Source organism: Streptomyces sp. NPDC051563 (assembly GCF_044454225.1).
Classification (GTDB): domain Bacteria; phylum Actinomycetota; class Actinomycetes; order Streptomycetales; family Streptomycetaceae; genus Streptomyces.
The window spans coordinates 55,464-113,134 of record NZ_JBITDL010000022.1; the positions used below are offsets into that span (position 1 = coordinate 55,464).

General features: G+C 71.3%; 53 protein-coding genes (2 of these 53 cut by a window edge). 47 read left to right on the plus strand and 6 right to left on the minus strand.

Annotated elements, in window-relative coordinates; all coding sequences use genetic code 11:
• From pdxT to ACIA8F_RS25610, 10 genes are all read left to right on the plus strand, one after another.
• Positions 1–241, plus strand: partial view of a pyridoxal 5'-phosphate synthase glutaminase subunit PdxT gene (pdxT, locus tag ACIA8F_RS25565; RefSeq protein WP_250744713.1) — the 3' portion only. 350 nt of this gene lie to the left of the window's left edge; 241 of the gene's 591 nt are visible here — the last part of the coding sequence; the start codon falls outside the window, past its left edge; the stop codon is at positions 239–241.
• Positions 242–298: 57 nt separating this feature from the next.
• Positions 299–1,051, plus strand: a complete 753-nt coding sequence (locus tag ACIA8F_RS25570) for a YebC/PmpR family DNA-binding transcriptional regulator (RefSeq protein WP_274547954.1) — start codon at positions 299–301, stop codon at positions 1,049–1,051.
• 133 nt (positions 1,052–1,184) lie between these two features.
• A complete protein-coding gene (gene ruvC / locus ACIA8F_RS25575; protein WP_327307677.1) occupies positions 1,185–1,721 on the plus strand; it encodes a crossover junction endodeoxyribonuclease RuvC in 537 nt (178 codons plus the stop codon).
• The gene (gene ruvA / locus ACIA8F_RS25580) at positions 1,718–2,350 is read left to right on the plus strand and encodes a Holliday junction branch migration protein RuvA (protein WP_399382128.1); all 633 of its coding nucleotides are present in this window, start codon (positions 1,718–1,720) and stop codon (positions 2,348–2,350) included. The genes ruvC and ruvA overlap by 4 nt, the downstream gene beginning before the upstream one ends.
• Positions 2,351–2,593: 243 nt before the next feature.
• The gene (gene ruvB, locus ACIA8F_RS25585; RefSeq protein WP_274547951.1) at positions 2,594–3,655 is read left to right on the plus strand and encodes a Holliday junction branch migration DNA helicase RuvB; all 1,062 of its coding nucleotides are present in this window, start codon (positions 2,594–2,596) and stop codon (positions 3,653–3,655) included.
• 165 nt (positions 3,656–3,820) lie between these two features.
• A complete protein-coding gene (gene yajC, locus ACIA8F_RS25590) occupies positions 3,821–4,288 on the plus strand; it encodes a preprotein translocase subunit YajC (protein ID WP_399382130.1) in 468 nt (155 codons plus the stop codon).
• Between the two features lie 152 nt (positions 4,289–4,440).
• A complete protein-coding gene (gene secD, locus ACIA8F_RS25595; RefSeq protein WP_399382131.1) occupies positions 4,441–6,228 on the plus strand; it encodes a protein translocase subunit SecD in 1,788 nt (595 codons plus the stop codon).
• 3 nt (positions 6,229–6,231) lie between these two features.
• Positions 6,232–7,284, plus strand: a complete 1,053-nt coding sequence (secF, locus tag ACIA8F_RS25600) for a protein translocase subunit SecF (RefSeq protein ID WP_399382133.1) — start codon at positions 6,232–6,234, stop codon at positions 7,282–7,284.
• Positions 7,281–7,835 carry an adenine phosphoribosyltransferase gene (locus ACIA8F_RS25605; RefSeq protein ID WP_399382135.1) on the plus strand — a complete coding sequence of 185 codons (555 nt, stop codon included), beginning with the start codon at positions 7,281–7,283 and terminating at the stop codon, positions 7,833–7,835. Before secF ends, ACIA8F_RS25605 begins: the two co-directional genes overlap by 4 nt.
• A gap of 209 nt (positions 7,836–8,044) precedes the next feature.
• Positions 8,045–10,495, plus strand: coding sequence for a RelA/SpoT family protein (locus ACIA8F_RS25610; protein WP_399382137.1), 2,451 nt, complete (start codon positions 8,045–8,047; stop codon positions 10,493–10,495).
• Positions 10,496–10,583: 88 nt separating this feature from the next.
• Here ACIA8F_RS25610 and ACIA8F_RS25615 read toward each other — a convergent pair whose 3' ends face one another.
• Positions 10,584–11,813: a DUF349 domain-containing protein gene (locus ACIA8F_RS25615; RefSeq protein ID WP_399382138.1), complete on the minus strand. Its 1,230-nt coding sequence runs from the start codon at positions 11,811–11,813 to the stop codon at positions 10,584–10,586.
• A 199-nt stretch (positions 11,814–12,012) separates the two neighbouring features.
• Positions 12,013–12,798, minus strand: a complete 786-nt coding sequence (locus ACIA8F_RS25620) for a peptidylprolyl isomerase (protein ID WP_399382139.1) — start codon at positions 12,796–12,798, stop codon at positions 12,013–12,015.
• Between the two features lie 154 nt (positions 12,799–12,952).
• On the opposite strand from ACIA8F_RS25620, the gene ACIA8F_RS25625 reads away from it, so the two are divergent.
• From ACIA8F_RS25625 to ACIA8F_RS25645, 5 genes are all read left to right on the plus strand, one after another.
• Positions 12,953–13,663 (plus strand): MBL fold metallo-hydrolase, encoded by a 711-nt coding sequence (locus tag ACIA8F_RS25625; protein ID WP_399382141.1) that lies wholly within the window; start codon positions 12,953–12,955, stop codon positions 13,661–13,663.
• 10 nt (positions 13,664–13,673) lie between these two features.
• Positions 13,674–14,933 (plus strand): histidine--tRNA ligase, encoded by a 1,260-nt coding sequence (gene hisS / locus ACIA8F_RS25630; protein ID WP_399382143.1) that lies wholly within the window; start codon positions 13,674–13,676, stop codon positions 14,931–14,933.
• Between the two features lie 126 nt (positions 14,934–15,059).
• Positions 15,060–15,695 carry a vitamin K epoxide reductase family protein gene (locus tag ACIA8F_RS25635; RefSeq protein ID WP_399382145.1) on the plus strand — a complete coding sequence of 212 codons (636 nt, stop codon included), beginning with the start codon at positions 15,060–15,062 and terminating at the stop codon, positions 15,693–15,695.
• A gap of 70 nt (positions 15,696–15,765) precedes the next feature.
• Entirely contained in the window at positions 15,766–17,130 is a 1,365-nt protein-coding gene (locus tag ACIA8F_RS25640; RefSeq protein ID WP_399382147.1) for a replication-associated recombination protein A, read from the plus strand.
• A gap of 138 nt (positions 17,131–17,268) precedes the next feature.
• Positions 17,269–17,982 (plus strand): HNH endonuclease family protein, encoded by a 714-nt coding sequence (locus tag ACIA8F_RS25645; RefSeq protein WP_399382149.1) that lies wholly within the window; start codon positions 17,269–17,271, stop codon positions 17,980–17,982.
• A gap of 6 nt (positions 17,983–17,988) precedes the next feature.
• Here the strand turns inward: ACIA8F_RS25645 and ACIA8F_RS25650 are convergent, their stop codons facing one another.
• A complete protein-coding gene (locus ACIA8F_RS25650; protein WP_399382151.1) occupies positions 17,989–18,879 on the minus strand; it encodes a DUF2470 domain-containing protein in 891 nt (296 codons plus the stop codon).
• Positions 18,880–18,934: 55 nt separating this feature from the next.
• Between ACIA8F_RS25650 and rpsD the strand changes: the two genes are divergently transcribed.
• Positions 18,935–19,546: a 30S ribosomal protein S4 gene (gene rpsD, locus ACIA8F_RS25655; RefSeq protein WP_008740451.1), complete on the plus strand. Its 612-nt coding sequence runs from the start codon at positions 18,935–18,937 to the stop codon at positions 19,544–19,546.
• A gap of 38 nt (positions 19,547–19,584) precedes the next feature.
• Here the strand turns inward: rpsD and ACIA8F_RS25660 are convergent, their stop codons facing one another.
• Positions 19,585–21,843, minus strand: coding sequence for an ATP-binding protein (locus ACIA8F_RS25660; protein WP_399382153.1), 2,259 nt, complete (start codon positions 21,841–21,843; stop codon positions 19,585–19,587).
• A 169-nt stretch (positions 21,844–22,012) separates the two neighbouring features.
• Here ACIA8F_RS25660 and ACIA8F_RS25665 point away from each other — a divergent pair, with 169 nt between their 5' ends.
• The 13 genes from ACIA8F_RS25665 (at position 22,013) to nusB (ending at position 34,775) form a co-directional block, all read left to right on the plus strand.
• Positions 22,013–22,453: a DUF948 domain-containing protein gene (locus tag ACIA8F_RS25665; RefSeq protein WP_399382155.1), complete on the plus strand. Its 441-nt coding sequence runs from the start codon at positions 22,013–22,015 to the stop codon at positions 22,451–22,453.
• Positions 22,454–22,461: 8 nt separating this feature from the next.
• Positions 22,462–22,809: a DUF6167 family protein gene (locus ACIA8F_RS25670; RefSeq protein ID WP_399382157.1), complete on the plus strand. Its 348-nt coding sequence runs from the start codon at positions 22,462–22,464 to the stop codon at positions 22,807–22,809.
• Positions 22,809–25,478: an alanine--tRNA ligase gene (gene alaS / locus ACIA8F_RS25675; RefSeq protein ID WP_399382158.1), complete on the plus strand. Its 2,670-nt coding sequence runs from the start codon at positions 22,809–22,811 to the stop codon at positions 25,476–25,478. The genes ACIA8F_RS25670 and alaS overlap by 1 nt, the downstream gene beginning before the upstream one ends.
• 2 nt (positions 25,479–25,480) lie before the next feature.
• A complete protein-coding gene (ruvX, locus tag ACIA8F_RS25680; protein ID WP_243334308.1) occupies positions 25,481–25,951 on the plus strand; it encodes a Holliday junction resolvase RuvX in 471 nt (156 codons plus the stop codon).
• Positions 25,952–26,078: 127 nt separating this feature from the next.
• Positions 26,079–27,800: an endolytic transglycosylase MltG gene (gene mltG / locus ACIA8F_RS25685; protein ID WP_399382160.1), complete on the plus strand. Its 1,722-nt coding sequence runs from the start codon at positions 26,079–26,081 to the stop codon at positions 27,798–27,800.
• 6 nt (positions 27,801–27,806) lie between these two features.
• Entirely contained in the window at positions 27,807–28,634 is an 828-nt protein-coding gene (locus ACIA8F_RS25690) for a shikimate dehydrogenase (protein ID WP_399382162.1), read from the plus strand.
• Between the two features lie 179 nt (positions 28,635–28,813).
• Complete coding sequence (aroC, locus tag ACIA8F_RS25695) at positions 28,814–29,998, plus strand: chorismate synthase (protein ID WP_399382164.1); 1,185 nt, start codon at positions 28,814–28,816, stop codon at positions 29,996–29,998.
• A gap of 44 nt (positions 29,999–30,042) precedes the next feature.
• Positions 30,043–30,525, plus strand: a complete 483-nt coding sequence (locus tag ACIA8F_RS25700) for a shikimate kinase (protein ID WP_399382249.1) — start codon at positions 30,043–30,045, stop codon at positions 30,523–30,525.
• Complete coding sequence (aroB, locus tag ACIA8F_RS25705) at positions 30,522–31,613, plus strand: 3-dehydroquinate synthase (RefSeq protein WP_399382166.1); 1,092 nt, start codon at positions 30,522–30,524, stop codon at positions 31,611–31,613. Before ACIA8F_RS25700 ends, aroB begins: the two co-directional genes overlap by 4 nt.
• A 135-nt stretch (positions 31,614–31,748) precedes the next feature.
• On the plus strand, positions 31,749–32,507 hold the full coding sequence (locus ACIA8F_RS25710) for an AAA family ATPase (RefSeq protein ID WP_399382168.1): 759 nt from the start codon (positions 31,749–31,751) through the stop codon (positions 32,505–32,507).
• Positions 32,508–32,599: 92 nt separating this feature from the next.
• The gene (locus ACIA8F_RS25715) at positions 32,600–33,709 is read left to right on the plus strand and encodes a M24 family metallopeptidase (protein WP_399382170.1); all 1,110 of its coding nucleotides are present in this window, start codon (positions 32,600–32,602) and stop codon (positions 33,707–33,709) included.
• Positions 33,710–33,768: 59 nt separating this feature from the next.
• The gene (gene efp / locus ACIA8F_RS25720) at positions 33,769–34,335 is read left to right on the plus strand and encodes an elongation factor P (RefSeq protein WP_389697108.1); all 567 of its coding nucleotides are present in this window, start codon (positions 33,769–33,771) and stop codon (positions 34,333–34,335) included.
• A gap of 2 nt (positions 34,336–34,337) precedes the next feature.
• Positions 34,338–34,775 carry a transcription antitermination factor NusB gene (nusB, locus tag ACIA8F_RS25725; protein ID WP_214948214.1) on the plus strand — a complete coding sequence of 146 codons (438 nt, stop codon included), beginning with the start codon at positions 34,338–34,340 and terminating at the stop codon, positions 34,773–34,775.
• Positions 34,776–34,965: 190 nt separating this feature from the next.
• Here the strand turns inward: nusB and bldD are convergent, their stop codons facing one another.
• Positions 34,966–35,466: a transcriptional regulator BldD gene (gene bldD / locus ACIA8F_RS25730; protein ID WP_069929708.1), complete on the minus strand. Its 501-nt coding sequence runs from the start codon at positions 35,464–35,466 to the stop codon at positions 34,966–34,968.
• Between the two features lie 240 nt (positions 35,467–35,706).
• Between bldD and pyrR the strand changes: the two genes are divergently transcribed.
• The 16 genes from pyrR (at position 35,707) to ACIA8F_RS25810 (ending at position 54,653) form a co-directional block, all read left to right on the plus strand.
• Complete coding sequence (gene pyrR, locus ACIA8F_RS25735; protein ID WP_399382173.1) at positions 35,707–36,315, plus strand: bifunctional pyr operon transcriptional regulator/uracil phosphoribosyltransferase PyrR; 609 nt, start codon at positions 35,707–35,709, stop codon at positions 36,313–36,315.
• 129 nt (positions 36,316–36,444) lie between these two features.
• Entirely contained in the window at positions 36,445–37,434 is a 990-nt protein-coding gene (locus ACIA8F_RS25740; protein WP_399382175.1) for an aspartate carbamoyltransferase catalytic subunit, read from the plus strand.
• A gap of 2 nt (positions 37,435–37,436) precedes the next feature.
• Positions 37,437–38,723 carry a dihydroorotase gene (locus tag ACIA8F_RS25745; protein ID WP_399382177.1) on the plus strand — a complete coding sequence of 429 codons (1,287 nt, stop codon included), beginning with the start codon at positions 37,437–37,439 and terminating at the stop codon, positions 38,721–38,723.
• Positions 38,720–39,301 (plus strand): hypothetical protein, encoded by a 582-nt coding sequence (locus ACIA8F_RS25750; RefSeq protein WP_399382179.1) that lies wholly within the window; start codon positions 38,720–38,722, stop codon positions 39,299–39,301. The genes ACIA8F_RS25745 and ACIA8F_RS25750 overlap by 4 nt, the downstream gene beginning before the upstream one ends.
• A complete protein-coding gene (gene carA / locus ACIA8F_RS25755; protein ID WP_399382181.1) occupies positions 39,298–40,446 on the plus strand; it encodes a glutamine-hydrolyzing carbamoyl-phosphate synthase small subunit in 1,149 nt (382 codons plus the stop codon). Before ACIA8F_RS25750 ends, carA begins: the two co-directional genes overlap by 4 nt.
• Positions 40,439–43,747, plus strand: a complete 3,309-nt coding sequence (carB, locus tag ACIA8F_RS25760; RefSeq protein ID WP_399382183.1) for a carbamoyl-phosphate synthase large subunit — start codon at positions 40,439–40,441, stop codon at positions 43,745–43,747. Before carA ends, carB begins: the two co-directional genes overlap by 8 nt.
• Positions 43,748–43,826: 79 nt before the next feature.
• Entirely contained in the window at positions 43,827–44,936 is a 1,110-nt protein-coding gene (locus ACIA8F_RS25765) for a quinone-dependent dihydroorotate dehydrogenase (protein WP_399382185.1), read from the plus strand.
• Positions 44,933–45,775 (plus strand): orotidine-5'-phosphate decarboxylase, encoded by an 843-nt coding sequence (gene pyrF, locus ACIA8F_RS25770; protein WP_399382187.1) that lies wholly within the window; start codon positions 44,933–44,935, stop codon positions 45,773–45,775. The genes ACIA8F_RS25765 and pyrF overlap by 4 nt, the downstream gene beginning before the upstream one ends.
• 361 nt (positions 45,776–46,136) lie before the next feature.
• Positions 46,137–46,994 (plus strand): dihydroorotate dehydrogenase electron transfer subunit, encoded by an 858-nt coding sequence (locus ACIA8F_RS25775; protein WP_399382189.1) that lies wholly within the window; start codon positions 46,137–46,139, stop codon positions 46,992–46,994.
• The gene (locus tag ACIA8F_RS25780) at positions 46,991–47,965 is read left to right on the plus strand and encodes a dihydroorotate dehydrogenase (RefSeq protein ID WP_399382191.1); all 975 of its coding nucleotides are present in this window, start codon (positions 46,991–46,993) and stop codon (positions 47,963–47,965) included. The genes ACIA8F_RS25775 and ACIA8F_RS25780 overlap by 4 nt, the downstream gene beginning before the upstream one ends.
• A 245-nt stretch (positions 47,966–48,210) precedes the next feature.
• The gene (mihF, locus tag ACIA8F_RS25785; RefSeq protein ID WP_243334344.1) at positions 48,211–48,534 is read left to right on the plus strand and encodes an integration host factor, actinobacterial type; all 324 of its coding nucleotides are present in this window, start codon (positions 48,211–48,213) and stop codon (positions 48,532–48,534) included.
• A 61-nt stretch (positions 48,535–48,595) separates the two neighbouring features.
• Positions 48,596–49,159: a guanylate kinase gene (gene gmk / locus ACIA8F_RS25790; RefSeq protein WP_243334346.1), complete on the plus strand. Its 564-nt coding sequence runs from the start codon at positions 48,596–48,598 to the stop codon at positions 49,157–49,159.
• Between the two features lie 92 nt (positions 49,160–49,251).
• Positions 49,252–49,524: a DNA-directed RNA polymerase subunit omega gene (rpoZ, locus tag ACIA8F_RS25795; RefSeq protein ID WP_004948662.1), complete on the plus strand. Its 273-nt coding sequence runs from the start codon at positions 49,252–49,254 to the stop codon at positions 49,522–49,524.
• A gap of 99 nt (positions 49,525–49,623) precedes the next feature.
• Entirely contained in the window at positions 49,624–50,838 is a 1,215-nt protein-coding gene (gene coaBC / locus ACIA8F_RS25800) for a bifunctional phosphopantothenoylcysteine decarboxylase/phosphopantothenate--cysteine ligase CoaBC (RefSeq protein WP_399382194.1), read from the plus strand.
• A 195-nt stretch (positions 50,839–51,033) separates the two neighbouring features.
• Entirely contained in the window at positions 51,034–52,242 is a 1,209-nt protein-coding gene (gene metK, locus ACIA8F_RS25805; RefSeq protein WP_399382196.1) for a methionine adenosyltransferase, read from the plus strand.
• Between the two features lie 308 nt (positions 52,243–52,550).
• Entirely contained in the window at positions 52,551–54,653 is a 2,103-nt protein-coding gene (locus tag ACIA8F_RS25810) for a primosomal protein N' (protein WP_399382198.1), read from the plus strand.
• Between the two features lie 228 nt (positions 54,654–54,881).
• Here the strand turns inward: ACIA8F_RS25810 and ACIA8F_RS25815 are convergent, their stop codons facing one another.
• Positions 54,882–55,412: a hypothetical protein gene (locus ACIA8F_RS25815; RefSeq protein WP_399382200.1), complete on the minus strand. Its 531-nt coding sequence runs from the start codon at positions 55,410–55,412 to the stop codon at positions 54,882–54,884.
• 261 nt (positions 55,413–55,673) lie between these two features.
• On the opposite strand from ACIA8F_RS25815, the gene fmt reads away from it, so the two are divergent.
• The gene (gene fmt, locus ACIA8F_RS25820) at positions 55,674–56,621 is read left to right on the plus strand and encodes a methionyl-tRNA formyltransferase (RefSeq protein WP_399382202.1); all 948 of its coding nucleotides are present in this window, start codon (positions 55,674–55,676) and stop codon (positions 56,619–56,621) included.
• 56 nt (positions 56,622–56,677) lie between these two features.
• Positions 56,678–57,671, plus strand: partial view of an RsmB/NOP family class I SAM-dependent RNA methyltransferase gene (locus tag ACIA8F_RS25825; protein ID WP_399382203.1) — the 5' portion only. The gene runs 461 nt beyond the window's last position; the window shows 994 of its 1,455 coding nt (coding positions 1–994); the start codon lies at positions 56,678–56,680; the stop codon falls past the right edge of the window.

Consider the following 57,671-nt stretch of genomic DNA (forward strand, 5'->3'; position numbering starts at 1 on the left):
CGAGTCCTTCGAGGCCCAGGTCGACTTCGCCGGCATCGAGGGCGGCCCCGTCGAGGGCGTCTTCATCCGCGCGCCCTGGGTCGAGTCCGTCGGCGGCGCCGCCGAGGTGCTCGCCACGTACGACGGCCACACCGTCGCCGTACGGCAGGGCAACGTCCTCGCGACCTCGTTCCACCCGGAGCTCACGGGCGACGACCGGGTCCACGCGTACTTCGTCGACATGGTGCGCGCGGGGCTGTAACGCCGTCCCGGTAGGATCTGAGGCGAACATTGTTGGTGACGCGAAGGAGACAGGCAGATGTCCGGCCACTCTAAATGGGCTACGACGAAGCACAAGAAGGCCGTGGTTGACGCCAAGCGCGGCAAGCTCTTCGCGAAGCTGATCAAGAACATCGAGGTCGCGGCCCGTATGGGCGGCGCCGACATCGATGGAAACCCGACCCTCTTCGACGCCATCCAGAAGGCGAAGAAGAGCTCGGTCCCGAACAAGAACATCGACTCCGCGGTCAAGCGCGGCGGCGGCCTCGAGGCCGGCGGCGCCGACTACGAGACGATCATGTACGAGGGTTACGGCCCGAACGGCGTCGCGGTGCTCATCGAGTGCCTCACCGACAACCGCAACCGTGCCGCGTCCGACGTACGGGTCGCCATGACCCGCAACGGCGGTTCGATGGCCGACCCGGGCTCGGTCTCGTACCTGTTCAACCGCAAGGGCGTCGTCCTGCTGCCCAAGGGCGAGCTGTCCGAGGACGACGTCCTGGAGACGGTGCTGGAGGCGGGGGCCGAAGAGGTCAACGACCTCGGCGAGCAGTTCGAGATCATCAGCGAGGCCACCGACATGGTCGCGGTCCGTACCGCGCTCCAGAGCGCCGGCATCGACTACGACTCGGCCGACTCCAACTTCCTGCCGACCATGCAGGTCGAGCTGGACGAAGAGGGCGCGCGCAAGATCTTCAAGCTGATCGACGCGCTGGAGGACAGCGACGACGTGCAGAACGTCTTCGCCAACTTCGACGTCTCGGACGAGGTCATGGAGAAGGTCGACGCCTGATCCGGGCGCCGGCCGACTCATAGCGTTCGTACAGCGGGCCGACGGGGACACACCCCGTCGGCCCGCTGCTTTGTCAGTGCCGCCCGATACTCTGCGAAGCTGCACGTACAGGAGATCGAAGAAGGGTGCGGGGGTGCGCGTACTTGGTGTCGACCCGGGCCTGACCCGGTGCGGTGTCGGAGTCGTCGAGGGGGTTGCGGGCCGACCCCTGACGATGCTCGGCGTGGGGGTCGTACGGACGCCCGCGGACGCCGAGTTGGGCAACCGGCTCGTCGGCATCGAGCAGGGCATCGAGGAGTGGCTCGACGAGTACCGGCCCGAAGTCCTCGCCGTGGAGCGGGTGTTCAGCCAGCACAACGTCAGCACGGTGATGGGTACCGCCCAGGCCAGTGCCGTCGCCATGCTGTGCGCCGCGCGCCGCGGCATACCGGTCGCGCTGCACACCCCCAGCGAGGTCAAGGCCGCCGTCACGGGCAGCGGTCGCGCCGACAAGGCGCAGGTCGGAGCGATGGTCACCCGGCTGCTGCGGCTGTCCGCCCCGCCCAAGCCGGCCGACGCCGCGGACGCCCTCGCCCTCGCCATCTGCCACATCTGGCGCGCCCCCGCGCAGAACCGCCTCCAGCAGGCCGTCAACCGGCATGCCAGCGCCCTGAAAGGCCGCACTACATGATCGCCTTCGTCAGCGGCCCGGTCGCCGCGCTCACCCCCACCCTGGCCGTCATCGAGGTCGGGGGAGTGGGCATGGCCGTGCACTGCACGCCGAACACCGTCGCGGGCCTGCGGACCGGTGAGCAGGCCCGGCTGGCGACCTCCCTGGTCGTACGGGAGGACTCGCTGACCCTGTACGGCTTCGCCGACGACGACGAGCGCCAGGTCTTCGAGCTCCTGCAGACCGCCAGCGGGGTCGGGCCGAAGCTCGCGCAGGCGATGCTGGCCGTGCACAGCCCGGACGCGCTGCGCGTCGCCGTCTCGATGGGGGACGAGAAGGCGCTGATGGCCGTCTCCGGCATCGGCAAGAAGGGCGCCCAGAAGCTCCTGCTCGACCTCAAGGACAAGCTCGGCGCCCCGCTGGGGTCGAGCGGGATGGTCGGTGCGCAGCGCGCCGCCGCCTCCGGGCCGCCCCCGTGGTCGGAGCAGTTGTCCGCCGCCCTGATCGGCCTCGGCTACGCGCCCCGGGACGCGGAGGAGGCCGTCTCGGCCGTGACCCCCCAGGCGGACGCGGCGATCGCAGCCGGCGGTTCGGCTCCGGTCCCGCAGCTCCTGAGGGCGGCCCTCCAGTCCCTGAACCGGGCCCGGTGAGGCCGGGTGCGGCGCCGTCGCCGGGGCCGGATGGTGGCAGGCGTCGGCTTGCACGTGCGCGCAGCGCGCCTCGCCGCCCGGCGGGCTGATGGCCCGCAGGGCGCTCCCGGCCCCGCCGGCGTCTGAGGCGCGGGGTCCGGGCGGAGTCCGGGAAACGGAGAGAGGGCGGGGCGGGGAGAATGCCCCGCGGGGCCGCCCGCACGCGACAGACCACCGCACCACCCGAGAAGGCAGACTGACACCGTGAACTGGGATGACGAGAGCGACGACCGGATCGTCGCAGCCGCGGCGGACGGCGAGGACACCGCCGTCGAGGCGGCCCTGCGGCCCAAGGACCTCGGTGAGTTCGTCGGGCAGGAGAAGGTCCGCCAGCAGCTGGACCTCGTCCTGAAGGCGGCCCGCCAGCGCGGAGCCACCGCCGATCACGTGCTGCTGTCGGGCGCTCCCGGGCTCGGGAAGACCACCCTGTCCATGATCATCGCGGCGGAGATGGGCGCGCCCATCCGGATCACCTCCGGCCCCGCCATCCAGCATGCGGGCGATCTCGCCGCCATCCTCTCCTCCCTCCAGGAGGGCGAGGTCCTCTTCCTCGACGAGATCCACCGGATGTCCCGGCCCGCCGAGGAAATGCTCTACATGGCGATGGAGGACTTCCGCGTCGACGTGATCGTGGGCAAGGGTCCGGGCGCCACCGCCATCCCGCTGGAGCTGCCCCCGTTCACCCTCGTCGGGGCCACGACCCGGGCCGGTCTGCTGCCGCCCCCGCTGCGCGACCGCTTCGGTTTCACCGGACACATGGAGTTCTACGCTCCCGAGGAGCTGGAGCGCGTGATCCACCGCTCCGCGCGGCTCCTCGACGTGGAGATCGACACCGCCGGCGCCGCCGAGATCGCCGGCCGCTCGCGCGGCACCCCCCGCATCGCCAACCGGCTGCTGCGCCGGGTCCGCGACTACGCCCAGGTCAGGGCCGACGGGGTGATCAACCGCGCGGTCGCCGGTACCGCCCTGAAGGTCTACGAGGTCGACGAGCGCGGGCTCGACCGGCTGGACCGGGCCGTCCTGGAAGCGCTCCTGAAGCTCTTCGGCGGGGGGCCCGTGGGTCTGTCGACGCTCGCGGTCGCCGTCGGCGAGGAGCGGGAGACGGTGGAGGAAGTGGCCGAGCCGTTCCTCGTCAGGGAGGGGCTTTTGGCCAGGACCCCGCGGGGGCGGGTCGCGACCCCCGCCGCATGGGCTCACCTGGGACTTGTCCCGCCCCAGCACGGCGGGAACGGATCAAGCGGACAACAGGGCCTCTTCGGGACCTGACGGCGCGGAGGTTCGCCCCCTCAGGAACTGCGGTGACATGCTGGGCGTTGTTCCATCGGTGCGGACTCGCCTAGACTCCGCCGATGCCGACCCTTACGGTCGGCGTACCCACCCCCCGTACAAAGGCCGTGCGCTTGTGCGGTCGATGCGAAGGACCTGCGTCCCGTGAATATCATGTCCCTCCTTCCGTTCGTGCTGATCATCGGGGCGATGTTCCTGCTGACCCGCAGCCAGAAGAAGAAGCAGCAGGCGGCCGTGCAGATGCGCGACCAGCTGTCCGCCGGCACCGGCGTCCGCACCATCGGCGGCATGTACGCCACGGTGAAGGAGATCGGCGAGGACACCGTCACGCTCGAGGTGGCCCCCGGCGTCCACGCGATCTACGCGAAGAACGCCATCGGCGCCGTGCTGGAGGACGAGGAGTACAACCGCATCGTCCACGGCATCACCGATGATCTGACGATCGACACGCCGGTCGTTCCGGACGACGCGTCCTCCCTCACCGGAGACGAGGCCCCCAAGCTCGACCTGGGCAAGAAGGACGAGCCCCAGGCCGGCGAGCCCGCGGCGGAGGAGTCCAAGGGCGACGAGCCCAAGGACGGCAAGAGCGACGGCGAGACCGGCGCGAAGTAGCGCTGGGCCGGGGACCGTGCGGGGCGCCTACCGGCGGCTCCGGCGGCCCCCGCCAGTGACCCTTCTGCGGGGGGCAGGGGTCCCCACACACATTTCGTGGCCGTCCACGCGCTGACCCGGCGCGGGACGGTTGGACAGGGAGATACGACAAGGTGGCAGCACCGAAGAAGGGCCGGCGGCCCACGGGGGCTCAGGGGAGGCCGGGGCGTTCCCTGGCCATCATCCTGATCGCGATGGTGGCGCTCACCGCGGGGATGTTCCTCACGAAGCAGACGACGCCGCGACTCGGCATCGACCTCGCCGGCGGTACGAGCATCACGCTCAAGGCCAAGAGCGAGCCCGGTAAGCCGGACGCGATCAACGAGACCAACATGAACACGGCGATCGGCATCATCGAACGCCGCGTCAACGGTCTCGGCGTCTCCGAGGCCGAGGTCCAGAAGCAGGGCCAAGACCACATCATCGTGAACATCCCCAAGGGGACGAACGAGCAGCAGGCGCGCGAGCAGGTCGGCACCACCGCGCAGCTGTACTTCCGCCCCGTCCTCGCCACGGCGGACGGTGCTCCGGTCGCCCCCGAGGCCAACGCGAGCGGCTCCCCGAGCCCGGGTCCGAGCGGATCCGGCAGCCCGTCCGCCGGTGCGCCCACCCCGTCGTCCAGCGCCACTTCCCAGGGCCGTGCGGTCAGTGAGGCCCTCAAGGCCCCGAACGCCCCCTCTCCCTCGCCCTCGGCGAGCGAGTCGAAGAAGGCAGACGACAAGGCCGCCCCGTCCACGTCGCCGTCCGCGCCGACCGCCGACCAGGCCGCCGCGGCGGACCTGCAGGCGAAGTTCGCCGCGCTGGACTGCAGCAACGAGGCGCAGCGCACTGCCGTCAGCAAGAACGTGAAGCCCGAGGACCCGACGCTCGCCTGCGGCAAGCGCGGGGACACCTGGGGCAAGTGGGTGCTGGGTCCGGCCCAGGTCAACGGCCAGGACGTCAAGGACGCCAAGGGCCAGATCGACCAGCAGCGCGGCATCTGGATCGTCACGATGCAGTTCACCGACAAGGGCGCCGACAAGTTCGCCAAGATCACCGGTGAGCTCGCTGCCAAGCAGGCCCCGCAGAACCAGTTCGCCATCGTGCTCGACGGCGAGGTCATCTCCGACCCCTCCGTCAGCCAGGCGCTGACCGGCGGCAACGCCGAGATCTCCGGCGGCTTCACCCAGCAGTCCGCGATGGACCTGGGCAACATGCTCTCGTACGGCGCCCTGCCGCTGTCCTTCCAGGAGGACAGCGTCACCACCGTCTCCGCCGCGCTCGGCGGCGAGCAGCTGAAGGCCGGCCTCATCGCCGGCGCCATCGGCCTCGCCCTCGTGGTGATCTACCTGCTGGCGTACTACCGGGGCCTGGCGTTCGTCGCCATCATCAGCCTCATCGTCTCCGGCATCCTCACCTACACGATCATGGCGCTGCTCGGCAAGGGCATCGGCTTCGCACTGAACCTGCCGGCCGTCTGTGGTGCGATCGTCGCGATCGGCATCACCGCCGACTCGTTCATCGTGTACTTCGAACGCATCCGGGACGAGATCCGCGAGGGCCGCACCCTGCGTCCGGCCGTCGAGCGCGCCTGGCCGCGCGCCCGTCGCACCATCCTGGTCTCCGACTTCGTGTCGTTCCTCGCCGCGGCGGTGCTGTTCATCGTCACCGTCGGCAAGGTGCAGGGCTTCGCCTTCACCCTGGGTCTGACCACCCTGCTCGACGTGGTCGTGGTGTTCCTCTTCACCAAGCCCGTCATGACGCTGCTGGCGCGGACGAACTTCTTCGCCGGCGGTCACCCGTGGTCCGGGCTGGACCCGAAGCGACTGGGCGCGAAGCCGCCGCTGCGACGCTCGCGTCGTACCGGTTCCGGCGCGGCCGCCGCGACCGTCTCCGTTCCCGTCGACGCAAAGGAGGCGTGAGAGATGTCGAAGCTCGGAGATCTCGGCGCCAAGCTGTACCGGGGTGAGGTCGGCTACGACTTCGTCGGCAAGCGCTTCGTCTGGTACGGCGTTTCCATCCTGATCACCATCACGGCGATCGTGGCCCTGGCCGTTCAGGGCCTCAACATGGGCATCGAGTTCAAGGGTGGTGCCGTCTTCACCACCCCGAAGTCCTCCATCTCGGAGACCCACGCCCGCGAGGTGGCGGAGAAGGCGTCCGGCCACGACGCGGTCGTCCAGAAGCTCGGCACCGGCGCCCTGCGCATCCAGATCTCGGATCTGGACACCAACGCCGCGGCCGACGTGAAGGCCAAGCTCGCCGCCGACTTCAAGATCGACGCGGGTCAGATCAACGCGGACCTGGTCGGCCCCAGCTGGGGCGAGCAGATCGCCAACAAGGCCTGGACCGGCCTCGGCGTCTTCATGGTCCTCGTGGTGATCTACCTGGCCATCGCCTTCGAGTGGCGGATGGCGATCGCGGCGCTCATCGCACTGATCCACGACCTCACGATCACCGTCGGCGTGTACGCGCTGGTCGGCTTCGAGGTCACCCCGGGTACGGTCATCGGTCTGCTGACCATCCTCGGTTACTCCCTCTACGACACTGTCGTCGTCTTCGACGGTCTCAAGGAGGGCTCGAAGGACATCACCAAGCAGACCCGCTGGACGTACAGCGAGGTCGCCAACCGCAGCATCAACGGCACCCTGGTCCGCTCGATCAACACCACCGTCGTGGCCCTGCTCCCGGTCGGGGCGCTGCTCTTCATCGGTGGCGGCTTCCTGGGCGCCGGCATGCTGAACGACATCTCGCTGTCGCTGTTCGTCGGCCTCGCGGCCGGTGCCTACTCGTCGATCTTCATCGCGACCCCGCTGGTCGTGGACCTGAAGGAGCGCGAGCCGGCGATGAAGGCCCTGAAGAAGCGGGTGCTCGCGAAGCGGGCGTCGGCGGAGGCCAGGGGCGAATCGCCCGAGGGTGCCGGGACCGAGGACGCGCCGGAGGTAGTGGCGCAGGGCCGTTCGGGACGCCGCCGGTGACCGCGGAGCTGCCCTCCGGCGTACGGGACCTGCTGCTCAGCCGGATCACGGACGTCGAGGACTACCCGAAGCCGGGCGTGATGTTCAAGGACATCACCCCCCTGCTGGCCGACCCGAAGGCGTTCGGCGCCCTCACGGACGCGCTGGTGGCCCTGGCCGGGCAGTACGGAGCGACGAAGATCGTCGGTCTGGAGGCGCGGGGATTCATCCTGGCGGCTCCGGTCGCCGTACAGGCGGGCATCGGCTTCGTGCCGGTCCGCAAGGCCGGGAAGCTGCCCGGGGCGACGCTCCTGCAGTCCTACGACCTGGAGTACGGCTCGGCGGAGATCGAGATCCACGCGGAGGCGCTGTGCGCCGACGACCGGGTCATGGTCATCGACGACGTGCTGGCCACCGGTGGTACCGCCGCGGCCTCGCTGGAGCTGATCCGGCGGGCCGGGGCACAGGTCGCCGGGGTCGCGGTCCTGATGGAGCTCTCGTTCCTGCCGGGGCGTGAGCGGCTGCTGCCGGCGCTGGGCGATGCTCCGCTGGATGCGCTGATCGTGGTCTGACCCTGCTTTCCCCGAAGCGGGCGTGCACCGGGAATCCCGGAGCGCGCCCGCTTCGGCGTGTGCGGGCCGCTGCGCGGGCGGACGGGCCGATTCGCGCAGGCTCGGGGAACAGGGTGGCGCAACCCTCGCTACGATGGGTTATCCGGACCGGACACGGGTACCGGATCCTCCCCCACGCTGCGTGCGGGGGGACCCCCTGAGGAGCGCTCTTGCCAGACGAGGTCCAGCCAATCTCCGCCGCGCAGCCCGATCCGCAGGCCGAGCCGGCCGTGGCGGGCCCCGCCACGCCGCCGGCGGCCCCGGTACCGCCGACCCCGGCGCCCGCGCCCGCGGTCAAGCCCGCGTCCGCGAAGTCGGCCGGGTCCTCCAATCGGGTGCGCGCCCGGCTGGCCCGCCTCGGGGTCCAGCGTTCCAACCCGTACAACCCGGTCCTGGAACCGCTGCTCCGCATAGTCCGCAGCAACGACCCGAAGATCGAGACGGCCACCCTGCGCCAGATCGAGCAGGCGTACCAGGTCGCCGAGCGCTGGCACCGCGGCCAGAAGCGCAAGAGCGGCGACCCGTACATCACCCACCCGCTCGCGGTCACCACGATCCTCGCCGAGCTCGGCATGGACCCGGCCACGCTGATGGCGGGGCTGCTCCACGACACCGTCGAGGACACCGAGTACGGGCTGGAGGACCTGCGGCGCGACTTCGGCGACGCGGTGACCCTGCTCGTCGACGGAGTGACCAAGCTCGACCGGGTCAAGTTCGGGGAGGCCGCCCAGGCCGAGACCGTCCGCAAGATGGTCGTGGCGATGGCCAAGGACCCCCGGGTTCTCGTGATCAAGCTCGCCGACCGGCTGCACAACATGCGCACCATGCGTTACCTCAAGCGGGAGAAGCAGGAGAAGAAGGCCCGCGAGACCCTCGAGATCTACGCCCCGCTGGCGCACCGGCTGGGCATGAACACCATCAAGTGGGAGCTGGAGGACCTCGCCTTCGCGATCCTCTACCCCAAGATGTACGACGAGATCGTGCGGCTGGTGGCCGAAAGGGCACCCAAGCGCGACGAGTACCTCACCGTCGTCACCGACGAGGTGATGGCCGACCTGCGGGCCGCCCGCATCAAGGCCACCGTCACCGGGCGCCCCAAGCACTACTACAGCGTCTACCAGAAGATGATCGTCCGAGGCCGCGACTTCGCCGAGATCTACGACCTGGTCGGCATCCGGGTCCTCGTCGACACCGTCCGGGACTGCTACGCCGCCCTCGGCACCGTGCACGCGCGATGGAACCCGGTCCCCGGCCGGTTCAAGGACTACATCGCGATGCCGAAGTTCAACATGTACCAGTCGTTGCACACGACGGTCATCGGGCCCAGCGGCAAGCCGGTCGAGCTGCAGATCCGCACCTTCGACATGCACCGCCGCGCCGAGTACGGCATCGCCGCGCACTGGAAGTACAAGCAGCAGACCGTCGCCGGCACCTCGAAGGTGCGCACCGACGTGCCGCAGGCGGCCAAAGGCAGCGCGGGCCACGACACCGTCAACGACATGGCCTGGCTGCGCCAGCTGCTGGACTGGCAGAAGGAGACCGAGGACCCGAGCGAGTTCCTCGACTCGCTGCGCTTCGACCTCTCGCGCAACGAGGTCTTCGTCTTCACGCCCAAGGGCGACGTCATCGCCCTGCCCGCCGGGGCCACGCCCGTGGACTTCGCGTACGCCGTCCACACCGAGGTCGGCCACCGGACCATAGGAGCGCGGGTCAACGGGCGCCTCGTACCGCTCGAATCGACCCTCGACAACGGAGACCTGGTCGAGGTCTTCACCTCCAAGGCCGAGGGCGCCGGCCCGTCCCGCGACTGGCTGGGCTTCGTCAAGTCCCCGCGGGCCCGCAACAAGATCCGCGCCTGGTTCTCCAAGGAGCGCCGCGACGAGGCCATCGAGCACGGCAAGGACGCCATCGCGCGGGCGATGCGCAAGCAGAACCTGCCGATCCAGCGCATCCTGACCGGCGACTCCCTCGTCACCCTCGCGCACGAGATGCGCTACCCCGACATCTCCTCGCTCTACGCGGCGATCGGCGAAGGCCACGTCACCGCGCAGAACGTCGTCCAGAAGCTGGTCCAGGCCCTCGGCGGCGAGGACGCGGCCAACGAGGACATCGAGGACACCATCCCGCCGGCCCGCGGCCGCAGCACCCGCCGCGGCAACGCCGATCCCGGCGTGGTGGTCAAGGGCGTCGAGGACGTGTGGGTCAAGCTGGCCCGCTGCTGCACCCCGGTGCCGGGCGACCCGATCGTCGGGTTCGTCACGCGGGGCAGCGGCGTATCGGTGCACCGCGCGGACTGCGTCAACGTGGACTCCCTCGCACAGGAGCCCGGGCGGATGCTCGAGGTCGAGTGGGCGCCCACCCAGTCCTCCGTCTTCCTGGTCGCCATCCAGGTCGAGGCGCTGGACCGGTCCCGGCTGCTGTCGGACGTCACCCGGGTCCTGTCGGACCAGCACGTGAACATCCTGTCGGCGGCCGTGCAGACCTCCCGCGACCGGGTGGCCACCTCCCGGTTCACCTTCGAGATGGGCGACCCGAAGCACCTGGGCCACGTCCTGAAGGCCGTACGGGGCGTCGAGGGCGTCTACGACGTCTACCGGGTGACCTCGGCCCGCAGGCCGTAGCAGGACGCATGCGAAAGGGCCCCGGTACGCAGTGCGTACCGGGGCCCTTTCCTACCTGCCGGGCTCATATGCCGAGCGGCCGGGAAGATCAGCCGCCGAACTCCTCGAGGCCCTTCAGCGCCTGGTCCAGCAGGGCCTGACGGCCCTCCAGCTCCCGGGACAGCTTGTCGGCCTTGGAGTTGTTGCCCTGCGCGCGCGCCGCGTCGATCTGGGTGCGCAGCTTGTCGACCGCCGCCTGCAGCTGACCCGTCAGACCGGCCGCACGGGCCCGCGCCTCCGGGTTCGTACGGCGCCACTCGCCTTCCTCGGCCTCCTGGATGGCCCGCTCGACGGTGTGCATCCGGCCCTCGACCTTGGGACGCGCGTCCCGCGGTACGTGGCCGATGGCCTCCCAGCGCTCGTTCAGGGAACGGAACGCGGCACGGGCCGCCTTCAGGTCCGTGATCGGGACGAGCTTCTCGGCCTCGTCGGCCAGCTCCTCCTTCAGCTTCAGGTTCTCCACCTGCTCCGCGTCGCGCTCCGCGAAGACCTCGCTGCGCGCCGCGAAGAACACGTCCTGGGCGCCGCGGAAACGGTTCCACAGGTCGTCCTCGGACTCGCGCTGCGCGCGGCCCGCGGCCTTCCAGTTCTCCATCAGCTCGCGGTAGCGCGCCGCCGTCGGACCCCAGTCGGTCGACTTCGACAGCGCCTCGGCCTCCGCGACCAGCTTCTCCTTGACCTTGCGGGCGTCCTCGCGCTGAGCGTCGAGCGAGGCGAAGTGGGCCTTGCGGCGCTTGGAGAAGGCGGAGCGGGCGTGCGAGAAGCGGTGCCACAGCTCGTCGTCCGACTTGCGGTCGAGGCGGGGCAGACCCTTCCAGATGTCCACCAGGGCGCGCAGCCGCTCGCCGGCGCTGCGCCACTGGTCGCTCTGCGCCAGCTCCTCGGCCTCGGCCACCAGCGCGTCCTTGGCCGTGCGGGCCTCGTCCGTCTGCTTGGCCTTCTGGACCTTGCGCTCCTCGCGGCGCGAGTCCACGGTCGATACGAGCTTGTCCAGCCGGACGCGCAGCGCGTCGAGGTCGCCGACGGCGTGGTGCTCGTCCACCTGCGTGCGCAGGTGATCGATGGCCGTCTGGGCGTCCTTGGCGGCCAGATCGGTGGTCCGCACCCGTCGTTCGAGGAGGCCGATCTCGACCACCAGGCCCTCGTACTTGCGCTCGAAGTAGGCCAGGGCCTCCTCCGGGGTGCCGGCCTGCCACGAGCCGACGACCTTCTCGCCATCGGCAGTACGCACGTACACGGTGCCGGTCTCGTCGACTCGGCCCCACGGGTCGCTGCTCACAGCGCCTCCTCCACCTGATGCCTGCGAGGGGTTCACCCCCTGGGCATCGTCCACAGTTTCCTGGGGCGGGCCGCGCCCGCCCTGCACAACGCCAACATAGGCGACCGCCGGGCCGGCTGTCCGCATCCAGCACGACGGAATATCGACGTACGGGAGCGCCTTCGCGGTGACAGCCCGGGCCCGGGGCGCCCGGTCCCGGTCAGTTCTGGGTGACGGTGCCCTTCTCGATGGTCACGGGGGTCTTGGGAGCCCCGTCCTGGCTGCCGTCGGCCACACCGGCCTTGGCCACCTCTTCGAGCGCCTTCAGGCCGGCCGCGTCGATCTTGCCGAAGGGGGTGTACGAGGGAGCCAGCGGGCTGTCCTTGTAGACCAGGAAGAACTGGCTGCCGCCCGAGCCGGGCTGGCCGGTGTTGGCCATCGCCACCGTGCCCGCCGGGTAGACGACCTGGCCGGTCTCGTTGGGCTTGCCCAGTGCGTCGAGGTTCTCGTCCGCGATGGTGTAGCCGGGGCCGCCCGAGCCGGTGCCCTGCGGGTCACCGCACTGCAGGACGAAGATCCCGCCCGTCGTCAGACGGTGGCACTTGGTGTTGTCGAAGAACTTCTTGTCGGCGAGCGACTTGAACGAGTTGACCGTCTGCGGGGTCTTCGCCGCGTCCATCTCGAACTTGATGTCGCCCGCGCTCGTCTTCAGGTCGAAGGTGTACTTCGCCTTGGCGTCGATCGCCATCGCCGGGGAGGGGGACTGCTGCGGGGTGGGCGCGGCCGAGGGGCTCGCGGCCGGGTCGGCCGCCTCGTCCTTCTTCTTGTCGCTGTCGAACACTCCGCCGGCCACCAGGCCGACCAGCGCCGCGACGACCACGGCCACCGCCGCACCGATCACGGCCAGCCGCCTGCGCGACTTCTGCCGCGCTTCGGCACGCCGCTTCTGCTGGCGTTCGTACTTCTCCCTGGCGAGCTGGCGCCGCCGCTGATCGCTCGTGACCACCGGGTCGTCTCCTTGTGCGTATCTGGTACCACTGTCCGGGCTGGGTTAGGCCGTACCGTATATGGGTTCGCTGTGTAATGAGCGGCGCCGGTAGGCTCTGAGCAGCAGCATTCCGATCTGCAAGCCTCCCGCCGGACGACGATTGAGGACGAACGTGCTGATTGCCGGATTCCCCGCCGGGGCCTGGGGGACCAACTGCTACGTGGTCGCCCCCGCCGCCGGTGAGGAGTGCGTCATCATCGACCCGGGCCACCAGGCCACCCAGGGTGTCGAGGAGACGCTGAAGAAGCATCGGCTCAAGCCCGTCGCGGTCGTCCTCACCCATGGCCACATCGATCATGTGGCCTCGGTGGTCCCGGTGTGCGGAGCACACGACGTACCGGCCTGGATCCACCCCGAGGACCGCTTCATGATGAGCGACCCGGAGAAGGCCCTCGGTCGTTCCCTCGGAGCCCAGCTCATGGGCGAGCTCACGGTGGGGGAGCCCTCCGACGTCAAGGAGCTCACCGACGGCGTGCGGCTCGCCCTGGCCGGCATGGAGCTCACCGTGTCGCACGCCCCGGGGCATACCAGGGGGTCGGTGACCTTCGGGATGCCCGCGGCCGCGGACGTCCCGCCGCTGCTGTTCTCGGGCGACCTGCTCTTCGCCGGCTCCATCGGGCGTACCGACTTCCCCGGCGGCAGCCACGCCGACATGCTCGAATCGCTGGCCCGCGTGTGCCTGCCGCTCGACGACGCGACCGTGGTGCTGCCCGGACACAACGAGCACACGACCATTGGCCGTGAGCGAGCCACCAACCCGTACCTGCGGCAGGTGGCCGCCGGCCTGGGAGACGGTTTCACGTCTCCACGACGAGGAATGTGACGAGAGTTTCGTGAGTACTTTTCAGGCCCCCAAGGGCACGTACGACCTGCTGCCGCCCCGCTCCGCGACGTTCCTGGCGGTGCGCGAGGCGATCTCCGCGCCCCTGAAGAACTCCGGCTACGGATACGTGGAGACCCCCGGCTTCGAGAACGTCGAGCTGTTCTCGCGCGGCGTCGGCGAGTCCACCGACATCGTCAGCAAGGAGATGTACACCCTCACCACGAAGGGCGGCGACCAGCTCGCCCTGCGTCCCGAGGGCACCGCCTCCGTGCTCCGCGCCGCCCTGCAGGGCAACCTGCACAAGCTCGGCGGCCTGCCCGTCAAGCTCTGGTACTCCGGCTCCTACTACCGCTACGAGCGGGCGCAGGCGGGCCGCTACCGCCACTTCTCGCAGGTCGGCGCCGAGGCCATCGGAGCCGAGGACCCGGCCCTGGACGCCGAGCTGATCATCCTGGCCGACCAGGCGTACCGCTCGCTGGGGCTGCGCAACTTCCGCATCCTGCTGAACTCGCTCGGCGACAAGGAGTGCCGCCCGGTGTACCGGGAGGCGCTGCAGTCCTTCCTGCGCGGGCTGGACCTGGACGAGGACACCGTCCGCCGGGCCGAGATCAACCCGCTGCGCGTGCTCGACGACAAGCGCGCCGACGTGCAGAAGCAGCTCGTCGGCGCCCCCATGCTGCGCGACTACCTCTGCGACGCCTGCAAGGCGTACCACGAGGAGGTGCGGGCGCTGGTGACGGCGGCCGGGGTCGCCTTCGAGGACGACGAGAAGCTCGTGCGCGGCCTGGACTACTACACCCGCACCACCTTCGAGTTCGTCCACGACGGTCTGGGCTCCCAGTCCGCGGTGGGCGGCGGCGGCCGCTACGACGGCCTCTCCGAGATGATCGGCGGACCGGCGCTGCCCTCGGTGGGCTGGGCGCTGGGCGTCGACCGTACGGTGCTCGCGCTGGAAGCGGAGGGAGTCGAACTGGACATCCCGTCCGCGACCTCCGTCTTCGCGGTCGCGCTCGGTGCGGCCAAGCCGGTGCTGTTCGGTCTGGTGACCGAGCTGCGCCGGGCCGGTGTCGCGGCGGACATCTCCTACGGGGGCAAGGGCCTCAAGGGTGCGATGAAGGACGCGAACCGGAGCGGGGCGCGGTTCGCGGTGGTCGCGGGGGACCGTGACCTCGAAGAGGGCGTGGTCCAGCTGAAGGACATGCAGTCCGGCGAGCAGACGCCGGTGGCCGTCGCCGATCTGGTGGAGACCGTCCGGTCGAAGCTGGCCTGACGGACGCCGCCGCCCGCCGGGGCGGGGCCGGGGGAGCCGCTCCGCGGAACTCTCCCCGCCCCGCCCTTTCGCGGGTACGGCACAATGGCCGGTGCTTGTTGACCTTGCAGATGTGGAGCGGGCGGGATGACGACACGAGGGACCGACCGAGGGACCGATACGGACACCACCGCCGAGCCGCGGACTGCCGTCGGCGGCAGCCGGGCGCTGGCCCTGCTGCTGGTGATCACGGGAGCCGCGGGACTGCTCGCCGCCTGGGTCATCACGATCGACAAGTTCAAGCTGCTGGAGGACCCGAACTTCACCCCGGGCTGCAGCCTCAACCCGATCGTCTCCTGCGGCAACATCATGAAGAGCGACCAGGCGGCCGTCTTCGGCTTCCCGAACCCGATGCTGGGGCTGGTCGCCTACGGCATGGTGGTCTGCGTCGGCATGAGCCTGCTCGCCCGGGCGCGCTTCCCCCGCTGGTACTGGCTCACCCTGAACGCCGGGATGCTCTTCGGCATCGGCTTCTGCACCTGGCTGATGTACCAGTCGCTGTACAACATCAACTCCCTGTGCCTGTGGTGCTGCCTGGCCTGGGTCGCCACCATCGTGATGTTCTGGTACGTCACCTCGCACAACGTCCGCAACCGGTTGCTGCCGGGCCCGGGCTGGCTGCGCGCCTTCTTCGACGAGTTCACCTGGGTGCTGCCCGTCCTGCACATCGGGATCATCGGCATGCTGATCCTGACCCGCTGGTGGGACTTCTGGACCTCCTGACCCCCGGCCGCCGCCCGGCGCGGTGACCGGTCCGGGCGGGAGTGTCGGTGGCCTCGCATAGGCTTCCGGTGTGGAACCAGACCTCTTCACCGCCGCAGCCGAAGACCGCCAGGCGAAGGACCCCTCCAGTTCTCCGCTCGCCGTCCGGATGCGTCCGCGCACCCTGGACGAGGTCGTCGGCCAGCAGCACCTGCTGAAGCCGGGCTCCCCGCTCCGGCGGCTCGTCGGGGACGGGGCGGGCGGTCCCGCCGGCGCCTCCTCGGTGATCCTCTGGGGCCCGCCGGGCATCGGGAAGACCACCCTCGCGTACGTGGTCAGCCAGGCGACGAAGAAGCGGTTCGTCGAGCTGTCCGCGATCACCGCCGGGGTGAAGGAGGTACGGGCCGTCATCGAGGGCGCCAAGCGGGCGGCCGGCGGATACGGCAAGGACACCGTCCTCTTCCTCGACGAGATCCACCGTTTCAGCAAGGCGCAGCAGGACTCGCTGCTGCCGGCCGTGGAGAACCGCTGGGTCACGCTGATCGCCGCGACCACGGAGAACCCGTACTTCTCGATCATCTCCCCGCTGCTGTCCCGTTCGCTGCTGCTGACGCTGGAACCGCTGACGGACGAGGACCTGAGCGCCCTGATGCACCGGGCGCTGACGGAGGAGCGGGGCCTCGGCGGCGCGGTCACCCTGCCGGCGGACGCGGAGGCGCACCTGCTGCGGATCGCCGGCGGCGACGCGCGGCGGGCGCTGACGGCCCTGGAGGCGGGCGCGGGTTCGGCGATCGCCCAGGGCGAGCCCGAGATCAGCCTCCGGACGGTGGAGGAGGCCGTCGACCGGGCCGCGGTCAAGTACGACCGGGACGGGGACCAGCACTACGACGTGGCCAGCGCGCTGATCAAGTCGATCCGGGGCTCGGACGTGGACGCGGCGCTGCACTATCTGGCGCGGATGATCGAGGCGGGGGAGGACCCCCGGTTCATCGCGCGCCGGCTGATGATCTCGGCGAGCGAGGACATCGGGCTGGCCGACCCGACGGCCCTGCCCCTCGCGGTGGCCGCCGCCCAGGCCGTGGCGATGATCGGCTTCCCGGAGGCCTCGCTCACCCTGTCGCACGCGACGATCGCGCTGGCGCTGGCCCCGAAGTCCAACACCGCGACGACCGCGATCGGCGCGGCACTGGCCGATGTCCGGGCCGGACTGGCGGGGACCGTCCCGGCACACCTCCGGGACGGGCACTACAAGGGGGCGGCGAAGCTGGGGCACGCGGTGGGGTACGTGTACCCGCACGACGTGCCCGGCGCGATTGCCGCGCAGCAGTACGCGCCGGATTCGGTGCACGGGAAGCGCTACTACGAGCCGACCCGGTACGGGGCCGAAGCCCGCTACGCGGACGTGGTGGAAAAGGTCCGCGAGCGGCTGAGGGGCGCCGGGTCACCGGGGGCCTGAAATTCCAGCCCCTCCGGCGTTTGCGGAGCGGGGTCTGGGGCGGAGCCCCAGGGAACGGCGGAAGGGCGGGTAGGGGCCTTCGGCCCGCGCAGCGGCGTCGTGTCGCGGGGTGCGGGGGCCGGGCCTAGGCTCCGGGGCATGGGACGTGCCGCTCCGCTCATCGCCGCAGGCGCAGCCGTGCTGCTGCTCGGCGGGTGCCACCACGAGGACGCCGAGAGGGCGCAGGCCAGCGCCGCCGCACTCGTCGCCCAGGTCCCCCTCGCGAGCGCCGGCTTCCCGCCCGCCGCGGCAACCGCCAAGGCCGAGCTGGGCGGGCTCAAGGTGGAGTGGGGCAAGAACTGGGAGACGTACAAGCGGGAGAACTTCGGCAAGTACTGGTCCGACGAGACCGACGCCGTCGGCGGCCGCAACGGGTGCGACACCCGCGACGACGTCCTGCGCCGGGACCTCCGGGAGCTGCGCGAGGGCGACAGGAACCCCTGCGTCGTGCTCTCCGGAGTGCTGAAGGACCCGTACACGGGCAAGGAACTCCCCTACACCTACCGCCGCGCCTCGCAGATCCAGACCGACCACGTCGTCGCCCTCGGTGCCGCCTGGCGCGGGGGCGCGTACGCCTGGACCCCGCAGCGGCGCCTGGAGTACGCCAACGACCTGGACGTGCTGCTCGCCGTGGACAAGCAGACGAACTACGACAAGAGCAGCAAGACCGCGGACAAGTGGAAGCCGCCCCAGAAGGGCTACTGGTGCGAGTACGCGCGGCGGTACACCGGGATCAAGGCGAAGTACGGGCTCTCCGTGACCCCGCCGGAGAAGCAGGCGCTGCAGGAGATGCTCGGCACCTGTCCCGCCTAGAGGGGGTCAGCCCGGGAACAGCGTGCTCATCGCCCGGCGCAGGCCGCAGACGTCGGTCACCGGCTCCGGGAAGTCGAAGCGGGCGTCGAAGGCGGTGGCGCCGCGGGTGAAGCGCACGCGCAGGCCCAGCCGGTCCAGGGCGAGGGGGACCGCCGTCAGGTCCGCCGCTTCCCGGGTGCCCAGCAGGGCGCACAGGTCACCCATCCGGTCTCCGTGCGAGGAGGCCAGGTGCTGCAGGAGCTCCGTCTCGTGGGCGACCATCGGGTCGGGCTCGGCCGCGGCCAGCAGCTCCGGGTCCACGTGCTCGGCGCCCCACAGGTCGTCGACCGAGATCTCGCCGACCTCCAGGCGCAGCAGCATCCACGCGGGCCGGCCGCCGGGCAGGGCGTCGAGCGATTCGGCCAGGCCGAGGAGTTCGCCGACCGGGTGCCGCTCCGCCAGCAGGGCCGCGCAGGCCGCCCGTTCAGCGGCCCCGCGGACCGGGGTGAGCCACCCGGCGAGCCAGGCGCGGCCTCGGATACGATGGGGCACGGACACCGGCGCCACATCCGTGATCTCGATCACGGCGGTGAGGTCGTCGTCCTGGGCGTGAGCGGCTGCCCTGGCAGCCACGGAATCCCCTGATACCAGGAGAATCACGTCCCCGTCCGGGGTGACGGTCCTTGCGGCCGGCAGCCCTGTCCCGAGCTCCTCCCGGTCATAAGCACCCGGGAGCGTGAGGGATACTGAGGCGTTGGACTCTACGAGGGTTCGTACGCGTTCGGCTCCGGTGAGCTGCCGAACGCCTTCCCTGGGACGCGGCTGACCTTGCCTATCGTCGCCGAAAGCAGATCCTGTTTCGTTTGGATCTGAACTTCGGTGCGCACTGGGCAGGGGGATCCCATGTGGTCGAGACATTACGTCCTCCTCGCTAAGGTAAGCCTCACCTAACTTACATGGAGGTAGGTTCCACGTGAACCAGAAGCGACCCAAGGTCAAGAAGTCGCGTGCCCTCGGCATTGCGCTGACCCCGAAGGCCGTCAAGTACTTCGAGGCCCGCCCCTACCCGCCGGGCGAGCACGGCCGTGGCCGCAAGCAGAACTCGGACTACAAGGTTCGTCTGCTGGAGAAGCAGCGTCTGCGCGCTCAGTACGACATCTCTGAGCGTCAGATGGCCCGCGCGTACGACCGCGCCAAGAAGGCCGAAGGCAAGACGGGCGAGGCGCTGGTCGTCGAGCTCGAGCGTCGCCTCGACGCCCTGGTCCTGCGTTCGGGCATCGCCCGCACCATCTACCAGGCTCGCCAGATGGTCGTTCACGGCCACATCGAGGTCAACGGCGACAAGGTCGACAAGCCGTCGTTCCGCGTCCGTCCGGACGACGTCATCACGGTGCGCGAGCGCAGCCGCGAGAAGGTTCCGTTCCAGGTTGCCCGTGAGGGTGGCTACGCAGGCGAGGGCGAAACCCCGCGTTACCTGCAGGTCAACCTGAAGGCCCTGGCCTTCCGCCTGGACCGCGACCCGAACCGCAAGGAAATCCCGGTCATCTGCGACGAGCAGCTCGTCGTCGAGTACTACGCCCGCTGATCCAGCAGTACCAGCGGACGTAGCCCTCACAGGCTGGTTCAGCCCGCCGGTTCCCCTTCGGGGGAGCCGGCGGGTTTCCTGCTTTTCGCCCCCGGGTGCGGCATCGCCCGCTCCGCGGCGGGGCGCGGCCTCGGCAGCGGACCCGCTGCCACGGGCACCGGCTCCGGTCCCCGCAGGGCGCGCTCCACGAGAGCGTCCAGGGGCAGGGTCCGGCCGTGCCGGGCGCAGGACGCGTACCGCTCGGCGCCCAGCAGTTCGCCCGCCCGCTCCTGGCACATCAGCCGCGGGGCGTTGAAGTACCCCGAGCCGAACAGCCGCATCCCCACCCCGTCCCACAGGGGCTCCGTCGCGCCCTGCAGGACGGCCGCCTCCGCCGGATGCCCCTCGGCCACCGTGACCAGCGCCAGCAGCTCCACCGCCAGCACCAGTCCGACCAGATCGCGGAAGGTGTGGTTGATGGCCACGCACTCGGCCAGCAGCCGCCGCGCCTCGGCCGTGCCCCCGGCGTCCAGCGCCGCGTACGCCAGGACGTACAGGGCGTACGCCTTGGTCCAGCGCTCCCCGCGCTCCTCGCAGATGTCCCGGACCTCCCCGCACAGGGAGAGCGCGCCCGCCAGGTCCCCCTGGAAGGCCAGCGCCATCGCCAGCTCCACCTGGCACATCAGCACGTTGCTGTTGAGCTCCCCTGCCTCCCGGTAGCGCTCCAGCGCCGAGCCCAGCAGCTCCCCGGCCCGGGTCATGTCGTCCGAGACCAGGGACAGACAGCCCATCCGGTGCACGGCGTACGCCCCCGCCACCGGGTTCTCGCTCCGTGCGGCGCCGTCCCGGCACTCGTACAGCGCGCTCATCGAGGCCACCGCGTCGCCCTGGAGGGCCGCGACGTACCCGAGCACCCACAGCGCCTTCAGCCGGGAGCTCTCGTACTCCGCTCCGGCGAGCCCGAGATCGCCCTCCAGGGTCCGGTCCAGCCAGTGCCGGCCCTCGGTGAGCCGGCCGCAGCCGGCCCAGAAGAACCACAGGGTGCCCGCCAGGTACTGGCCCAGGTGGATCTCGTCCGGCTCGTCCAGGCAGCACTCCAGCGCGAGCCGCAGGTTCGGCAGCTCCGCCTCCACCAGCGCGGCCACCTCCTCCTGACGCGGACTGAACCAGTCCAGCTCGCACCAGGTCGCCAGGCCCATGTACCAGTCCCGGTGCCGCCGCCGCAGCCGCCGGGCGTCGCCCAGCGACTCCAGCCAGCCCGCCCCGTAGATCCGTACGCTCTCCAGCATCCGGTAGCGGACCCCGGCCGGCGTCTCCTCCCGGACCAGCAGGGACTGCCCCAGCAGCTCCCCGACCAGATCCAGCACCGAATCCACCGGCAGGTCCGGGCCCGCGCACACGTACTCGGCGGCGTCCAGGTCGAACTGCCCGGCGAACACCGACAGCCGCGCCCACAGCAGCCGCTCCCCGGCCGTGCACAGCTCGTGGCTCCAGCCGATCGCCGTGCGCAGCGCCCGGTGCCGGGGCAGCGCGCCGCGCGAGCCGCCCGTCAGCAGGGCGAAGCGGTCCTCCAGCCGGGACAGCACCTGTGCGGGGGAGAGCGTGCGCAGCCGGCCCGCCGCCAGTTCCAGGGCCAGCGGCAGGCCGTCGAGGCGGGCGCACAGCTCCGCCAGCTGGGCCCGGTTGGCCTCCGTCAGGGCGAAGGCGGGATCGGCCGCCGCGGTCCGCTCGATGAGGAGGGCCAGGGCCTCCTCCGGATGCAGCGGGGCCAGCGGCCAGGACAGCTCCCCGTCGAGGGTCAGCGGCCGCCGGCCGGCGGCGAGCACCCGCAGGCCGGGGGAGCGGCGCAGGAGGTCCCGTACCAGGTCCGCGGTCTCGTCGACCAGCTGCTCGAAGCCGTCCAGGACCAGCAGCAGCCGCCGCTCGGCCAGGTGTTCGGCGAGGACCGTCCGGGGCGGCCGGGCGGTGTGGTCGGTCAGCCCGAGCGCCTCGGCGAGCGTCAGTTCCAGCAGCGCCGGATCCCGTACGGAGGCCAGCTCGGCCAGCCACACCCCGTCGCAGTAGCGTTCCTGCGCCGGATCCGCGGGGCCGCCCGCATCGGAAGGGCGGACCGGACCGGCCGCCGCGTCGGCGGCCGCCCTGGCCGCGGCCAGGACCAGGCGGGTCTTGCCCACACCGCCCGCGCCGGTCACCGTGACCAGCCGCGAGGAGTCCAGCAGCCGCCCCAGTTCGGCGAGTTCCCCGCCCCGCCCGACAAAGCCGCTCAGGTCCGAGGGAAGATTGCCCGGCGTCCTTCGTGGAATGGGTCTTTGTCGCATGGGACACGGAGCGTACTGGTCCGCGTGCGCTGCGTACAAGGCGGGCCGGTTCGCGACGCCCGGCGCGGGTGCCGCCCTGGAATTCCGGTACTGCGGCGGATCTCCGGCGCGATAGGGTCGGAGGACGACTTTTTCGCTTGGTGATCAATCTGTAGAGAGCGGTGTGAACGTGTCCGGTGGAGAGGTTGCCGGGATCCTCGTGGCCGTCTTCTGGGCCATCCTGGTCTCGTTCCTCGCCGTGGTGCTGGTGAGGCTGGCCCAGGTGCTCAGGGCGACCACCAAGCTGGTGGCCGACGTGACCGAGCAGGCCGTCCCGCTGCTCGCGGAAGCCTCCACCACCGTCCGCTCCGCCCGCACCCAGCTCGACCGGGTCGACGCCATCGCGAGCGACGTACAGGAAGTCACCTCCAACGCCTCCGCCCTGTCCTCCACCGTGGCGTCCACCTTCGGCGGCCCGCTCGTCAAGGTCGCGGCCTTCGGCTACGGCGTCCGCAAGGCGCTGGGCAAGGGCGGCGCGCGTCCCGAGGACGCGCCGGGCAAGACCTCCCGACGGACCGTGATCGTCGGCCGTACGGTGCCGGCGGCCCGGCGCCGGAAGCAGAAGGGCTGAGATCTCCGATGTTCCGCCGAGCCTTCTGGTTCACCGCCGGCGCTGCCGCCGGCGTGTGGGCCACCACCAAGGTCAACCGGCAGCTCAAGAAGCTGACGCCGGAGAGCCTCGCCGCCCAGGCCGCCGACAAGGCGATCGAGGCGGGCCACCGCCTCAAGGACTTCGCCCTCGACGTCAAGTCGGGAATGTCGCAGCGCGAGGACGAGCTGAACGACGCACTGGGACTCCACCAGGATCCCGACCTGCCCGCCAACGTCACCGCCCTTCCAGGGCCGCGGCGGCTGCGGGCCATCGAGCACGACCAGAACACGAACCAGTTTTCGAAGGTTACGTACAACCGGAATGAGGACCACTGATGGAGTCGGCTGAAATCCGCCGCCGCTGGCTGAGCTTCTTCGAGGAGCGCGGTCACACCGTTGTCCCTTCGGCGTCGCTCATCGCGGACGACCCGACTCTGCTGCTGGTGCCCGCGGGCATGGTGCCGTTCAAGCCGTACTTCCTCGGCGAGGTCAAGCCGCCCGCGTCCACGCTCACCAGCGTGCAGAAGTGCGTCCGTACGCCGGACATCGAAGAGGTCGGCAAGACCACCCGCCACGGCACGTTCTTCCAGATGTGCGGCAACTTCTCCTTCGGGGACTACTTCAAGGAAGGCGCCATCAAGTACGCCTGGGAGCTGCTCACCAGCTCCGTGGCGGACGGCGGCTACGGCCTGGAGCCCGAGAAGCTCTGGATCACGGTCTACCTCGACGACGACGAGGCCGAGGCCATCTGGCGCGACAAGGTGGGCGTCCCGCAGGAGCGCATCCAGCGCCTGGGCAAGAAGGACAACTTCTGGTCCATGGGCGTCCCGGGCCCCTGCGGCCCCTGCTCGGAGATCAACTACGACCGCGGCCCCGAGTTCGGCGTCGAGGGCGGCCCCGCCGTCAACGACGAGCGCTACGTGGAGATCTGGAACCTGGTCTTCATGCAGTACGAGCGCGGCGCCGGCGACGGGAAGGAAGACTTCCCGATCCTCGGCGACCTGCCGTCGAAGAACATCGACACCGGTCTCGGCCTCGAGCGCCTCGCCATGATCCTGCAGGGCGTACAGAACATGTACGAGACCGACACCCTGCGCGTGGTCATGGACAAGGCCACCGAGCTGACCGGCGTGCAGTACGGCGCCGAAAAGGGCACGGACGTCTCGCTGCGCGTTGTCGCCGACCACATCCGCACCTCGACCATGCTCATCGGCGACGGCGTCACCCCCGGCAACGAGGGCCGCGGCTACGTGCTGCGCCGCATCATGCGCCGCGCCATCCGCAACATGCGCCTCATGGGCGCCACCGGTCCGGTCGTCCAGGACCTGGTGAACGTGGTCATCGAGACCATGGGCCAGCAGTACCCGGAGCTCGTGACCGACCGCAAGCGCATCGAGACCGTCGCGCTCGCCGAAGAGGCCGCCTTCCTCAAGGCCATCAAGGGCGGCACCAACATCCTCGACACCGCCGTCAGCGAGACCAAGGCCGCCGGCGGTACGGTCCTGGCCGGCGACAAGGCGTTCCTGCTCCACGACACCTGGGGCTTCCCGATCGATCTCACCCTGGAGATGGCCGCCGAGCAGGGCCTCGCCGTGGACGAGCCCGGCTTCCGCCGCCTGATGCAGGAGCAGCGCGACCGCGCCAAGGCCGACGCCAAGGCCAAGAAGACCGGCCACGCGGACATGTCCGCCTACCGGGAGATCGCCGACGGCTCCGGCGCCACCGAGTTCACCGGCTACGCCACCAACCAGGGCGAGTCCACCATCGTCGGCCTCCTGGTCAACGGCGTCTCCGCGCCCGCCGCCTCCGAGGGCGACGAGGTCGAGGTCGTCCTGGACCGCACCCCCTTCTACGCCGAGGGCGGCGGCCAGCTCGCCGACCAGGGCCGCATCAAGCTCGACTCGGGCGCCGTCATCGTCGTCCGCGACGTGCAGCAGCCGGTGCCCGGCGTCTCCGTGCACAAGGGCTCCGTCCAGGTCGGCGAGGTGACGGTGGGCGCCTCCGCGTACGCCGCCATCGACATCCAGCGCCGCCGGGCCATCGCCCGCGCCCACTCGGCCACCCACCTGACGCACCAGGCCCTGCGCGACGCGCTCGGCCCGACGGCCGCCCAGGCCGGTTCCGAGAACTCGCCCGGCCGCTTCCGCTTCGACTTCGGCTCGCCGAACGCGGTGCCCGGCTCGGTCCTCACCGACGTGGAGCACAAGATCAACGACGTGCTCTCGCGCGAGCTCGACGTCACCGCCGAGATCATGAGCATCGACGAGGCGAAGAAGCAGGGCGCCATCGCCGAGTTCGGCGAGAAGTACGGCGAGCGCGTGCGCGTCGTGACCATCGGCGACTTCTCCAAGGAGCTGTGCGGCGGCACCCACGTCGGCAACACCGCCCAGCTGGGTCTGGTGAAGCTGCTCGGCGAGTCCTCCATCGGCTCGGGCGTGCGCCGCGTCGAGGCCCTCGTCGGTGTGGACGCCTACAACTTCCTCGCCAAGGAGCACACGGTCGTCGCCCAGCTCCAGGAGCTGGTCAAGGGCCGCGCCGAGGAGCTGCCGGAGAAGATCGCCTCCATGCTCGGCAAGCTGAAGGACGCCGAGAAGGAGATCGAGAAGTTCCGCGCGGAGAAGGTCCTCCAGGCCGCCGCCGGTCTCGCCGCGGGCGCCCAGGACATCCGCGGTGTCGCCCTCGTCGTGGGCACCGTCCCGGACGGCACCGGCGCCGACGACCTGCGCAAGCTGGTCCTCGACGTCCGAGGCCGCATCCAGGGCGACCGCCCCGCCGTGGTCGCGCTCTTCACCACGGCGAACGACCGCCCGCTGACCGTCATCGCCACCAACGAGGCCGCCCGCGAGCGCGGTCTCAAGGCCGGCGAGCTGGTCCGTACGGCCGCCAAGACCCTCGGTGGCGGCGGCGGCGGCAAGCCCGACGTGGCCCAGGGCGGCGGCCAGAACCCGGCCGCGGTCCCCGAGGCCATCGCCGCGGTCGAGCGCCTCGTCGCAGAGACGGCCTGACGATGACACTGCGCCGCGGCCGCCGTCTGGCCATCGATGTCGGTGACGCCCGGATCGGGGTCGCCTCGTGCGACCCCGATGGGGTGTTGGCCACACCGGTGGAGACCGTTCCGGGCCGGGACATCCCCTTCGCCCACCGGCGGCTGCGGCAGCTCGTCGCGGAGTACGAGCCCATCGAGGTGGTGGTCGGTCTGCCCCGTTCGCTCAGCGGGCGGGAAGGGCCGGCCGCGGCCAAGTGCCGCGCCTTCGCCACGGAACTCGCCAAGGGCATCAAACCCGTGACGGTGCGTCTGGTGGACGAGCGGATGACGACGGTCACCGCCGCCCAGGGCCTGCGGGCCTCGGGCAAGAACGCCAAGAAGAGCCGGTCGGTCATCGACCAGGCGGCCGCCGTGGTGATCCTGCAGAACGCTCTGGAGACCGAACGGGTATCAGGTAATCCGCCCGGTGAGTGCGTCGAAGTGGTTGTCTGATCGCGATACGGTAACGTTCCGCGCGATGTGACGGCATTCGAACAGCCGTCGCCCATCAGAAGAGGCGGAACCGTGTGTCGCGGCAGACGGAGTCGCGGCCAACGCCCTGCGGCGCGCTAGGGGATCGATGACTGAGTATGGCCGGGGCCCTGGCCCCGAACCGTGGCACCCCGAGGACCCGCAGTACGGGGACCAGGGGTGGACCGGGCACGAGGCCCAGCAGGGTCAGATGCCCTATGTCGGAGGCCCGCAGCAGTACCAGCAGCAGGAGCCTCAGCCCCAGCAGGCCTACTACGCGCAGCAGCAGGGCCAGTACCCCCAGGCCCAGCAGATGCCGTACCCGCAGCAGCAGGTGCCGTATCCCCAGCACCCGCAGCAGCACCAGCAGCACGCTCAGCAGCAGGAGTCGTACGGGGGCCAGGGCCAGGTCTGGGACACCGGGCAGGGGCACTACGCCCAGGCCCCGCAGGCCGCCGACCCGTACGCGGGCGCGGACCCGTACGCGCAGCAGCAGACGAGCGGCTACCCCGGCGAGGCCCCCGACCTCTACGGCACCCCCGAGGCGTTCCCGCCGCCGCGGCCCCCGAGCATGCGGCACCTGGACACCGAGGAGCAGTGGCAGGAGGAGGCCGGGGCCGACGAGGCCGCGGATTCCTTTCTCGCGGGCGGCGGCAGCGGCGGCATGGACGACGACGAGGGTGACGACGGCGACGACGGCGGTCGCGGCGGCCGCCGGTCGGGCCGCTCCGGCGGCCAGCCGAAGAAGCGCAGCGGCATGGCCTGCCTCGTCGCGGCCGTGGTCATCGTCGGCGTGCTCGGCGGTGGCGGCTACTACGGCTACAACTACATCAAGGACAAGTTCGGCGCGGCCGAGGACTTCGCGGGCTCCGGTATCGACGAGACCGTGGACGTGGAGATCCCCAAGGGCGCCGGCCTGGGCCAGATGGGCCGCATCCTCAAGGAGCAGGGCGTCGTCGCGAGCGCCCAGGCGTTCGTGGACGCGGCGAGCGGCGTCAAGGGCGGCATGTCCATCCAGCCCGGCATCTATCCGCTGCGGAAGAAGATGTCGGCGGCCGCCGCGGTCGAGGTCATGACCGACCCCTCCAAGCTGCACGTCCTCACGATCTCCGAGGGCATGCGCAACAGCGTGGTCTACGACGCGATCGACAAGAAGCTCGAGAAGCCGGCCGGCACCACCAAGGACATCGCCCTGAAGGAGGCCAAGTCCCTCGGCCTGCCTGCCTGGGCGAACAACGACCCGAAGATCATCGACCCGCTCGAGGGCTTCCTGTACCCGGCGCGCTACGACCTGAAGAAGGACAGCACGCCCGAGTCCCTGCTGAAGCAGATGGTCAAGAACGCCACGGACAAGTACACGGAGCTCGGGGTCGAGGGCAAGGCCAAGGAGCTGGGGCTGGAGAACCCGCTCCAGGTGATCACGGTCGCCAGCCTCGTCAACGCCGAGGGCAAGAACCACGACGACTTCCGCAAGATGGCGGAGGTGGTCTACAACCGCCTCAAGAAGACCAACGACGTCACGAACCAGAAGATCGAGTTCGACTCGACGTACAACTACGTCAAGAACCAGAGCGAGATCAACTTCAACCTCACCGAGGCGAAGGCGTTCGTGAACCCCTACAACACGCACAACGTCAAGGGCCTGCCTCCGGGTCCGATCGGGAACCCGGGCACGGACGCGCTGACCGCCACGCTCAGCCCGGACCACGGGGGCTGGATGTTCTTCGTGTCGGTCGACGGCGACAAGACGACCTTCACCAAGACCTACGACGAGCACCTCAAGCTCGTGGCCGAGTTCCAGGCACGGCAGAAGCAGAAGAACGGCGGGTAGCAGGACATGTCACGGATACGGGCCGCGGTGCTGGGGTCTCCCATCGAGCACTCCCTCTCGCCGGTGCTGCACCGCGCCGCGTACCAGGAGCTCGGCCTCGGGGACCGGTCGTACGACCGGTTCGAGATCGACGAGGCCGCGCTCCCCGGCTTCATGGCACGGCTCGGCCCCGAGTGGGCTGGGCTGTCGCTGACCATGCCGCTGAAGCGGGCGGTCATCCCGCTGCTCGACGGGATCAGCGATACGGCCGCCTCCGTGGAGACGGTCAACACCGTCGTCTTCACCGAGGACGGCCGCACGGTCGGCGACAACACCGACATCCCCGGCCTGCTCGCCGCCCTGGGCGAGCAGGGCGTGCAAAAGGTGGAGTCCGCCGCCGTCCTCGGCGCGGGCGCCACCGCCTCCTCGGCGCTCGCCGCCCTGGCCCGGATCTGCACCGGCGAGGTGACCGCGTACGTACGCTCCGAGGCCCGGGCCGCGGAGATGCGCGCATGGGGCGAGCGGCTCGGCGTGGAGGTCCGTACGGCCGACTGGTCGCGGGCGGCCGAGGCGCTGGCCGCGCCGCTGGTCATCGCCACCACCCCGGCCGGCGCCACGGACGAGCTGGCCGGCTCCGTGCCCGCCGCTCCGGGCACCCTCTTCGACGTGCTGTACGACCCCTGGCCCACCCCGCTGGCCGCGGCATGGACCGGGCACGGCGGCAAGCTCCTCGGCGGCCTCGACCTCCTGGTCCACCAGGCGGTCCTCCAGGTCGAGCTGATGACCGGCTGCCCCACCGCTCCGCTCGCCGCCATGCGCGCCGCGGGCGAGGCGGCGCTGCGCGCCCGCCACTGAGCGGGACCGCGGCCCCTTCCTTGATCCGCAGGTCGCCCCGGGCCGGGGTGCGCCGCCGTCCGATAGCTGGACCGAGGGCGGTGTACGGGCCCGGACATGGGAGGATCGGGGGTAGGCGGGTCCGGGCCGCGCACCCGATCGCGCCATCGATGAATCAGGCGCGAGCACGAGGAGCATCGTTGAGCAGGTTGCGTTGGCTGACGGCCGGGGAATCTCACGGCCCGGCTCTGGTAGCGACGCTGGAGGGGCTTCCCGCCGGCGTCCCGGTCACCACAGAGCTGGTGGCCGAACACCTGGCGCGGCGCCGGCTCGGCTACGGCCGCGGTGCCCGGATGAAGTTCGAGCAGGACGAGATCACTTTCCTCGGCGGTGTGCGCCACGGCCTGTCGCAGGGCGGCCCGGTCGCCGTGATGATCGGCAACAGCGAGTGGCCCAAGTGGGAGACCGTGATGTCGGCCGACCCGGTCGACCCCTCGCTCCTCAAGGAGACCGGCCGCAACGCGGCGCTGACCCGCCCGCGCCCCGGCCACGCCGACCTCGCGGGCATGCAGAAGTACGGCTTCTCCGAGGCGCGGCCGATCCTGGAGCGCGCCAGCGCCCGTGAGACCGCGGCCCGGGTTGCCCTCGGCGCCGTCGCCCGCTCCTTCATCAAGGAGGTCGCCGGCATCGAGATCGTCTCCCACGTGGTGGAGCTGGCCGCCGCCAAGGCCCCGTACGGCGTCTACCCGACCCCCGCCGACGTCGAGAAGCTCGACGCCGACCCGGTGCGCTGCCTCGACGCCGACGCGTCGAAGCAGATGGTCGCGGAGATCGACCAGGCCCACAAGGACGGCGACACCCTCGGCGGCGTCGTCGAGGTCCTCGCCTACGGCGTGCCCGTCGGCCTCGGCTCCCACGTGCACTGGGACCGCCGCCTCGACGCGCGCCTCGCGGCCGCGCTCATGGGCATCCAGGCCATCAAGGGCGTCGAGGTCGGCGACGGCTTCGACCTCGCCCGCGTGCCCGGCTCCAAGGCGCACGACGAGATCGTCTCCACCCCCGAGGGCCTCAAGCGGACCTCCGGGCGCTCCGGCGGCACCGAGGGCGGCCTGACCACCGGCGAGCTGCTGCGCGTGCGCGCGGCGATGAAGCCGATCGCGACCGTGCCGAAGGCCCTCGCGACCGTGGACGTCGCCACCGGCGAGGCCACCGTCGCGCACCACCAGCGTTCCGACGTCTGTGCGGTGCCCGCCGCGGGCATCGTCGCCGAGGCCATGGTCGCCCTGGTGCTGGCCGACGCCGTCGTCGAGAAGTTCGGCGGGGACTCCGTCCCGGAGACCCGCCGCAACGTGCAGTCGTACCTCGACAACCTGCAGATCCGGTGACCGGCGCCCGTACGACCGGACCCCTGGTGGTCCTCGTCGGCCCCATGGGGTCCGGCAAGTCCACCGTGGGCGAGCTGATCGCCCGGCGGCTCGGGGTCTCCTACCGGGACACCGACGCCGACATCGTCGCGGCCCAGGGCCGGGAGATCTCCGACATCTTCATCGACGAGGGCGAACCGTACTTCCGTGAGCTGGAGCGGGAGGCGGTCGCCGCCGCCGTCGCCGGCCACGACGGGGTGCTCGCCCTCGGCGGCGGCGCCGTCCTCGACGAGAAGACGCGCGAGCTGCTGACCGGGCTGCCCGTCGCCTACCTCTCGATGGACGTCGAGGAAGCCGTCAAGCGCGTGGGCCTCGGCGCCGCGCGCCCGCTGCTCGCCGTCAACCCGCGCCGCCAGTGGCGCGATCTGATGGAGGCCCGGCGCCCCCTGTACACCGAAGTCGCGCGCGTCGTGGTGGCCACGGACGCCCGCACCCCCGAAGAGGTCGCCCAGGCGGTCCTCGACGCTCTGGAGTTGAAGAACGCATGACAGACCAGGTGACGCGGATCCAGGTCGGCGCGAGCGCCGGGCACGACGCGTACGAGGTGCTGGTCGGCCGGCAGCTGCTCGGCGAGCTCGGCTCTCTGATCGGTACGAAGGCCCAGCGGGTCGCCGTGATCCACCCCGAGGCCCTCGCCTCCACCGGTGAGGCCCTGCGGGACGACCTCGCCGCACAGGGGTACGAGGCCGTCGCCATCCAGGTGCCTAACGCCGAAGAGGCCAAGACGGTCGAGGTGATGGCGTACTGCTGGAAGGCGCTGGGCCAGTCCGGCTTCACCCGCAGCGACGCCATCGTCGGCGTCGGCGGCGGAGCCACCACCGACCTCGCGGGCTTCGTCGCGGCCTCCTGGCTGCGCGGGGTGCGCTGGATCGCCGTGCCGACCACCATCCTGGCGATGGTGGACGCGGCCGTCGGCGGCAAGACCGGCATCAACACCGCCGAGGGCAAGAACCTCGTCGGCGCCTTCCACCCGCCGGCCGGAGTGCTCTGCGACCTGGCCGCGCTGGACTCGCTGCCGGTCAACGACTACGTCAGCGGTCTCGCCGAGATCATCAAGGCCGGATTCATCTCCGACCCGGTGATCCTCGACCTGATCGAGGCGGACCCCGAGGCGGCGCGCACGCCGGCCGGCCCGCACACCGCCGAGCTGATCTGCCGCTCCATCCAGGTCAAGGCCGACGTGGTCTCCAGCGACCTCAAGGAGTCGGGCCTGCGGGAGATCCTGAACTACGGGCACACCCTCGCGCACGCCATCGAGAAGAACGAGCGCTACAAGTGGCGCCACGGCGCGGCCGTTTCGATCGGCATGGTCTTCGCCGCCGAACTCGGCCGGCTCGCGGGCCGGCTCGACGACGCGACGGCCGACCGGCACAAGGCCGTCCTCGCCTCGGTGGGGCTGCCGCTGACCTACCGCGGCGACCAGTGGCCCAAGCTGCTGGAGACCATGAAGCTCGACAAGAAGTCCCGGGGCGACCTGCTGCGCTTCATCGTCCTGGACGGGCTGGCCAAGCCGACCGTCCTGGAGGGTCCGGACCCGGCCGTCCTCGTGGCGGCCTTCGGCGAGGTCACGGCCTGAGCCGGTTCGGGCCGGTGCGAACCGTCCCGAACCGTCCTGAACCGGGCCGCCTCCCGACCGCGTGACCCGGGGAGCCGCCGGGGTCATATAACGTTCTCGCATCAGTCGTGGTGGAACGAGACGGAGTGGCAGCGGATGCAGCAGGGAGTGGGAGGCGGTGGCTGGGAGCCGCCGGGGAGCAGGCACCCCGCGGCGCCCCCGCAGCCGGGAGTACCGCCCGTCGCGGGCTGGCCCGCGCCTCCCGCGCCCTCCGCGCCCGCGGCGCCGCTGGCCGCGCCGGGTCCGCCGGACGGGTTCACCGGGCACGTGCCGCTGCCGCCCGCCGCACCCGGCACCGGCGGAGCCGTCCTCGCGGTCCTGCTGATCGGCCCCGCGGGCGCCGGCAAGACCACGGTGGCCCGCCACTGGGCCGGCACCCGGCCCGTCCCCACCGCGCACGTCAGCCTCGACGACGTACGGGAATGGGTGTGCTCGGGCTTCGCGGACCCGCAGGCCGGGTGGAACGACCACTCGGAGGCCCAGTACCGCCTCGCCCGCCGCACCTGCGGCTTCGCCGCCCGCAACTTCCTGGCCAACGGGATCTCCTGCATCCTCGACGACGCCGTGTTCCCGGACCGGCCGGTGGTGGGCCTCGGCGGCTGGAAGCGCCACGTGGGACCGGCGCTGCTCCCCGTCGTGCTGCTGCCGGGCCTGGAGATCGTCCTGGAGCGCAACGCCGCCCGCTCCGGCAACCGGCGCCTCTCCGACGAGGAGGTCGCGCGGATCCACGGCCGCATGGCCGGCTGGTACGGATCCGGGCTGCCGATCATCGACAACTCCCACCTGGACGTCGAAGGCACCGCCCGGGCCCTGGACGAGACCCTGGCCCGGGTCATCTCGCAGCCCGCCTACTGAATCCCCGCCCGCGGCGCCCGAGGGGCCGGGCCCGGCCCCCGTACGGCTGCGCTCACCAGGCCGGATGCGCGCGGCGCTCGTAGGCTCGGAACATGTCAGACGTGTACGCGGCCCGCCGGGGCCTGCTTCGCGACCGCTGTGCGGCCGCCGGAAACGCCGCCGCACTCATCACGCGTCCGGCGAACGTCCGTTACCTCTCCGGGGCGTCGCCGCTGGGCGCGGTGCTGCTGGTCGGCCCGGGCGCCGAGGACATGCTGTTCTGCGCCGGACAGCCCTCCGGGGAGGCCGACGAGGGGCGGCTCGACGAGAACCTGCGGTTCTCCGTGCTGGCCGGGCCCGGGGCGGATCCCGCCGTCGCGGCGGCCGACGCGGCCTCCGCGGCCCGCGCCGATTCCCTCGCCGTCGAGGAACACCACCTCACCGTCGGCCGGCACCGCGCCCTGGGCTCGGTGGCGCCCGGACTGCGTCTCGCGGACCTGGGAACCGCGGTGGAACAGCAGCGCCTCGTCAAGGACGAGGAGGAGATTGCCTGCCTGCGGATCGCCGCCGAGATCGCCGACCAGGCCCTCGGGGAGCTGCTCGAATCGATCCTGGTGGGCCGCACCGAACGGCACCTCGCACTGGAGCTGGAACGCCGCCTCGTGGACCACGGGGCGGACGGCCCGGCCTTCCCGACCTCTGTGGGCACGGGCCCGCATTCCGGCCGCTCCCGGCACCGGCCCTCGGACCGGCGGGTCGAGGAGGGTGATTTCCTCTCCGTCTGCCTCGGCGCGAACTACCGGGGCTACCGCTGCGAGATCGGCCGCACCTTCGTGATCGGCACCACCCCCGCCGACTGGCAGATCGAGCTCTACGACCTGGTCTTCGCCGCCCAGCGGGCGGGCCGCGAGGCCCTCCTGCCCGGAGCCGCGTACCGAGATGTGGATCACGCGGCCCGCTCCGTACTCGACTCCGCAGGTCACGGCGAGGCCCTCGCGGCGTGGACCGGACACGGTGTCGGTCTCGAAATCGACGAGGACCCGCAGCTTGCACCTACGGCCATGGGTAAACTGGACGCTTGCGTGCCGGTCACCGTCGAACCGGGGGTTCACCTCCCCGGCCGGGGCGGTGTCCGGATCGATGACACGCTCGTCGTACGCCCCGAGGCGGACGGCGGTCCCGAGCTACTCACCATTACGACCAAGGAGCTGCTCGCGCTCTAGCCCGCGTCGCCGGGCTGTGCGCGCACCCGTGGTCTTCCAGTGCAGGAGATTCCCAAACCGTGGCTTCCACGAACGACCTCAAGAACGGCATGGTGCTCAAGCTCGACGGTGGCCAGCTCTGGTCCGTCGTCGAGTTCCAGCACGTCAAGCCCGGCAAGGGCCCGGCCTTCGTGCGCACCAAGCTGAAGAGCGTCATGTCCGGCAAGGTCGTCGACAAGACGTTCAACGCCGGCACCAAGGTCGAGACGGCCACCATCGACCGCCGCGACATGCAGTTCTCCTACATGGACGGCGAGTACTTCGTGTTCATGGACATGGAGGACTTCGACCAGCTGATGGTCGACAAGAAGGCCGTCGGCGACGCCGCCAACTTCCTGATCGAGGGCTTCACCGCCTCCGTGGCCCGCCACGAGGGCGAGGTGCTCTACGTCGAGCTCCCGGCCGCCGTCGAGCTGACCATCCAGCACACCGACCCGGGCGTCCAGGGCGACCGCTCCACCGGTGGCACCAAGCCGGCGACGCTGGAGACGGGCCACGAGATCCAGGTCCCGCTCTTCATCAACACCGGTGAGAAGATCAAGGTCGACACCCGCACCAGCGACTACCTCGGCCGGGTGAACAGCTAACCGTGGCTGCCCGGAGCAACGCGCGCAAGCGCGCTTTCCAGATCCTGTTCGAGGCCGACCAGCGCGGGGTCTCCGTGCGCGAGGTCCTCGCGGACTGGGTCCGCCACTCGCGGTCGGACACCGACCGCCAGCCCGCGGTGAACGAGTTCACCATGGAACTCGTCGAGGGGTACGCCGACAAGGTGGACCGCATCGACGATCTGATCGCCACCTACGCCGTGGACTGGGACCTCGACCGCATGCCGGTCGTGGACCGGAACATCGTGCGCCTCGGTGCCTACGAGCTGATCTGGGTCGACGGAACCCCGGACGCCGTGGCCATCGACGAGGCCGTCCAGCTGGCCAAGGAGTTCTCCACGGACGAGTCGCCCTCGTTCGTGAACGGACTGCTCGGCCGCTTCAAGGACCTCAAGCCGAAGCTGCGCCGCAGCGAGAGCTGACGGGCGCCGGTACGGCGTGAACGGAGGGCCCGCAGCGCACGCGCGCTGCGGGCCCTCCGTCGTCTGCCCGGGGGCACGGACGGGGGACCGGAGGCGGGACCGGACGTGGGCACGAAAAAACCGGTGGGTTCCGGGCGCCTTTCGGCTCCCGGAACCCACCGGTAAACGTTTCTGCTGAGACCTGGGAGGACTAGATGTCCTCGTGCGCCACCGCGCGACGCGCATCCGCGTCCAGGACGCCCCAGCTGATGAGCTGCTCGGTCAGGACCGAGGGCGACTGGTCGTAGATGACGGCGAGGGTGCGCAGGTCGTCCTGGCGGATCGAGAGCACCTTGCCGTTGTAGTCGCCGCGCTGGCTCTGGATGGTCGCCGCGTAACGCTGCAGCGGGCCGGCCTTCTCGGCGGGGACGTGGGCGAGGCGCTCCAGGTCCAGGCGCAGCTTCGGCGGCGGCTCGGCCGCTCCGCCGGGGGTCGTACCCGGCAGCAGTTCCTGCACCGGCACCCCGTAGAAGTCCGCCAGCTCGGCGAGACGCTGGACGGTCACGGCGCGGTCTCCGCGCTCGTAAGAACCGACCACCACGGCCTTCCACCGGCCCTGGGACTTCTCCTCGACACCGTGGAGGGAAAGGCCCTGCTGGGTGCGGATGGCGCGGAGCTTGGCCCCGAGCTGTTTGGCGTATTCGCTGGACATAACGCTCCCGGACGCTGTGACGACATGACCACGTGCGGCTCCGCCGCGCGGCTGGTAACTCACTGTGAGGTTACGCAGCGTTACTTGGATGCGTCAAGCCGAATGGTCACCAACGCCCACGTAAGAGGGGTCCTGGTCTGCCCCGATGCCCGGTCGCGGGAATACCCCTGGTACCGTGGAAACCGTAGATCCGACGTCCTTTAAGGTCCGTCCCGTGAGGCGGAGAAGGAGGTCCTTTTCATGGACACTCAGCAGTCGCAGTTCCCGCAGTCCCAGAGCACCGGTGCCGATGCCGATGTCATGCGCCCCGTTCTCGAAGCGCAGGACATCGCCCGTGTTCTGACCCGCATCGCCCACGAAATCGTCGAACGCGCCAAGGGCGCCGACGACGTGGTGCTCCTCGGAATTCCCACCCGCGGCGTCTTCCTCGCCCGCCGGCTGGCCACCAAGCTCGAAGAGATCACCGGTGTCAAGATCCCGGTCGGCTCCCTCGACATCACCATGTACCGCGACGACCTGCGGATGAAGCCGGCCCGGGCGATCGGCCGCACCGAGATTCCCGGCGACGACATCGACGGCCGCCTGGTCGTCCTCGTCGACGACGTTCTCTTCTCCGGCCGCACCATCCGCGCCGCCCTCGACGCGCTGGGCGACCTCGGCCGCCCCCGCGCGGTGCAACTCGCGGTCCTCGTCGACCGCGGCCACCGCGAGCTGCCGATCCGCGCCGACTACGTCGGCAAGAACCTCCCCACGTCGCTGCGGGAGAACGTCCAGGTCCAGGTCCAGGAGGAGGACGGCCGAGACGCCGTACTGCTCGGCCAGCGGACCGCCCGGGCGGCCGGACAGTAGTCCCGTGCCTGCGGCCGGGCCCCTCGGGTCCGCGCCGGAGCCTGCCCTGCCCGCACGCCCCCAGCCAGCCCGCACGCCTCCCCACGCCCTCGCCACGGCTTTGACATCAACGACTTACGGAGCACCCGGATGAAGCGCCACCTCATCTCGGCCGCCGATCTCACGCGCGACGACGCCGTCCTGATCCTCGACACCGCCGAGGAGATGGCCCGAGTCGCGGACCGGCCGATCAAGAAGCTGCCCACCCTGCGCGGCCGCACGATCTGCAACCTCTTCTTCGAGGACTCGACCCGGACCCGGATCTCCTTCGAGGCCGCCGAGAAGCGCCTCTCCGCCGATGTCATCAACTTCGCGGCCAAGGGGTCCAGCGTCTCCAAGGGCGAGTCCCTCAAGGACACCGCCCAGACCCTCGAGGCCATGGGCGTGGACGCGGTCGTCATCCGCCACCACGCCTCCGGCGCCCCCTACCGCCTCGCTACCTCCGGCTGGATCGACGCCCCGGTGATCAACGCCGGCGACGGCACCCACGAGCACCCCACCCAGGCCCTGCTCGACGCCTTCACCATGCGCCGCCGCCTGGTCGGCCGGGACGCCGGGCTCGGCAAGGACCTGAACGGCCGCCGGATCACCATCGTCGGCGACGTCCTGCACAGCCGGGTCGCCCGCTCCAACGTCCAGCTGCTGCACACCCTCGGCGCCCAGGTCACCCTGGTGGCCCCGCCCACCCTGGTGCCCGTCGGCGTCGAGGCCTGGCCGTGCGAGATCTCGTACAGCCTGGACGAGGTGCTGCCGAAGTCCGACGCCGTGATGATGCTGCGGGTGCAGCGCGAGCGGATGAACGCGGCCTTCTTCCCGACCGAGCGCGAGTACTCCCGCCGCTACGGCCTGGACGGCGCCCGCATGGCACGGATGCCCGAGCACGCCATCGTGATGCACCCCGGCCCGATGGTCCGCGGCATGGAGATCACCGCCGAGGTCGCCGACTCCGACCGCTGCACGGTCATCGAGCAGGTCACCAACGGGGTCTCGATCCGGATGGCCGTCCTGTACCTGCTGCTCGGAGGCTCCGAGCCCGCCGTCACCACCACCAGCACGCCCCGCACCGAGGAGAGCAAGTAACCATGAGCAAGATCCTTATTCGTGGCGCGAAGGTACTCGGTGGCGACGTCCAGGACGTCCTGATCGACGGCGAAACCATCGCCGCCGTGGGCACGGACCTCGACGCCGGCGACGCGACCGTCATCGAGGCCGCGGGCCAGGTCCTCCTCCCCGGCCTCGTCGACCTCCACACCCACCTGCGCGAGCCCGGCCGCGAGGACTCCGAGACCGTCCTCACCGGCACCCGCGCCGCCGCCTCCGGCGGCTACACCGCCGTCTTCGCGATGGCCAACACCTTCCCCGTCGCCGACACCGCCGGCGTCGTCGAGCAGGTGTGGCGCCTGGGCAAGGAATCCGGCTACTGCGACGTCCAGCCCATCGGCGCCGTCACCGTCGGCCTGGAGGGCAAGCAGCTCTCCGAGCTGGGCGCCATGCACGAGTCCGCCGCCCGCGTCACCGTCTTCTCCGACGACGGCAAGTGCGTGGACGACGCGGTCATCATGCGCCGCGCCCTGGAGTACGTGAAGGCCTTCGGCGGAGTCGTCGCCCAGCACGCCCAGGAGCCCCGCCTCACCGAGGGCGCCCAGATGAACGAGGGCGTCGTCTCCGCCGAGCTCGGCCTCGGCGGCTGGCCGGCCGTCGCCGAGGAATCGGTGATCGCCCGCGACGTGCTGCTCGCCGAGCACGTCGGCTCCCGCGTCCACATCTGCCACCTCTCCACCGCCGGCTCCGTCGAGATCATCCGCTGGGCCAAGTCCCGCGGCATCGACGTCACCGCCGAGGTCACCCCGCACCACCTGCTCCTCACCGACGAGCTCGTGCGCTCGTACAACCCGGTCTACAAGGTGAACCCGCCGCTGCGCACCGAGGCCGACGTGCTGGCCCTGCGCGAGGCGCTGGCCGACGGCACGATCGACATCGTCGCCACCGACCACGCCCCGCACCCGCACGAGGACAAGGACTGCGAGTGGGCCGCCGCCGCCATGGGCATGGTGGGCCTGGAGACCGCGCTCTCCGTCGTCCAGCAGACGATGGTGGAGACCGGCCTGCTCGACTGGGCGGGCGTCGCCGAGCGGATGTCCTTCGCCCCGGCGCGCATCGGCAGCCTCCCGAACCACGGACGCCCCGTCTCGGCAGGTGAACCCGCGAACCTGACCCTGGTCGATACCTCGTACCGTGGTGTCGTGGACCCCGCACACTTCGCCTCCCGCAGCCGCAACACGCCCTACGAGGGCCGCGAGCTGCCGGGGCGCGTCACTCACACCTTCCTGCGGGGCCGGGCAACGGTCGTGGACGGGACGCTGGCGTGACACCTGCAGTAATCCAACTGGCCGCCGAGGGGACGCGGAAGTCGGCGGAGGTGACGGACTGGGGCGCCCGCATCGCGTGGGTCATCGGTCTGCTCGTCTTCATCGCCTTCGTGTACTGGCTGATGCGGCAGGGCTGGAAATGGCGCGGCACCCTGCAGAGCGATCTGCCGGAGCTGCCCGCCGCCCCCGACGGGCTCCCCGAGCACCGGCTGGCCCTGACCGGCCGGTACCACGGGTCCACCACCGCCGGGCAGTGGCTCGACCGGATCGTCGCCCACGGACTGGGCGTCCGCAGCCGGGTCGAGCTCACGCTCACCGACGCGGGCCTCGACGTGGTCCGTCCGGGTGCCACCGACTTCTTCGTACCGGCCGCGCAGCTGCGCGGCGCCCGCCTCGACAAGGGAATCGCGGGCAAGGTACTCACCGAAGGCGGTCTCCTCGTCGTCACATGGGCGCACGGCGACAGGCTGATCGACTCCGGATTCCGCTCCGACCGTGCGGCGGAACACGCCGCCTGGGTCGAAGCGATCAACGACATGAACCACTCAATCACCACGACGGAAGGCGCCGAACGATGACGACCTCCACCAGGGGAGCAGCCAAAGCTCCCGCCGTACTCGTCCTGGAGGACGGCCGGATCTTCCGCGGCCGCGCCTACGGCGCTGTGGGGGAGACCTTCGGCGAGGCCGTGTTCTCCACCGGAATGACCGGCTACCAGGAGACCCTCACCGACCCGTCGTACCACCGGCAGGTCGTCGTGATGACCGCCCCGCACGTGGGCAACACCGGAGTCAACGACGAGGACCCCGAGTCCTCCCGCATCTGGGTCGCCGGGTACGTCGTACGCGACCCCGCCCGCGTTCCCTCCAACTGGCGCTCCGTGCGCTCGCTGGACGAGGAGCTGGTCAAGCAGGGCGTCGTCGGGATCTCCGGCATCGACACCCGCGCCCTGACCCGCCACCTGCGCGAGCGCGGCGCCATGCGCGTCGGCATCTTCTCGGGCGAGGCCTGGGAGGGCGTCCGCGACGAGGCGCTGCTGGCCAAGGTCCAGGCCGCCCCGCAGATGAAGGGCGCCGACCTCTCCGCCGAGGTCGCCACCAAGGAGACGTACGTCGTCCCCGCGATCGGGACCAAGAAGTTCACCGTCGCCGCCGTGGACCTCGGCATCAAGGGCATGACCCCGCACCGGATGGCCGAGCGCGGCATCGAGGTGCACGTGCTCCCCGCCACCGCCACCGTGGAGGACGTGTACGCGGTCGCCCCCGACGGCGTGTTCTTCTCCAACGGCCCCGGCGACCCGGCCACCGCCGACCACGCGGTCTCCGTCATGCAGGGCGTCCTCGCCCGCAAGACCCCGCTCTTCGGCATCTGCTTCGGCAACCAGATCCTGGGCCGCGCGCTCGGCTTCGGCACCTACAAGCTGAAGTACGGCCACCGCGGCATCAACCAGCCGGTCCAGGACCGCACCACCGGCAAGGTCGAGATCACCGCGCACAACCACGGCTTCGCCGTGGACGCGCCCCTCGACAAGGTCTCGGAGACCGCCTACGGCCGCGCCGAGGTCTCCCACGTCTGCCTGAACGACAACGTCGTGGAAGGCCTCCAGCTGCTCGACCAGCCGGCCTTCTCCGTCCAGTACCACCCCGAGGCGGCCGCCGGCCCGCACGACGCCGCGTACCTCTTCGACCGTTTCGTGAATCTGATGGAGGCCGAGCGTGCCTAAGCGCACCGATATCCAGTCCGTCCTGGTCATCGGCTCCGGCCCGATCGTCATCGGCCAGGCCGCCGAGTTCGACTACTCCGGGACCCAGGCCTGCCGCATCCTCAAGGCCGAGGGCCTGCGGGTGATCCTGGTGAACTCCAACCCCGCCACGATCATGACCGACCCGGAGATCGCCGACGCCACGTACGTCGAGCCGATCACCCCCGAGTTCGTCGAGAAGATCATCGCGAAGGAGCGCCCCGACGCGCTGCTCCCGACCCTCGGCGGCCAGACGGCGCTGAACACCGCCATCTCCATGCACGAGCAGGGTGTGCTGGAGAAGTACGGCGTCGAGCTCATCGGCGCCAACGTCGAGGCGATCAACAAGGGCGAGGACCGCGACCTCTTCAAGGGCGTCGTCGAAGCCGTCCGCGCCAAGATCGGCTACGGCGAGTCCGCCCGCTCGGTCATCTGCCACACGATGGACGACGTCATCCAGGGCGTCGACACCCTCGGCGGCTACCCCGTCGTCGTGCGCCCCTCCTTCACCATGGGCGGCGCCGGCTCCGGCTTCGCCCACGACGAGGACGAGCTGCGCCGCATCGCCGGCCAGGGCCTCATGCTCTCCCCGACCACCGAGGTGCTCCTGGAGGAGTCCATCCTCGGCTGGAAGGAGTACGAGCTGGAGCTGATGCGCGACACCAAGGACAACGTCGTCGTCGTCTGCTCCATCGAGAACTTCGACCCGATGGGCGTCCACACCGGCGACTCCATCACCGTCGCCCCGGCGATGACGCTCACCGACCGCGAGTACCAGCGGCTGCGCGACATCGGCATCGCGATCATCCGCGAGGTCGGCGTCGACACCGGCGGCTGCAACATCCAGTTCGCGATCGACCCGGTCGACGGCCGCGTCATCGTCATCGAGATGAACCCGCGCGTCTCGCGCTCCTCGGCGCTCGCGTCGAAGGCCACCGGCTTCCCGATCGCCAAGATCGCCGCCAAGCTGGCCATCGGCTACACGCTCGACGAGGTCCCCAACGACATCACCGAGAAGACGCCGGCCTCCTTCGAGCCGTCCCTCGACTACGTCGTCGTCAAGGCCCCGCGCTTCGCCTTCGAGAAGTTCCCGCTGGCCGACGCCACCCTCACCACCACCATGAAGTCGGTGGGCGAGGCCATGGCCATCGGCCGCAACTTCACCGAGGCCCTCCAGAAGGCCCTGCGCTCGCTGGAGAAGAAGGGCTCGCAGTTCACCTTCGTCGGCCCCACCGGCGACAAGGAAGAGCTCCTCGCCACCGCGGTGCGCCCGACCGACGGCCGCATCAACACCGTCATGCAGGCCATCCGCGCCGGCGCCACCCAGGAAGAGGTCTTCGAGTACACGAAGATCGACCCCTGGTTCGTCGACCAGCTCTTCCTCATCAAGGAGATCGCCGACGAGCTGGCCGCCGCCGACAAGCTCCACCCCGAGCTGCTCGCCGAGGCCAAGCGCCACGGCTTCTCCGACAGCCAGATCGCCGAGATCCGCGGCCTGCGCGAGGACGTCGTCCGCGAGGTCCGCCACGCGCTCGGTGTCCGCCCGGTCTACAAGACGGTCGACACCTGCGCCGCCGAGTTCGCCGCGAAGACCCCGTACTTCTACTCCTCGTACGACGAGGAGTCCGAGGTCGCCCCGCGCGAGAAGCCCGCGGTCATCATCCTGGGCTCCGGCCCGAACCGCATCGGCCAGGGCATCGAGTTCGACTACTCCTGCGTCCACGCCTCCTTCGCCCTCAGCGACGCCGGCTACGAGACCGTGATGGTCAACTGCAACCCGGAGACCGTCTCCACGGACTACGACACCTCCGACCGCCTGTACTTCGAGCCGCTGACGCTCGAAGACGTGCTGGAGATCGTCCACGCCGAGTCGCTGGCCGGCCCCATCGCCGGTGTCATCGTCCAGCTCGGCGGCCAGACCCCGCTGGGTCTGGCCCAGGCCCTCAAGGACAACGGCGTCCCGGTCGTCGGCACCCCGCCGGAGGCCATCCACGCCGCCGAGGACCGCGGCGCCTTCGGCCAGGTCCTCGCCGAGGCCGGCCTGCCCGCCCCCAAGCACGGCACCGCCACCACCTTCGCCGGCGCCAAGGCCATCGCCGACGAGATCGGCTACCCCGTCCTCGTACGCCCCTCGTACGTGCTCGGCGGCCGCGGCATGGAGATCGTCTACGACGAGACCCGGCTGGAGTCGTACATCGCCGAGTCCACCGAGATCTCGCCGACCCGCCCCGTGCTGGTCGACCGGTTCCTCGACGACGCGATCGAGATCGACGTCGACGCCCTCTACGACGGCACCGAGCTCTACCTCGGCGGCGTCATGGAGCACATCGAGGAAGCCGGCATCCACTCCGGCGACTCGGCCTGCGCCCTGCCCCCGATCACGCTGGGCGGCTACGACATCAAGCGCCTGCGCGCCTCCACCGAGGCCATCGCCAAGGGCGTCGGCGTGCGCGGCCTGATCAACATCCAGTTCGCGATGGCGGGTGACATCCTCTACGTCCTGGAGGCCAACCCGCGCGCCTCCCGGACCGTCCCCTTCACGTCGAAGGCGACCGCCGTACCGCTCGCGAAGGCCGCCGCCCGCATCTCGCTCGGCACCACCATCGCCGAGCTCCGCGAAGAGGGCATGCTCCCGAAGACCGGTGACGGCGGCACCCTGCCGCTCGACGCGCCGATCTCCGTCAAGGAGGCCGTCATGCCGTGGTCGCGCTTCCGCGACATCCACGGCCGCGGCGTCGACACGGTCCTCGGCCCGGAGATGCGCTCCACCGGCGAGGTCATGGGCATCGACTCCGTCTTCGGCACGGCGTACGCCAAGTCGCAGGCCGGGGCCTACGGCCCGCTGCCCACCAAGGGCCGCGCCTTCATCTCCGTCGCCAACCGCGACAAGCGCACGATGATCTTCCCGGCGCGCGAGCTCGTGGCCCACGGCTTCGAACTGATGGCCACCTCCGGCACCGCCGAGGTCCTGCGCCGCAACGGCATCAACGCCACCGTCGTGCGCAAGCTCAGCGAGGGCGAGGGCCCGGACGGCGAGAAGACCATCGTCCAGCTCATCCACGACGGCCAGGTCGACCTGATCGTCAACACCCCGTACGGCACCGGAGGCCGCCTCGACGGCTACGAGATCCGTACGGCCGCCGTGGCCCGCGGCGTCCCGTGCCTCACCACGGTCCAGGCGCTCGCCGCGGCCGTCCAGGGCATCGACGCGCTCAACCGCGGCGACGTGGGCGTCTGCTCGCTCCAGGAGCACGCGGAGCGGCTGACCGCGGCCCGCGACTAAGAGCCCGTACGAAAGGGGGGCACCGGCGACAGCGACCGGTGTCCCCCCTTTCATGAGTGCCAAAGGGATATTTCGGACGATGTACAAACTGTTCTTCAACCTCGTCTTCAAGCGGATGGACCCGGAGCAGGCCCACTACACGGCCTTCCGCTGGATCCGCCTCGCGGCCCGCACCCCCGTGCTGCGCACCTTCGTCGCCGCCTACCTGGCACCCCGGTACGCCTCCCTGCGCACCGAGGCCCTCGGACTGCGGATGCACGGCCCCTTCGGGCTCGCGGCCGGCTTCGACAAGAACGCCGTCGCCATCGACGGGATGTCCATGCTCGGCTTCGACCACATCGAGATCGGCACCGTCACCGCCGAGGCCCAGCCCGGCAACCCGAAGAAGCGGCTGTTCCGGCTGGTCCAGGACCGCGCGCTGATCAACCGCATGGGCTTCAACAACGAGGGCTCGGCGGCCGTGGCGGACCGCCTGGCGGCCCGCGTACCGGTCTTCAGGACGGTCGTCGGCGTCAACATCGGCAAGACGAAGGTCGTCCCCGAAGAGGAGGCCGTCGCCGACTACGTCGCCTCCACCGAGCGCCTCGCCCGGCACGCGGACTACCTCGTCGTCAACGTCTCCTCCCCGAACACCCCGGGCCTGCGCAACCTCCAGGCCACCGAGTCCCTGCGCCCGCTGCTCAGCGCCGTGCGCGAGGCCGCGGACCGCGCCGTGACCGGCCGGCGGGTCCCGCTGCTCGTCAAGATCGCGCCCGACCTCGCGGACGAGGACGTGGACGCGGTCGCCGACCTGGCCCTCGAACTGGGCCTCGACGGCATCATCGCGACGAACACGACCATCGCCCGCGAGGGCCTCGGCCTGAAGTCCGACCCCGCGCTGGTCAAGGAGACCGGCGGCCTCTCCGGCGCCCCGGTCAAGGAGCGCTCGCTGGAGGTCCTGCGCCGGCTGTACGCCCGCGTCGGCGACCGGCTGGTCCTGGTCGGCGTCGGCGGCATCGAGAACGCCGAGGACGCCTGGCAGCGGATCCTGGCCGGCGCGAGCCTGGTCCAGGGCTACAGCGCCTTCATCTACGAGGGCCCCTGCTACGCCCGCGCCATCCACAAGGGCCTGGCCGCGCGCCTGGCCGCCAGCCCGTACGCGACGCTCGCCGAAGCGGTGGGCGCGGAAACCCGAAAGGCCGCCCTGTGAGCCCTGTCATTCCCTTCGGCACGCGGCTGCGCGAGGCCATGGACACCCGCGGGCCGCTCTGCGTCGGCATCGACCCGCACGCGGCGCTGCTGGCCTCCTGGGGCCTGAACGACGACATCGCGGGCCTGGAGAAGTTCTCCCGCACGGTGGTCGAGGCGCTCGCCGACTCGGTCGCGGTCTTCAAGCCGCAGGCGGCCTTCTTCGAACGGTTCGGCTCGCGCGGGATCGCGGTCCTGGAGCAGACGGTGGCCGACGCCCGTGCGGCGGGCACGCTGGTCGTCATGGACGCCAAGCGGGGTGACATCGGCTCGACGATGGCCGCGTACGCGGAGACCTTCCTCTCGCCCTCCTCGCCGCTGTTCTCCGACGCGCTGACGGTCTCGCCGTACCTCGGCTACGGCTCCCTCGCCCCCGCGGTCGAGCTGGCGCGGGCCTCCGGGGCCGGGCTGTTCGTGCTGGCCCTCACCTCCAACCCGGAGGGGGCGGAGGTCCAGCGGGCGGTGCGGTCCGACGGCCTGACGATCGGTGCGACGATGCTGGCGCACCTGGCGGCGGAGAACGCCGGGGCCTCCCCGATGGGCTCCTTCGGAGCCGTGGTCGGTGCGACGCTCGGGGACCTGTCCTCCTTCGACCTGGACATCAACGGGCCGCTGCTGGCCCCCGGCATCGGCGCGCAGGGCGCCACCGCGGCGGACCTTCCGGGGGTCTTCGGCGCGGCCGTGCGCAACGTCGTCCCGAACGTGTCGCGGGGCGTGCTGAAGCACGGGCCGGACGCGGGTGCGCTGCGCGCCTCGGCGCGCGCCTTCGCGGACGAGATCCGCGCGGCCGTAGCGGCGTAGCCCTGCGGGGCCGTCCCCTACCCGCCCTTCCCCCGTTCCCCGGGGCTCCGCCCCGGACCCGTTGCCGCGTGCGGCGCCGTCGCCGGGGGCCAACCCCCGGACCCCCGCTCCTCAAACGCCGGAGGGGCTGGATACACCCAGCCCCTCCGGCGTTTGAGGAGCGGGGTCTGGGGCGGAGCCCCAGGGGGTCCGGGCAGCGCCCGGGGAACGGTGGAAGGGCGGGTAGGGGACTCCGCCCCGCGCAGCGGGAAAGCGGGGCGTAGGGCCCGGAGGGTCGGGGCTTCGGACCGGTGTGGTGGAGGGGGCCGCAGGGCGATCATGGGGTGGGGGGTCGGCCCCCTACCCGGACGGAGCGCCCCGCGTGCCCCCTGTACAGACCGTTGCCACCATTCGGCGCATCGACCCCGTCGGGGCCTACCACCACCTCGTCCTCGACGCCCCCGGCGTCACGGGAGTGCGCCCAGGCCACTTCGGCGCCCTCGCCATCGGCGGCCGGGACACCAGCACACTCCTCCGCCGCGCGTTCTCCATCCACCGCGCCGACGAAGCCACCCGCACCGTCGAGTTCGTCTTCGCCGAGGCCGGCCGCGGCACGAGGGCCCTGGCAGCGCACCGCCCCGGTGACACCGTGGACCTCATCGCCCCCCTCGGTACCCCCTTCCCGCTCCCCGAAGGCCCGGTCGGGGCGGTCCTCGTCGCCGGCGGCTACGGGAGCGCCCCGATGTTCGCCCTCGCCGAGGAGATCCTCGGGCGCGGCGGCCGGGTCGCCTTCGTGCTCGGTGCGGCGACCGAGGACCGGCTGTTCGGGGTCGAGCGGGCCGAGGCCCTCGCCGAGCACGTGTACGTGGTGACCGACGACGGGTCGGCCGGACGGCGCGGCCGGGTGACCGACGTGCTCGCCGAGGCCGTCACCGTGACCGGCGCCACCGAGGTCCACTCCTGCGGTCCGATGGGCATGCTCAAGGCCGTCACGGAGATAGCCACCGCCGCCGGAGCCGCCAGCCACACCGCCGTCGAGGAGGCCATGGCCTGCGGGATCGGGATCTGCATGAGCTGCGTCCTGCCCGTCACCGGCCCCGACGGCGTCACCCGTTTCCTTCGCTCCTGCACATCCGGCCCCGTTTTCGACGGCACCACCGTCCGCTGGGACGACGCCGGAACCCTGCCCGGGGACCTCGAAGGCGCGGCCGCCATGACCCCGAAGGCGAGCCACCGGTGACCCCCCTGACCCCCCTGAACCCCGAAGACGTCGACATGTCCGCGCCCCTCGGCGCCGGCGTCACCCTGCCCAACCCGGTCTCCACCGCCTCCGGCTGCGCCGGCTACGGCCGCGAGCTGCACCGCTTCACCCCCCTGCACGAGCTCGGCACCATCACCACGAAGACCGTGATGCCCTACGTCCGCTCCGGCCGGGCCACGCCCCGGATGGCCGAGACCCCCAGCGGGATGCTGAACTCCATCGGGCTCCAGGGCTCCGGCATCGACCACTTCGTCGAGCACGAGCTGCCCTGGCTGGCCGAGCGCGGGGCGCGGGTGCTCGTCTCGGTCGCGGGGGAGCGGACGGAGGAGTTCGCCGAGGCGGCCGCCCGGCTGACCGGGCAGCCCGGCGTGGTCGGCATCGAGGCCAACATCTCCTGCCCCAACGTGGCGAACCGCGGCCTCGTCTTCGCCTGCGACGCCGAGGCCTCCTTCGAGGTGATCGAGGCGGTCAGGGCGGCGGCCGACCCCGCCCTGCCCGTCTACGCGAAGCTGACCCCCGACGTGACGCGGATCACCGACATCGCGGCCGCGTGCACGGAGGCGGGCGCCGACGGGCTCTCGATGATCAACACCGTCCTCGGGATGGCCATCGACACCGACACCATGCGCCCGGCCCTCGCCGGGGTCACCGGAGGCCTCTCCGGCCCGGCGATCCGGCCCGTCGCCGTCCGCTGCGTCTTCCAGGTCCACGGGGCCATGCTGGCCGGCGCCGTCCGGCGGGTCCCCCTCCTCGGGATGGGCGGGATCGCCTCGGGCCGGGACGCGCTCGAATTCGTCCTCGCCGGTGCTTCGGGGGTGGCGGTCGGGACCGCCTTGTTCAACGATCCGTCGGCGCCCCTGAGGATCCGCGACGACCTGCGCGCGGCGCTCGCCGTACGCGGGATCGGGGCGTTCGAGGACGCCGTCGGTCTCGCTCATCGCACTCTCTGACGAAATTCGAACGTACTTCACCGGACAAATCCGGGGTAGTTTGTCCGTGATGTACGGTTCAGTGGAGGCTGACCAGGACTTTTCGTCCGTTCTCGCTGACTGGAGCGGTCATGGCCGCTAGTCTCCGAGCAGAGTGAACGAGCAGCGATCGAGCACCACCGCTGTTCGGGCGCTCGCCTGGTGTGATGCCTTCCGGCATTCCACTGGTCCGTATCCGACAGTTCGACATCCGAGGTGACGTAGGCGTGGCTCTTCCGCCCCTTACCCCTGAACAGCGCGCAGCAGCGCTCGAAAAGGCCGCCGCGGCTCGCCGGGAGCGGGCCGAGGTGAAGAATCGACTCAAGCACTCCGGCGCCTCCCTGCACGACGTCATCAAGCTGGGGCAGGAGAACGACGTCATCGGCAAGATGAAGGTTTCCGCTCTCCTGGAGTCCCTGCCTGGCGTCGGCAAGGTGCGCGCCAAGCAGCTCATGGAGCGCCTCGGCATCTCCGAGTCCCGGCGTGTCCGAGGTCTCGGTTCCAACCAGATCGCCTCTCTGGAGCGCGAGTTCGGCGGCAACGCCGCCTAAGGCGTCGTCCGAAGTTCTCCCGGCGTTCTCAGGCAGTCCCGAGAACCTGGATAATCGCTCTATGGCAGCAGAGGTTCGTCCGCGGCTGACCGTGCTCTCCGGCCCCTCGGGGGTCGGCAAGAGCACGGTCGTCGCGCATATGCGCAAGGTCCACCCCGAGGTCTGGCTCTCGGTGTCGGCCACCACCCGCAAGCCGCGGCCCGGTGAGCGACACGGAGTCCACTACTTCTTCGTCAACGACGACGAGTTCGACAAGCTGATCGCCAATGGCGAGCTGCTGGAGTGGGCCGAATTCGCGGGCAACCGCTACGGCACACCGCGCGGCGCAGTGCTGGAACGCCTGGAGAACGGCGAGCCGGTCCTGCTGGAGATCGATCTCCAGGGCGCACGGCTCGTACGCGAGTCCATGTCCGAGGCCCAGCTGGTCTTCCTGGCTCCTCCGAGCTGGGACGAGCTGGTCCGCCGGCTCACCGGCCGGGGCACCGAAACCGCGGAGGTCGTCGAGCGCAGGCTCGGCGCCGCCAAGATCGAACTGGCTGCCGAATCCGAGTTCGACACCACCCTGGTCAACACCTCGGTCGAGGACGTCGCGCGCGAGCTGCTAGCCTTGATGAATGTCGTCTGATCGTTGACCGGTGTTCAACCGGTCCGGACGGTCCACACGGACGGTCCACATTCGACACTTCTAGGTCTTACCCCATCTTCGGAAGGTAGAGCGTGTCCTCTTCCATTACTGCGCCCGAGGGCATCATCAACCCGCCGATCGACGAGCTGCTCGAGGCCACGGACTCGAAGTACAGCCTCGTGATCTACGCGGCCAAGCGCGCGCGTCAGATCAACGCGTACTACTCGCAGCTCGGTGAGGGCCTGCTCGAGTACGTCGGCCCGCTGGTGGACACCCACGTCCACGAGAAGCCGCTTTCGATCGCGCTGCGCGAGATCAACGCGGGTCTGCTGACCTCCGAGGCCATCGAGGCCCCGGCTCAGTAAGGCACGAGTTTTCCTTTCACCACAGGCCCGGCAGAACATCTGCCGGGCCTGTGGTGTGTCATAGAGGTGTCGTCGCAGTCCGTCGAAGGGGCGTGTGTGGTGGGTAAGCCGAAGGTCGTGCTCGGAGTCAGCGGCGGGATCGCCGCTTACAAGGCGTGCGAGCTGCTGCGCCGGCTGACCGAGTCCGGACACGAGGTGCGCGTGGTGCCGACGGCGGCGTCGCTGAACTTCGTCGGGGAGGCCACCTGGGCCGCGCTCTCGGGGAACCCGGCCTCCACCGGGGTCTGGGAGAGCGTCCACGAGGTGCCGCACGTGCGCATCGGGCAGTCCGCCGACCTCGTGGTCGTCGCCCCGGCCACCGCCGACATGCTCGCGAAGGCCGCCCACGGGCTGGCCGACGACCTGCTCACCAACACCCTGCTCACCGCACGCTGCCCGGTGGTGTTCGCACCCGCGATGCACACCGAGATGTGGGAGCACCCGGCCACCCGGGAGAACGTGGCCACGCTGCGCCGGCGCGGGGCCGTCGTCATCGAGCCGGCCGTCGGCCGGCTCACCGGCAAGGACACCGGCAAAGGGCGGCTGCCCGACCCGGAGGAGATCTTCGAGGTGTGCAGGAGGGTCCTGGCCCGCGGGGTGGCCGAGCCCGACCTCGCCGGCCGGCACGTGGTGATCAGCGCGGGCGGTACGCGCGAACCGCTGGACCCCGTCCGCTTCCTCGGCAACCGCTCCTCGGGCAAGCAGGGCTACGCCCTCGCCCGTACCGCCGTCGCCCGCGGGGCCCGGGTCACCCTGGTCAGCGCCAACACCGCGCTCGCCGACCCCGCCGGGGTGGACCTCGTACGGGTCGGCACGGCGCTGCAGCTGCGCGAGGCCGTGCTGAAGGCCGCCGCGGACGCCGACGCGGTGGTGATGGCGGCCGCCGTGGCCGACTTCCGGCCGGCCGAGTACGCGGGCGGGAAGATCAAGAAGAAGGACGGGCAGGAGCCCGCTCCGGTCGCCCTCGTACGGAATCCGGACATTCTCGCGGAGGTTTCCGCCGACCGCGCCCGGGAGGGCCAGGTCGTGGTCGGTTTCGCCGCGGAGACCGACGACGTACTCGCCAATGGGCGGAGCAAGCTCCTCCGCAAGGGATGTGACCTTCTCGTCGTCAATGAGGTGGGCGAGGCGAAGACCTTCGGTTCCGAGGAGAACGAGGCGGTCATCCTGTCCTCCGATGGGAGCGAGCTCGCGGTCCCCTACGGTCCGAAGGAATCGCTGGCGGACGTGATTTGGGATCAGGTCGCGCCCCGGCTCGGCGCGCGACGCGCCTGAGCGGAGGCTCTTTCCGCAGGGTGATCCTTGAGTAAGAATGGAGTGTCGCAGGTCACACGGCTCCCATAGGGCGAGACGGGTGGTCCGGCGAACGGTGGCGACCGATAAACTGCAGCCGGAACGTGATCGGGCGCAGCCTCCGATGTGGTTCCACCAATATTTCAGCCAGCAGCCGCTGCAACCCCAGGGAGCGTTGTGTCCCGTCGCCTGTTCACCTCGGAGTCTGTGACCGAGGGTCACCCCGACAAGATCGCTGACCAGATCAGCGACACCATTCTCGACGCGCTCCTCACCGAGGACCCGACCTCGCGCGTCGCCGTGGAGACCCTCATCACCACCGGTCTCGTCCACATCGCGGGAGAGGTGACGACCAAGGCGTACGCGCCGATCGCACAGCTCGTCCGCGACAAGATCCTCGAGATCGGCTACGACTCCTCGAAGAAGGGCTTCGACGGCGCCTCCTGCGGCGTGTCGGTGTCCATCGGCGCGCAGTCCCCGGACATCGCGCAGGGCGTCGACACCGCGTACGAGAAGCGGGTCGAGGGCGATGAGGACGAGCTCGACAAGCAGGGTGCCGGCGACCAGGGCCTGATGTTCGGGTACGCCTGCGACGAGACCCCCGAGCTCATGCCGCTGCCGATCCACATCGCGCACCGCCTCTCGAAGCGGCTGTCCGAGGTCCGCAAGAACGGGACCATCCCCTACCTGCGTCCCGACGGCAAGACCCAGGTCACCATCGAGTACGACGGCGACAAGGCCGTCCGCCTCGACACGGTCGTCGTGTCCTCGCAGCACGCCGCGGACATCGACCTGGACTCGCTGCTCGCCCCGGATATCCGCGAGTTCGTCGTCGAGCACGTGCTGAGCCAGCTCGTCGAGGACGGCATCAAGCTCGACACCGAGGGCTACCGCCTGCTGGTCAACCCCACCGGCCGCTTCGAGATCGGCGGCCCGATGGGCGACGCCGGCCTGACCGGCCGCAAGATCATCATCGACACCTACGGCGGCATGGCCCGTCACGGTGGCGGCGCCTTCTCCGGCAAGGACCCGTCCAAGGTCGACCGCAGCGCCGCGTACGCCATGCGCTGGGTCGCCAAGAACGTGGTCGCCGCCGGTCTGGCCTCGCGCTGCGAGGTCCAGGTCGCGTACGCGATCGGCAAGGCCGAGCCCGTCGGTCTGTTCGTGGAGACCTTCGGCACGCACAAGGTCGACGTCGAGAAGATCGAGAACGCCATCGGCCAGGTCTTCGACCTGCGCCCGGCCGCGATCATCCGCGACCTCGACCTGCTGCGCCCGATCTACGCCCAGACCGCCGCCTACGGCCACTTCGGCCGCGAGCTGCCGGACTTCACCTGGGAGCGCACCGACCGGGTCGAAGCCCTGCGCACGGCCGCGGGCCTGTAGTACCCGCTGATCCACGGACGGCCCCGGACCCCCTCGCGGTCCGGGGCCGTCTTGCGTGGGCGGCGTATCGCATGGGTGCCGTATTGCGTTGGTGCGGCCGCCGCCGCGCCGTTACGCTGGCGCAGCCCTCCCGGTGCGAGGGGCGACGGCTTCATCTGGAGCGGGGTGCGAACCCCGTGTCGAAGGACCCGCGGGACCGCCGCCGCCCGACCGGATCTCGGGAGGGCGGTTCCGATCCCGGGACGGCCGCCCGCACCCGGCCCGCACGTGGCCCCCCGCTGTCGGTGGCGTTTGGTAAGAATGCTGGTGTGAGCAGCGCGAATGATTCCCCGCCGGAGCAGCTGGCGCTGATGCGGGAGATGGTCGCCGAGGCGAAGGCCAAGGCACCCAAGGCCAAGCCGCGCACGTGGCGCGGAGCCGCCGTCGCCGAGGAGCTCCCCGTGGCCCGCGTCCTGGTCAACAAGGGCGTGCTCCACCTCGACCGGCTCTTCGACTACGCGGTCCCCGCCGAGCTCTCCGAGTCGGCGCAGCCCGGTGTCCGCGTCCGCGTCCGCTTCGGGGCCGGCTCCCACCGGGTCCACGGCGGCCGCCGCGAGGGCGGCGGGCTCATCGACGGCTTCGTCATCGAGCGCCGCGCCGAGTCCGACTACAACGGGGCCCTCGCGGCCCTCGCCCAGGTCGTCTCGCCCGAGGTCGTGCTCGGCCCCCGCATGCTCGCGCTGGCCCGCGCCGTCGCCGACCGGTACGCCGGCAGCCTCGCCGACGTGCTCCAGCTCGCGCTGCCCGCGCGCAGCGCCCGCGCCGAAGCCAAGCCGTCCCCCGAACCGCTGCCCCCGCCCGCCGCGCCCGAGCCCGCCGGCTGGGAGCGGTACGGGGCCGGCCCCGGCTTCCTGCGGGCCCTGGCGGTCGGCGGCACCCCGCGCGCCGTCTGGACGGCCCTGCCCGGCCCCGGCTGGGCCGACGAGCTCGCCCGCGCCATGGCCGCCACCCTCGCCTCCGGACGCGGGGCCCTCGCGGTGGTCCCCGACGGGCGCACCGCGGCCCGCGTGGACGCGGCGCTCACCGCCCTGCTCGGCGAGGGGCGGCACGCGCTGCTGACCGCCGAGTCGGGGCCGGAGAAGCGCTACCGCGAGTGGCTGGCCGTCAGCCGGGGCTCGGTGCGGGCCGTGGTCGGCACCCGGGCCGCGATGTTCGCTCCCGTACGGGACCTCGGGCTCGTCGCCGTCTGGGACGACGGCGACTCCAGCCACAGCGATGTGCACGCCCCCTTCCCGCACGTGCGGGAGGTACTGGAACTGCGCGCGGTCACCGACGGCTGCGGCTTCCTCGTGGGCAGCACCAGCTGCACGGTGGAGGCCGCGCAGCTCGTCGAGTCCGGCTGGGCCCGCCCGCTGGTCGCCGACCGCGAGACCGTGCGCACGTACGCCCCCCGGATCCGGACGGTGGGCGACGAGCTGCTGGCCCGGGACGGGGCCGCGCGGGCCGCCCGGCTGCCGAGCCTCGCGTGGGAGACCGTACGGGAGGGACTGAAGACCGGACCGGTGCTCGTCCAGGTGCCGCGGCGGGGCTACGTGCCCCGGCTGGCCTGCGAACGGTGCCGCACGCCGGCGCGGTGCACGGTCTGCGCGGGGCCTCTGGAAGCGCCCGACGCGCGGGACCTGCACTGCGGGTGGTGCGGGCGGGACGAACCGGCCTGGCACTGCCGGGAATGCGGAGCGTTCCGGCTGCGGGCCCAGGTGGTGGGTGCGCGGCGGACCGCGGAGGAGCTGGGGCGGGCCTTCCCGGCCGTGCCCGTACGGACCTCCGGGCGCGACCACATCCTGGACGAGGTGCCGGACCGGCCCGCGCTGGTGGTGTCCACCCCCGGCGCCGAGCCGGTCGCGGCGGGCGCCGGGTACGCGGCGGCGCTGCTGCTGGACGGCTGGGCCATGCTGAGCCGGCCCGACCTGAGGGCGGGCGAGGACGCGCTGCGGAGGTGGATCGCGGCGGCCTCGCTGGTCCGGGGCGACGGACAGGTGGTGGTCGTCGCCGAGCCGACGCTGCGGCCGGTCCAGGCGCTCGTGCGGTGGGATCCCGTGGGGCACGCGGTACGGGAGCTCGCGGAGCGGGCGCAGCTCGGCTTCCCGCCGGTGTCCCGGATGGCGGCGGTCGCCGCGGGCAGCGCCGAGGCCGTCCAGGCCTTCCTGGCGGGGGCCGGGCTGCCGCCCGACGCGGAGGTGCTGGGGCCGGTGCCGATCGCCGGGCGGCGGGGGGAGGGGTCGCCGGGGGAGCGGGCGCTGGTCCGGGTTCCGCCCGGGAGCGGGGCCGCGCTCGCCGCCGCCCTGAAGGGGGCGCAGGCCGCGCGGATGGCCCGGGGGGGCCCGGCGGAGGAGGCGGTCCGGATCCGGATCGACCCGCTGGACATCGGCTGACGCCGCCCGGCCCGCCGTCGGCGCGTGTGCCAGGCGGGGCTGTCCCCCACCCGCCCTTCGCCCGTTCCCCGGGGCTCCGCCCCGGACCCCGGACCCCGGACCCCGGTCCTCGAACGCCGGACGGCTGAGAGGCGGGTCTTCCTGGTGCAGGGCACGAGAGAGCCCCCGGCGGGGCGGTGGGTGCTCCGGCGGGGGCTTGGTCGTCGGGGGTCGGCGTCCCGGCGGTGGTCAGCCTGTGCGGGGGCCGGGGAAGGCGGCGGGGCGGGAGGCGCCCGTCTCCTCGCGGACCGGCTGCGGCGGCACCGAGCGCGCCGCCGGGACGGTGGGCAGGGGCCCCAGGGTCCGCGTGGTGGTCGTCGTGGTCGTCGTGCCTTCGGCCAGGGGCTCGCGCTCGGCCGACTCGGGGGTCTGTGCCCGCCGGGCACCGTAGCGCCGGTGGACGGCCTGCTTGGTGACGCCGAGCGCCGAGCCGACCGCGTCCCACGAGAAGCCGAGCGAGCGGTCGAAGTCCACCGCGGCGGTGACCAGCGTCTCGACGCTGTCCCGCAGCTCCTGGGCGAGGCGGACGGTGGGTGCGGGGGCCCGGCCGTAGACGACGAAGCCCGTGGAGGGGCCGGAGCGGCGCGGGCGGTAGACGTTGCCGAGCTGGGCGGTGAGCGTACGCAGAGCATCCACCTGCCGGCGAACCCGCTCGATGTCCCGCACCAGGAGGTGCAGGCTGGCCCGTGCTTGGGCGTCGTGGGTGGCGTGGTCGGCCATGAAGAAGCCTCTCGAACCGGTGCTGAAGAGCGGATAGGGCCGCAGACACCGTTCTGTTTCGCGGCCCGTTTCGGTCAATCTCCTTTGACCAACGCGCTACCCGGTGGGCAGGTCACGCTGTGGGGGCGTGTCGGCATATGCGAGGAGCGCGCGGGTGTGCGTACGCCCCCTCGGGCGGGCGGCCCGACGCAGGTGGGACCGTGGGCGGACAGACCATAGACTGATGTGCTGCTGACAGCCGAGATAGCGAGGTAGACCCCAGTGAAGCTCGTCTTCGCAGGCACCCCCGAGGTCGCCGTGCCCGCCCTGGACGCTCTGATCGCCTCCGGGCGCCACGAGGTCGCCGCCGTGGTCACCCGGCCCGACGCGCCGGCCGGGCGGGGCCGCCGCCTCGTGGCCAGCCCCGTCGCCGAGCGCGCCGAGGAGGCCGGCATCGAGGTGCTCAAGCCCGTCCGGCCGCGCGACCCCGATTTCCAGGCCCGGCTGAGGGAGATCGCGCCCGACTGCTGCCCGGTGGTCGCCTACGGCGCACTGATTCCCAAGGGAGCCCTGGACATCCCCGTCCACGGCTGGGTCAACCTGCACTTCTCGCTGCTGCCCGCGTGGCGCGGCGCCGCGCCCGTGCAGCAGTCGATCATGGCGGGGGACCAGGTCACCGGTGCCTCCACCTTCCGGATCGAGGAGGGGCTGGACACCGGCCCGGTCTTCGGGATCCTCACCGAGGAGATCCGGCCCACCGACACCAGCGGCGACCTGCTGACCCGCCTGGCCTTCGCCGGTTCCGGACTGCTGGTCGCCACCATGGACGGCATCGAGGACGGCACCCTGCGCGCGGTGGAACAGCCCGCGGACGGGGTCTCGCTGGCCCCGAAGATCACCGTCGAGGACGCCCGGGTCGACTGGCACGCGCCCGCGATGCGCGTGGACCGGCTGGTGCGCGGCTGCACCCCGGCGCCGGGCGCGTGGACGGTCTTCCGGGGGGAGCGGCTCAAGCTGGTCTCGGTCGGGCTGGTCACGGACCGGACCGACCTGGAGCCGGGCGACCTGGGCGTGGCCAAGAACAACGTCTACGCCGGCACCGGCTCGCACGCCGTGGAGCTGCTCTGGGTGCAGCCGCAGGGCAAGAAGCCGATGAAGGCCGCCGACTGGGCGCGCGGGGTGCGGATCGCTCCCGGTGAGCGGCTGGGCGGCGGGGCCGACGTAGGCTGATTTTCCCCGTTTCAGTCATTTCCTTCAGCGTTACGTAAATCCGGAGCACCTTTCACGTGAGCGAACAGCCCAAGGGCGGCGGCAAGCCCGCCAAGTCGGCCAAGCCGTACCGCAGGCCCAAGAAGGACCCCGTCCGGATGCTGGCCTTCGAGGTGCTGCGGGCGGTGGACGAGCGGGACGCGTACGCGAACCTCGTGCTGCCGCCGCTGCTGAAGAAGGCCCGCAAGGACGAGACCTTCCAGGCGCGGGACGCGGCCCTGGCCACCGAGCTCGTCTACGGGACCCTGCGCCGCCAGGGCACGTACGACGCGGTCATCAAGGCCTGCATCGACCGGCCGCTGCGCGAGGTCGACCCGCCGGTGCTCGACGTGCTCTCGCTCGGCGCGCACCAGCTGCTCGGCACCCGGATCCCCACCCACGCGGCGGTGTCCGCGAGCGTGGAGCTGGCACGGGTGGTGCTCGGCGACGGGCGGGCGAAGTTCGTCAACGCCGTCCTGCGCAAGATCTCCGCGCACGACCTGGAGGGGTGGCTGGAGAAGGTCGCCCCGCCGTACGAGGACGACGCCGAGGAGCACCTCGCGGTCTTCCACTCGCACCCGCGGTGGGTGGTCAGTGCCCTGTGGGACTCGCTGGGCGGCGGCCGCGCCGGCATCGAGGACCTGCTGGAGGCCGACAACGAGCGGCCCGAGGTCACGCTCGTGGCGCGGCCCGGCCGGTCCACGGCCCAGGAGCTGCTGGAGGCGGTGGGCGAGGACTCGGCGCTGCCGGGCCGCTGGTCCCCGTACGCGGTCCGGATGGCCGAGGGCGGCGAACCGGGCGCGCTGGAAGCGGTGCGCGAGGGCCGCGCCGGGGTGCAGGACGAGGGCAGCCAGCTGGTGGCGATGGCCCTGGCGGCCGTGCCGGTCGAGGGCCGCGACGAGCGCTGGCTGGACGGCTGCGCCGGACCCGGCGGCAAGGCGGCGCTGCTCGCGGCGCTCGCCGCCCAGCGCGGTGCGTTCCTGCTGGCCTCCGAGAAGCAGCCGCACCGGGCCCGGCTGGTCGAGCGGGCGC

What these genes read in the sequence shown, in the direction of transcription:
- ACIA8F_RS25745 (WP_399382177.1), top strand. Translation starts at nt 37,437, where the DNA reads ATGAGCAAGATCCTTATTCGTGGCGCGAAGGTACTCGGTGGCGACGTC.
- bldD (WP_069929708.1), bottom strand. Translation starts at nt 35,466, where the DNA reads ATGTCCAGCGAATACGCCAAACAGCTCGGGGCCAAGCTCCGCGCCATC.
- ACIA8F_RS25765 (WP_399382185.1), top strand. Translation starts at nt 43,827, where the DNA reads ATGTACAAACTGTTCTTCAACCTCGTCTTCAAGCGGATGGACCCGGAG.
- ACIA8F_RS25740 (WP_399382175.1), top strand. Translation starts at nt 36,445, where the DNA reads ATGAAGCGCCACCTCATCTCGGCCGCCGATCTCACGCGCGACGACGCC.
- mltG (WP_399382160.1), top strand. Translation starts at nt 26,079, where the DNA reads ATGACTGAGTATGGCCGGGGCCCTGGCCCCGAACCGTGGCACCCCGAG.
- ACIA8F_RS25815 (WP_399382200.1), bottom strand. Translation starts at nt 55,412, where the DNA reads ATGGCCGACCACGCCACCCACGACGCCCAAGCACGGGCCAGCCTGCAC.
- ACIA8F_RS25635 (WP_399382145.1), top strand. Translation starts at nt 15,060, where the DNA reads ATGACGACACGAGGGACCGACCGAGGGACCGATACGGACACCACCGCC.
- ACIA8F_RS25660 (WP_399382153.1), bottom strand. Translation starts at nt 21,843, where the DNA reads ATGCGACAAAGACCCATTCCACGAAGGACGCCGGGCAATCTTCCCTCG.
- secF (WP_399382133.1), top strand. Translation starts at nt 6,232, where the DNA reads ATGTCGAAGCTCGGAGATCTCGGCGCCAAGCTGTACCGGGGTGAGGTC.
- alaS (WP_399382158.1), top strand. Translation starts at nt 22,809, where the DNA reads ATGGAGTCGGCTGAAATCCGCCGCCGCTGGCTGAGCTTCTTCGAGGAG.
- ruvX (WP_243334308.1), top strand. Translation starts at nt 25,481, where the DNA reads ATGACACTGCGCCGCGGCCGCCGTCTGGCCATCGATGTCGGTGACGCC.
- pyrR (WP_399382173.1), top strand. Translation starts at nt 35,707, where the DNA reads ATGGACACTCAGCAGTCGCAGTTCCCGCAGTCCCAGAGCACCGGTGCC.
- ACIA8F_RS25670 (WP_399382157.1), top strand. Translation starts at nt 22,462, where the DNA reads ATGTTCCGCCGAGCCTTCTGGTTCACCGCCGGCGCTGCCGCCGGCGTG.
- ACIA8F_RS25570 (WP_274547954.1), top strand. Translation starts at nt 299, where the DNA reads ATGTCCGGCCACTCTAAATGGGCTACGACGAAGCACAAGAAGGCCGTG.
- ACIA8F_RS25650 (WP_399382151.1), bottom strand. Translation starts at nt 18,879, where the DNA reads ATGTCTCGACCACATGGGATCCCCCTGCCCAGTGCGCACCGAAGTTCA.
- ACIA8F_RS25710 (WP_399382168.1), top strand. Translation starts at nt 31,749, where the DNA reads ATGCAGCAGGGAGTGGGAGGCGGTGGCTGGGAGCCGCCGGGGAGCAGG.
- carA (WP_399382181.1), top strand. Translation starts at nt 39,298, where the DNA reads ATGACGACCTCCACCAGGGGAGCAGCCAAAGCTCCCGCCGTACTCGTC.
- ruvA (WP_399382128.1), top strand. Translation starts at nt 1,718, where the DNA reads ATGATCGCCTTCGTCAGCGGCCCGGTCGCCGCGCTCACCCCCACCCTG.
- ACIA8F_RS25700 (WP_399382249.1), top strand. Translation starts at nt 30,043, where the DNA reads ATGGGGTCCGGCAAGTCCACCGTGGGCGAGCTGATCGCCCGGCGGCTC.
- ACIA8F_RS25690 (WP_399382162.1), top strand. Translation starts at nt 27,807, where the DNA reads ATGTCACGGATACGGGCCGCGGTGCTGGGGTCTCCCATCGAGCACTCC.
- ACIA8F_RS25645 (WP_399382149.1), top strand. Translation starts at nt 17,269, where the DNA reads ATGGGACGTGCCGCTCCGCTCATCGCCGCAGGCGCAGCCGTGCTGCTG.
- aroB (WP_399382166.1), top strand. Translation starts at nt 30,522, where the DNA reads ATGACAGACCAGGTGACGCGGATCCAGGTCGGCGCGAGCGCCGGGCAC.
- gmk (WP_243334346.1), top strand. Translation starts at nt 48,596, where the DNA reads ATGGCAGCAGAGGTTCGTCCGCGGCTGACCGTGCTCTCCGGCCCCTCG.
- ACIA8F_RS25715 (WP_399382170.1), top strand. Translation starts at nt 32,600, where the DNA reads ATGTCAGACGTGTACGCGGCCCGCCGGGGCCTGCTTCGCGACCGCTGT.